56 protein-coding genes (2 of these 56 cut by a window edge) are annotated in these 55003 nt (G+C 64.6%); 33 read left to right on the top strand and 23 right to left on the bottom strand.

Annotation, left to right across the window (positions count from 1 at the left end; all coding sequences use genetic code 11):
• From RIN79_RS02270 to RIN79_RS02260, 3 genes are all read left to right on the top strand, one after another.
• A protein-coding gene (locus RIN79_RS02270) for an ABC transporter substrate-binding protein (protein ID WP_309082989.1) crosses the window boundary here: on the top strand, positions 1–414 show its 3' portion. Its footprint begins 888 nt before the window's first position; only the last 414 of its 1302 coding nucleotides appear in the window; the start codon falls outside the window, past its left edge; the stop codon is at positions 412–414.
• A 199-nt stretch (positions 415–613) separates the two neighbouring features.
• On the top strand, positions 614–1552 hold the full coding sequence (locus RIN79_RS02265) for a carbohydrate ABC transporter permease (RefSeq protein WP_375165858.1): 939 nt from the start codon (positions 614–616) through the stop codon (positions 1550–1552).
• Positions 1545–2393, top strand: a complete 849-nt coding sequence (locus tag RIN79_RS02260) for a carbohydrate ABC transporter permease (RefSeq protein WP_309082988.1) — start codon at positions 1545–1547, stop codon at positions 2391–2393. The genes RIN79_RS02265 and RIN79_RS02260 overlap by 8 nt, the downstream gene beginning before the upstream one ends.
• A gap of 36 nt (positions 2394–2429) precedes the next feature.
• Here the strand turns inward: RIN79_RS02260 and RIN79_RS02255 are convergent, their stop codons facing one another.
• The 6 genes from RIN79_RS02255 to RIN79_RS02230 form a co-directional block, all read right to left on the bottom strand.
• Positions 2430–3569: a glycoside hydrolase family 88 protein gene (locus RIN79_RS02255; RefSeq protein ID WP_309082987.1), complete on the bottom strand. Its 1140-nt coding sequence runs from the start codon at positions 3567–3569 to the stop codon at positions 2430–2432.
• 162 nt (positions 3570–3731) lie between these two features.
• Complete coding sequence (locus tag RIN79_RS02250; protein WP_309082986.1) at positions 3732–4994, bottom strand: ABC transporter substrate-binding protein; 1263 nt, start codon at positions 4992–4994, stop codon at positions 3732–3734.
• A gap of 1 nt (position 4995) precedes the next feature.
• On the bottom strand, positions 4996–6147 hold the full coding sequence (locus RIN79_RS02245; RefSeq protein ID WP_309082985.1) for a sn-glycerol-3-phosphate ABC transporter ATP-binding protein UgpC: 1152 nt from the start codon (positions 6145–6147) through the stop codon (positions 4996–4998).
• A gap of 5 nt (positions 6148–6152) precedes the next feature.
• A complete protein-coding gene (locus tag RIN79_RS02240; protein WP_309082984.1) occupies positions 6153–7058 on the bottom strand; it encodes a carbohydrate ABC transporter permease in 906 nt (301 codons plus the stop codon).
• Positions 7058–7942, bottom strand: a complete 885-nt coding sequence (locus RIN79_RS02235; RefSeq protein ID WP_309082983.1) for a sugar ABC transporter permease — start codon at positions 7940–7942, stop codon at positions 7058–7060. The genes RIN79_RS02240 and RIN79_RS02235 overlap by 1 nt, the downstream gene beginning before the upstream one ends.
• Positions 7942–8082, bottom strand: coding sequence for a hypothetical protein (locus tag RIN79_RS02230; RefSeq protein ID WP_309082982.1), 141 nt, complete (start codon positions 8080–8082; stop codon positions 7942–7944). Before RIN79_RS02230 ends, RIN79_RS02235 begins: the two co-directional genes overlap by 1 nt.
• Positions 8083–8184: 102 nt before the next feature.
• Between RIN79_RS02230 and RIN79_RS02225 the strand changes: the two genes are divergently transcribed.
• Complete coding sequence (locus tag RIN79_RS02225; protein WP_309082981.1) at positions 8185–9102, top strand: AraC family transcriptional regulator; 918 nt, start codon at positions 8185–8187, stop codon at positions 9100–9102.
• 43 nt (positions 9103–9145) lie between these two features.
• On the opposite strand, the gene pobA is transcribed toward RIN79_RS02225, so the two are convergent.
• Complete coding sequence (gene pobA, locus RIN79_RS02220; protein ID WP_309082980.1) at positions 9146–10315, bottom strand: 4-hydroxybenzoate 3-monooxygenase; 1170 nt, start codon at positions 10313–10315, stop codon at positions 9146–9148.
• Between the two features lie 93 nt (positions 10316–10408).
• Here pobA and RIN79_RS02215 point away from each other — a divergent pair, with 93 nt between their 5' ends.
• The 8 genes from RIN79_RS02215 (at position 10409) to RIN79_RS02180 (ending at position 16494) form a co-directional block, all read left to right on the top strand.
• Positions 10409–11275 carry a helix-turn-helix domain-containing protein gene (locus RIN79_RS02215; RefSeq protein ID WP_309082979.1) on the top strand — a complete coding sequence of 289 codons (867 nt, stop codon included), beginning with the start codon at positions 10409–10411 and terminating at the stop codon, positions 11273–11275.
• A gap of 120 nt (positions 11276–11395) precedes the next feature.
• Positions 11396–11956 (top strand): homoprotocatechuate degradation operon regulator HpaR, encoded by a 561-nt coding sequence (gene hpaR, locus RIN79_RS02210; protein ID WP_309082978.1) that lies wholly within the window; start codon positions 11396–11398, stop codon positions 11954–11956.
• Positions 11957–12136: 180 nt separating this feature from the next.
• Positions 12137–13105, top strand: a complete 969-nt coding sequence (locus RIN79_RS02205; protein WP_309082977.1) for a fumarylacetoacetate hydrolase family protein — start codon at positions 12137–12139, stop codon at positions 13103–13105.
• A gap of 12 nt (positions 13106–13117) precedes the next feature.
• Positions 13118–13606: a nuclear transport factor 2 family protein gene (locus RIN79_RS02200; RefSeq protein ID WP_309082976.1), complete on the top strand. Its 489-nt coding sequence runs from the start codon at positions 13118–13120 to the stop codon at positions 13604–13606.
• A complete protein-coding gene (locus tag RIN79_RS02195; RefSeq protein ID WP_309082975.1) occupies positions 13596–14432 on the top strand; it encodes an alpha/beta hydrolase in 837 nt (278 codons plus the stop codon). Before RIN79_RS02200 ends, RIN79_RS02195 begins: the two co-directional genes overlap by 11 nt.
• Positions 14429–14806 carry a protocatechuate 3,4-dioxygenase gene (locus RIN79_RS02190; RefSeq protein ID WP_309082974.1) on the top strand — a complete coding sequence of 126 codons (378 nt, stop codon included), beginning with the start codon at positions 14429–14431 and terminating at the stop codon, positions 14804–14806. The genes RIN79_RS02195 and RIN79_RS02190 overlap by 4 nt, the downstream gene beginning before the upstream one ends.
• On the top strand, positions 14806–15645 hold the full coding sequence (locus RIN79_RS02185; RefSeq protein WP_309082973.1) for a class III extradiol dioxygenase family protein: 840 nt from the start codon (positions 14806–14808) through the stop codon (positions 15643–15645). Before RIN79_RS02190 ends, RIN79_RS02185 begins: the two co-directional genes overlap by 1 nt.
• 117 nt (positions 15646–15762) lie before the next feature.
• Positions 15763–16494 (top strand): GntR family transcriptional regulator, encoded by a 732-nt coding sequence (locus tag RIN79_RS02180; protein ID WP_309082972.1) that lies wholly within the window; start codon positions 15763–15765, stop codon positions 16492–16494.
• Positions 16495–16522: 28 nt separating this feature from the next.
• Here RIN79_RS02180 and RIN79_RS02175 read toward each other — a convergent pair whose 3' ends face one another.
• Positions 16523–17434 (bottom strand): LysR family transcriptional regulator, encoded by a 912-nt coding sequence (locus RIN79_RS02175; RefSeq protein WP_309082971.1) that lies wholly within the window; start codon positions 17432–17434, stop codon positions 16523–16525.
• A 101-nt stretch (positions 17435–17535) separates the two neighbouring features.
• On the opposite strand from RIN79_RS02175, the gene mdlC reads away from it, so the two are divergent.
• Entirely contained in the window at positions 17536–19149 is a 1614-nt protein-coding gene (gene mdlC / locus RIN79_RS02170; protein ID WP_309082970.1) for a benzoylformate decarboxylase, read from the top strand.
• Position 19150: 1 nt separating this feature from the next.
• Positions 19151–20614: an aldehyde dehydrogenase gene (locus tag RIN79_RS02165; RefSeq protein WP_309082969.1), complete on the top strand. Its 1464-nt coding sequence runs from the start codon at positions 19151–19153 to the stop codon at positions 20612–20614.
• 1181 nt (positions 20615–21795) lie between these two features.
• Here the strand turns inward: RIN79_RS02165 and RIN79_RS02160 are convergent.
• From RIN79_RS02160 to RIN79_RS02140, 5 genes are all read right to left on the bottom strand, one after another.
• Positions 21796–22254 (bottom strand): DUF3237 domain-containing protein, encoded by a 459-nt coding sequence (locus RIN79_RS02160; RefSeq protein WP_309082968.1) that lies wholly within the window; start codon positions 22252–22254, stop codon positions 21796–21798.
• A gap of 3 nt (positions 22255–22257) precedes the next feature.
• Positions 22258–23553 (bottom strand): TRAP transporter large permease, encoded by a 1296-nt coding sequence (locus RIN79_RS02155; RefSeq protein ID WP_309082967.1) that lies wholly within the window; start codon positions 23551–23553, stop codon positions 22258–22260.
• Positions 23550–24050 carry a TRAP transporter small permease gene (locus RIN79_RS02150; protein WP_309082966.1) on the bottom strand — a complete coding sequence of 167 codons (501 nt, stop codon included), beginning with the start codon at positions 24048–24050 and terminating at the stop codon, positions 23550–23552. Before RIN79_RS02150 ends, RIN79_RS02155 begins: the two co-directional genes overlap by 4 nt.
• A gap of 72 nt (positions 24051–24122) precedes the next feature.
• On the bottom strand, positions 24123–25142 hold the full coding sequence (locus RIN79_RS02145) for a TRAP transporter substrate-binding protein (RefSeq protein ID WP_309082965.1): 1020 nt from the start codon (positions 25140–25142) through the stop codon (positions 24123–24125).
• 48 nt (positions 25143–25190) lie between these two features.
• Entirely contained in the window at positions 25191–26210 is a 1020-nt protein-coding gene (locus RIN79_RS02140) for a TRAP transporter substrate-binding protein (RefSeq protein ID WP_309082964.1), read from the bottom strand.
• A gap of 317 nt (positions 26211–26527) precedes the next feature.
• On the opposite strand from RIN79_RS02140, the gene RIN79_RS02135 reads away from it, so the two are divergent.
• Together RIN79_RS02135 and RIN79_RS02130 are read left to right on the top strand one after the other, a co-directional pair.
• Complete coding sequence (locus RIN79_RS02135; RefSeq protein WP_375165857.1) at positions 26528–28189, top strand: thiamine pyrophosphate-requiring protein; 1662 nt, start codon at positions 26528–26530, stop codon at positions 28187–28189.
• Positions 28182–29561, top strand: coding sequence for an FAD-linked oxidase C-terminal domain-containing protein (locus RIN79_RS02130; protein WP_309082963.1), 1380 nt, complete (start codon positions 28182–28184; stop codon positions 29559–29561). The genes RIN79_RS02135 and RIN79_RS02130 overlap by 8 nt, the downstream gene beginning before the upstream one ends.
• Here RIN79_RS02130 and RIN79_RS02125 read toward each other — a convergent pair.
• The 4 genes from RIN79_RS02125 to RIN79_RS02110 form a co-directional block, all read right to left on the bottom strand.
• Positions 29558–30286 (bottom strand): SDR family oxidoreductase, encoded by a 729-nt coding sequence (locus tag RIN79_RS02125; RefSeq protein ID WP_309082962.1) that lies wholly within the window; start codon positions 30284–30286, stop codon positions 29558–29560. The two genes, RIN79_RS02130 and RIN79_RS02125, sit on opposite strands and share 4 nt — an antisense overlap.
• Positions 30287–30533: 247 nt before the next feature.
• Positions 30534–31271: a GntR family transcriptional regulator gene (locus RIN79_RS02120; RefSeq protein WP_309082961.1), complete on the bottom strand. Its 738-nt coding sequence runs from the start codon at positions 31269–31271 to the stop codon at positions 30534–30536.
• A gap of 85 nt (positions 31272–31356) precedes the next feature.
• Positions 31357–32355 (bottom strand): Gfo/Idh/MocA family oxidoreductase, encoded by a 999-nt coding sequence (locus RIN79_RS02115; RefSeq protein WP_309082960.1) that lies wholly within the window; start codon positions 32353–32355, stop codon positions 31357–31359.
• The gene (locus tag RIN79_RS02110) at positions 32352–33137 is read right to left on the bottom strand and encodes a creatininase family protein (protein ID WP_309082959.1); all 786 of its coding nucleotides are present in this window, start codon (positions 33135–33137) and stop codon (positions 32352–32354) included. Before RIN79_RS02110 ends, RIN79_RS02115 begins: the two co-directional genes overlap by 4 nt.
• 287 nt (positions 33138–33424) lie before the next feature.
• On the opposite strand from RIN79_RS02110, the gene RIN79_RS02105 reads away from it, so the two are divergent.
• The 7 genes from RIN79_RS02105 to RIN79_RS02075 all read left to right on the top strand — a co-directional run bounded on the left by RIN79_RS02105 (position 33425) and on the right by RIN79_RS02075 (position 40233).
• Positions 33425–34705, top strand: a complete 1281-nt coding sequence (locus RIN79_RS02105; RefSeq protein ID WP_309082958.1) for a sugar ABC transporter substrate-binding protein — start codon at positions 33425–33427, stop codon at positions 34703–34705.
• A gap of 77 nt (positions 34706–34782) precedes the next feature.
• Positions 34783–35664 (top strand): sugar ABC transporter permease, encoded by an 882-nt coding sequence (locus RIN79_RS02100; RefSeq protein WP_309082957.1) that lies wholly within the window; start codon positions 34783–34785, stop codon positions 35662–35664.
• Entirely contained in the window at positions 35664–36551 is an 888-nt protein-coding gene (locus tag RIN79_RS02095) for a carbohydrate ABC transporter permease (RefSeq protein ID WP_309082956.1), read from the top strand. The genes RIN79_RS02100 and RIN79_RS02095 overlap by 1 nt, the downstream gene beginning before the upstream one ends.
• A 4-nt stretch (positions 36552–36555) precedes the next feature.
• Positions 36556–36975: a RidA family protein gene (locus tag RIN79_RS02090; RefSeq protein ID WP_309082955.1), complete on the top strand. Its 420-nt coding sequence runs from the start codon at positions 36556–36558 to the stop codon at positions 36973–36975.
• A 2-nt stretch (positions 36976–36977) separates the two neighbouring features.
• A complete protein-coding gene (locus RIN79_RS02085) occupies positions 36978–38078 on the top strand; it encodes an ABC transporter ATP-binding protein (RefSeq protein WP_309082954.1) in 1101 nt (366 codons plus the stop codon).
• 316 nt (positions 38079–38394) lie between these two features.
• On the top strand, positions 38395–39855 hold the full coding sequence (locus RIN79_RS02080; RefSeq protein WP_309082953.1) for an aldehyde dehydrogenase family protein: 1461 nt from the start codon (positions 38395–38397) through the stop codon (positions 39853–39855).
• A 186-nt stretch (positions 39856–40041) separates the two neighbouring features.
• The gene (locus tag RIN79_RS02075; protein ID WP_309082952.1) at positions 40042–40233 is read left to right on the top strand and encodes a hypothetical protein; all 192 of its coding nucleotides are present in this window, start codon (positions 40042–40044) and stop codon (positions 40231–40233) included.
• A gap of 115 nt (positions 40234–40348) precedes the next feature.
• Here the strand turns inward: RIN79_RS02075 and RIN79_RS02070 are convergent, their stop codons facing one another.
• The 5 genes from RIN79_RS02070 to RIN79_RS02050 all read right to left on the bottom strand — a co-directional run bounded on the left by RIN79_RS02070 (position 40349) and on the right by RIN79_RS02050 (position 44215).
• Entirely contained in the window at positions 40349–41125 is a 777-nt protein-coding gene (locus RIN79_RS02070) for an MBL fold metallo-hydrolase (RefSeq protein ID WP_309082951.1), read from the bottom strand.
• A 138-nt stretch (positions 41126–41263) separates the two neighbouring features.
• Entirely contained in the window at positions 41264–42067 is an 804-nt protein-coding gene (locus RIN79_RS02065; protein ID WP_309082950.1) for a DUF3618 domain-containing protein, read from the bottom strand.
• Positions 42064–42459, bottom strand: a complete 396-nt coding sequence (locus RIN79_RS02060; RefSeq protein ID WP_309082949.1) for a phage holin family protein — start codon at positions 42457–42459, stop codon at positions 42064–42066. The genes RIN79_RS02065 and RIN79_RS02060 overlap by 4 nt, the downstream gene beginning before the upstream one ends.
• On the bottom strand, positions 42449–43024 hold the full coding sequence (locus RIN79_RS02055) for a hypothetical protein (RefSeq protein ID WP_309082948.1): 576 nt from the start codon (positions 43022–43024) through the stop codon (positions 42449–42451). Before RIN79_RS02055 ends, RIN79_RS02060 begins: the two co-directional genes overlap by 11 nt.
• Before the next feature lie 213 nt (positions 43025–43237).
• Positions 43238–44215, bottom strand: a complete 978-nt coding sequence (locus tag RIN79_RS02050; RefSeq protein ID WP_309082947.1) for a YihY/virulence factor BrkB family protein — start codon at positions 44213–44215, stop codon at positions 43238–43240.
• Positions 44216–44475: 260 nt separating this feature from the next.
• Between RIN79_RS02050 and RIN79_RS02045 the strand changes: the two genes are divergently transcribed.
• The 6 genes from RIN79_RS02045 to RIN79_RS02020 all read left to right on the top strand — a co-directional run bounded on the left by RIN79_RS02045 (position 44476) and on the right by RIN79_RS02020 (position 50614).
• Positions 44476–44961, top strand: a complete 486-nt coding sequence (locus tag RIN79_RS02045; protein ID WP_309082946.1) for a hypothetical protein — start codon at positions 44476–44478, stop codon at positions 44959–44961.
• A 129-nt stretch (positions 44962–45090) separates the two neighbouring features.
• Complete coding sequence (locus RIN79_RS02040) at positions 45091–46095, top strand: LacI family DNA-binding transcriptional regulator (protein ID WP_309082945.1); 1005 nt, start codon at positions 45091–45093, stop codon at positions 46093–46095.
• Between the two features lie 74 nt (positions 46096–46169).
• Positions 46170–47531, top strand: coding sequence for a sugar ABC transporter substrate-binding protein (locus RIN79_RS02035; RefSeq protein ID WP_309082944.1), 1362 nt, complete (start codon positions 46170–46172; stop codon positions 47529–47531).
• 83 nt (positions 47532–47614) lie between these two features.
• Positions 47615–48550 carry a sugar ABC transporter permease gene (locus RIN79_RS02030; protein WP_309082943.1) on the top strand — a complete coding sequence of 312 codons (936 nt, stop codon included), beginning with the start codon at positions 47615–47617 and terminating at the stop codon, positions 48548–48550.
• A complete protein-coding gene (locus tag RIN79_RS02025; RefSeq protein WP_309082942.1) occupies positions 48543–49376 on the top strand; it encodes a carbohydrate ABC transporter permease in 834 nt (277 codons plus the stop codon). The genes RIN79_RS02030 and RIN79_RS02025 overlap by 8 nt, the downstream gene beginning before the upstream one ends.
• A 23-nt stretch (positions 49377–49399) precedes the next feature.
• Positions 49400–50614, top strand: a complete 1215-nt coding sequence (locus RIN79_RS02020) for a DUF2961 domain-containing protein (protein WP_309082941.1) — start codon at positions 49400–49402, stop codon at positions 50612–50614.
• A 4-nt stretch (positions 50615–50618) separates the two neighbouring features.
• Here the strand turns inward: RIN79_RS02020 and RIN79_RS02015 are convergent, their stop codons facing one another.
• Complete coding sequence (locus RIN79_RS02015; RefSeq protein WP_309082940.1) at positions 50619–51632, bottom strand: LacI family DNA-binding transcriptional regulator; 1014 nt, start codon at positions 51630–51632, stop codon at positions 50619–50621.
• Positions 51633–51826: 194 nt separating this feature from the next.
• Between RIN79_RS02015 and RIN79_RS02010 the strand changes: the two genes are divergently transcribed.
• The 4 genes from RIN79_RS02010 to RIN79_RS01995 form a co-directional block, all read left to right on the top strand.
• Positions 51827–52915 (top strand): sn-glycerol-3-phosphate ABC transporter ATP-binding protein UgpC, encoded by a 1089-nt coding sequence (locus RIN79_RS02010; RefSeq protein WP_309082939.1) that lies wholly within the window; start codon positions 51827–51829, stop codon positions 52913–52915.
• Complete coding sequence (locus tag RIN79_RS02005; RefSeq protein WP_309082938.1) at positions 52912–53829, top strand: sugar ABC transporter permease; 918 nt, start codon at positions 52912–52914, stop codon at positions 53827–53829. Before RIN79_RS02010 ends, RIN79_RS02005 begins: the two co-directional genes overlap by 4 nt.
• Positions 53830–53832: 3 nt before the next feature.
• Complete coding sequence (locus RIN79_RS02000) at positions 53833–54681, top strand: carbohydrate ABC transporter permease (protein ID WP_309082937.1); 849 nt, start codon at positions 53833–53835, stop codon at positions 54679–54681.
• 99 nt (positions 54682–54780) lie between these two features.
• Positions 54781–55003: the beginning of an extracellular solute-binding protein gene (locus RIN79_RS01995; protein ID WP_309082936.1), read on the top strand. It continues 1100 nt past the right edge of the window; the window shows 223 of its 1323 coding nt (coding positions 1–223); its start codon is at positions 54781–54783; its stop codon lies beyond the right edge, outside the window.

Here is a 55003-nt window from a genome sequence, read left to right as displayed (position 1 = left end):
GCCGCGGAGAATATCGGCCGCTTCCCGTTTCCCGAGGTCGAGGGGGGCCTGGGCAAGATCACCGACACGCTGGGACCGCTGAATGGCTGGGCCGTGACCCGGAACGCGCCGCCCGAGGCGCTCGACTTCCTCGCCTTCTTCACCTCGGCCGACTCGCAGCGCAAGCTGGCAGAGGCCAAGGCTATAATTCCCGTCGCCAAAGGCGCCGAGGACGGTGTGACCGATCCGCTGCTCAAGATGTCCGCGGACGAGCTTGCCGTCTCCACCTGGCACCAAAACTTCTTCGACCAGGATCTCGGACCGTCCATCGGCCGCGTCGTCAATGACGCCTCGGTGGAGATCGCGGCCGGCAATATGTCGGGCGAAGAAGGCGCGCAGATGATCCAGGACGCATTCGAGCTGGAGCAGTTCTAGAGGTCCCCGTGCCGAGGGCTCTGACCGCGTCCCCCGGCATGCGCGGCGCCGGTGAGATCCGCCTCGGCTACCGACGGCCGCGGCGCGATCGCCGCCGCGCCCGGACCTCTTGAAGCGTGCCGCCGCGAGCCCCCTGATCCCGACGCGCCCGCGGCGGCACGGCTCCAAGCGCGGGCGGAGATGACGAAGGCGAAGCGCCATGACCGATACCAGCGCCAATGCGGCAAGGCCGTTCCAACTGTCGCTGCCCCTGCGCGGCCTTGGCAAGCCGTCGACCATGGGAGGCCGCTGGCCGGTTCTGATCCTGTTTCTGCCGCCGGCGCTCCTGCTCTTCACCCTCTTCGTCATCCTGCCGATGGGGGAGGCGGCCTGGTACAGCTTCTATCACTGGAACGGCTACGGCGCGCCGGAACAGTTCGTCGGGCTTCGCAACTTCCAGGTGCTGTTCAACCACGGTGCCTTCGTTACAGCGCTCAAGAACAACGGTTTGATCATCCTGGTCTCGCTGGTCGTGCAGGTGCCGCTTGCCTTGTGGCTCGCCATGATGCTGGCGCATCGGATCCCCGGCGCCGTCACCTTCCGGCTGATCTTCTTCCTGCCCTATGTGCTTGCCGACGTGGCCGCGGGCCTGATCTGGCGCTTCGTCTACGATGGCGACTACGGGCTCTTTGCGGCGATCGCCGGGTTTCTCGGCGTGGAGTCGCCCTATGTGCTCGCCGACCGAAACCTCGCCATCTATGCCATCCTGGCCGTCGTCGTATGGAAGTATTTCGGCTTCCACATGATGCTCTTCATCGCCGGGCTGCAGGCCATGGACAAGAATGTGCTGGAAGCCGCCGAAATCGACGGCGCCACCGGATGGCAGAAGTTTCGCTATGTCACGCTGCCCCTTCTGGGCTCGACCGTCCGGCTATCCGTCTTCTTCGCCGTGATCGGCTCGCTGCAGCTCTTCGACATGATCATGCCGCTCACGGGCGGCGGCCCGTCCAACTCGACGCAGACCATGGTGACCTTCCTCTACACCTATGGGGTGATGCGCATGCAGGTGGGCTTCGGCAGCGCCATCGGCGTGGTGCTGTTCGTCATCTGTGTGACGCTCGCCTTCACCTATAAGCGGAGCGCGATGCGCAATGACTGACACAGGCTCGGCAGTCCCCGTCACGGTCGCCACGCGCGTCTATCTCTACGCCTCGCTTCTCATTGTGGCGGCGCTCGTGCTGATACCGCTGGTCACCACCGTGCTGGGCGGCTTCAAGACGCTCGGCGACCTGCGGACGAACCCGTTCGGCCTGCCCGGCGAATGGCAGGTGCAGAACTACACCGACATACTCTTCAGTCAGCGCTATTGGCGCCAGATGGGCAATTCTCTGCTGATCGCGTTGCTGACGGTGAGCCTCACCATCATCGTGGCGTCGATGGCGGCCTTCGCCCTTGCCCATGTGAAATTCTTCGGCGCCAACGCGCTGGTCAACTACTTCCTCATCGGGCTGATGTTCCCGGCCGCGACGGCCATCCTGCCGCTCTTCATCCGCATCCGCGATCTGGGGCTCCTCGACACTTACTGGGGCGTCGTCCTGCCCCAGGTGGCCTTCGGCCTGGCGGTCAGCATCCTTCTCTTCCGCAACTATTTCCGAAACCTGCCCTCGGAGCTGTTCGACGCCGCTTTTGTCGACGGCTGCGGTTATATCCGCTTCTTCTGGCATGTCACCCTGCCGCTCTCGCGGCCGATGATCGCCACGGTCGGCATCATCTCCTTCGTCGGCAGCTGGAACAGCTATATCGTCCCGCTCATCATGCTCAATACGGAGGAGAAATATCCCTGGCCGCTCGGCATCATGGTCTATCGCGGCGAGTATTCCACCGACTGGCACCTGATCCTGGCTTTCATCACCCTCACCATCGCGCCAACGGTGATCGCCTTCCTGCTTGCGCAAAAGCACATCATTGCAGGTTTGACGGCCGGTGCGGTCAAAGCCTGAGGAAAATTGACCTGTTCCTTTCCGGTCCGGCGTCTCCTAGGCAGGCGTACCAAAGGCGGCGTTGGCATCCGGCTGCCGCAACGCTTCCTGTTTCTTCGCCGCGCGTAGCGCTTCGGCCTTGGCCATCATCAGCGGTCCGACGCCTTTGGCGTCGTCATCCACCACGGGCTCCGTCAGGTAATAGCCGGCGCTGCCGTCGCGATAGGTGCCGGAAAAGCCGCCCAGTCCGGCCACCTGGCAAATGCCGGTCAGATGGGCCTTGCCGTCCTTGCCTTTCACAAGGCGGCCCTGCGCGAGCGCTTGCAGGCTCTCCCGGCCGGCCGCGAGAAACTCGCCGGAACCATCCAGCCGGCCCGCCTTGATGAGTGCGTAGGCCAACATCGCCGTCGCCGAGCTCTCCGCATAATTGCCGGGCAGCTCGGGCCGGTCGATCACCTGCAGCCACATGGCATTTTGCGTGCGAAGTTGCACCAGGCGCCGCAGCAATGCGGTCGTCTCCTCGGCTATTCCAGCCTGGGCCGCGCCCTTCTTCCCAACAAGCTCGGCAATGTCGACCAGGGCCATGGACAGCCAGCCGAGCGCCCGGCCCCAATGTGATGGCGAGCGCCCGGTGAACGGGTCGGCCCATTTCTGACTGCGGCTTTCATCATAACCATGGGCATAAAGGCCGGCTTCGGCCACATGGGTCAGGCACAGGGCCGTGTGGATCTGTGCAAGGGCGTCCTCCACCAGCGCATCCTCGCCGGTGAGCTGGCCGTATTCGATCTGGAACGGAAGCCCCATATAAAGCCCGTCCAGCCAGACCTGCCACGGATAGATCTTCTTGTGCCAATAGACGCGTGATTTCGTGCGCGGATGCGCGGCAAGCTGGCGGGCCAGAAGTTGCGCGCCAAGCAGATATTTTTCCTCGCCTGTCAGCCGATAAAGATAGATCAGCGCGCGGCCGGAGAGGATGTTGTCGATGTTGAATTCCTGGATGGAGTAGCCGGCGAGTTCGCCGCGGGGGGAGACCTGCGCGTCCACCAGCCGCTTCAGATGTGCCGCCCAGCGCTCCTCGCCGGTCGCCAGGTGCAGAAGGGCGAGGCCGCGATAGATGCAGCCATCCTCGTAGCACCAGGCGCCGCCTTTATAGGGGCTGTAGGCGGACACGTAGCTCTCGAAATAGTCCATCAGCATGTGCAAAACCCGGGGGCGGAGGGTAATCTTTGAAGCACTACTCAAACCAGGCTGGAGCCGCATCAGTCCGAGCCCAGACACAATCGGCCCGGCCGGTTTCTCTGATCCGGTCCACAAATCCTTGGAGGGGCGGCAGCCGGAGGTCCAGCTGCCGCTTTGGTCTTAGAATTCTTCAAGCACCCCGTTGATGCCGTCGATAATCTCCGTGGCGGCATCGGCCGCCGAGGTCTGACCATAGGCGAAGGATTCCAGCGTACCCTCGAAGATCTCGCGGATTTCCGGATGCTCGTTGAACGGCGACACAGCCGGGCCTTCGGCCTCCATGACGAATTTGTGCGCCTCGATCAGGCTCTCCGGGATTGCCCCGTTCTCGGCAAGCATTTGCGCGGCGACGCGGCTCGTCGGTATGCCCCTTGTATCACGCAGCGCCATGATTCCCTCCGGCTCGTTCAGCAGGCAGTTGACGATCTGCGCCGCCGCTTCCGGGTCCTTGCTGCGCGTGGAGATGGAGAAGACCATGGAGGGCTTGCGGTAGACGCCCTCTGTCACTGCGCCGTCGACCTTCAGGAGCTTTACCGGAAGGAGCTCCTGTCCCTCCTGCAGCGGATCGGCAAACTGCGTGTATGTGGAGTCCCACTCGTAGGAGCCGGCAATTCTTCCTTCTGACCACATGGGAAGCTGGTCAAGCTGGACCTCGCCTTCCGAAGCCCACTCCTTCCACGGCCGAACCACGCCTTGGTCGACCAGGCGCTGATAGAACTCGATCCCCTTCTGCAGCTCCTCCGGTGTCCAGCTCACCTGTTTGGTGGCCGGATCGATCAGGTCCTTGCCCGTCATCTGCGTCGTTACCAGGGAGATGATGAGGAGCGCGTTCAGATCGGCCGCATGGAAGGGATAGTAGTCAGCGCCCAGCTTTTCCTTGAATACGGGTGCCGCGGCGATGAGCTCTTCCCAAGAGGCCGGCAGCGAAAGCCCTGCCTTCTCGAATGTCGTCTTGTTGAAGAAGAAGACGCGGCCCGTAGTCGAGATGGGCAAGCCATTGAGCTTGCCGTTCATCACGCCGGCCTGGAGCTGCTCCTCCGGCCACTGGCTCAGATCGATGATGTGCTTGTACTCGTTGAGATCCGCAAAACCGGACCCGTCGAGCGAAAACAGCGGCAGCCACGGCCAGTTTATCTGCATGATGTCGGCCTCGGTGCCGCCGGCAAGCTGCGTCGTCACTTTCTCCTGGTGCCCTGTCCAGCCCGTAAATTCCGGCTGGATCGTATGGCCGTGCTTCTCGCCGCAGACCTTCAGCGCCTCCTGTGTAGCTACGTGGCGGCTGTCGCCGCCCCACCAGGACATCCGCAGGCTTGCCGCCTCCGCCGCGCCCGCTGCAAGCCCGAGCGTCATGATGACGCCCAGTGCCGTCGCCGTATTCCTCATCTTATCCTCCCAGTTTGCTTGCGTTTCCGGTTGTCGCCGAGAGACTCACATTGGTGCCTGTCTCCCGATCGAACACATGGACCGCTTCCTCGCGCGGCTTCAGCCTGATGCGCTCGTCGGCAATATCGGCGGGGTCGTAGCGGTCGGACGGTACGACGACGACCAGACGCGCCCCGCCCACCTCCACATGGAGGTAGACCTCGTGGCCCATGAACTCTAGATGCGACACGCGGCCCTCGAGCGCGTTATCCTCGCCCCGCCCCGCGATTGAAAAATGCTGCGGTCGGATTCCCACCGTCACGGCTTCGCCGTCGCGCGCTGTGAGGCGGCTGGCCAGATCCTCGCCGAAGGCGAGCGTCTGGCCGGCGATGTTGATCCGCAGGCTGCCGTTTCTGGCAAGGCTCCCGTCGACAAGGTTCATTTCCGGGCTGCCGATGAAGCCGGCCACGAAGGTGTTCTCCGGGCGGTTGTAAAGCGTGACGGGATCGGCGACCTGCATGATGCGGCCGTCCTTCATCACGCAGATGCGGTCGCCCATGGTCATCGCCTCTGTCTGGTCATGGGTGACGTAGACCACGGTCGAGGAAAGCCCGTCCTGCTTGAGACGCTTGTGCAGGTCAGTGATGCGCACGCGCATCGAAGCGCGCAGCTTTGCGTCGAGATTGGATAGCGGCTCGTCGAACAGGAAGATGTCGGGCTTCTTGATCAGCGCCCGGCCGACAGCGACGCGCTGGGCCTGGCCGCCGGAAAGCTGCTTCGGAAGCCGCTCGAGCAATTCGCCGATCTCCAGGATGCCGGCCACCGCGCGGGTCGCATCCTCGATCTCGGGCTTGGGCCGGCGCTTGAGCTTCAGGCTGAAGGCGAGATTGTTGCGCACCTTCATATGCGGGTAGAGCGCGTAATTCTGGAACACCATCGAAACGCCGCGCTGGCCCGGCGCCAGGTTGTTGACCACGCGCTCGCCAATGCGGATCTCGCCGCCGGTAATGGTCTCCAGGCCGGCGATCATCCTGAGCGTCGTGGACTTGGCGCAGCCCGACGGGCCGACGAGCACCATGAACTCGCCGTCGTTCACGTCGAGGCTGATGCCGTGCACGGCCTTGAAGGCGTTTCCGTAGACCTTTTCGAGGTTCCTGATCTGCAGCCGGGCCATGATTCCTATCCCTTCAGTCCGCCGGTGGAGATGCCCTCGATGAAGTATTTCTGGGCGAGGAAGAACACGGTGAGCGAGGGAACGAGCGCCAGCACCGACATGGCCAGGATGCTGTTCCACTGGAATGCCTCGGTCGTGTCGATCGACAGTTTCAGCGCCAGGGACACCGGATATTTGTCGACCGAGGACAGGTAGATGAGAGGGCCGAGGAAATCGTTCATGGTCCACATGAACTGGAACAGGCAGACCGAGATCAGCGCCGGCGCCAGCATGGGCACCACGATGAAAAGCAGCGTCTGCCACGTGTTGGCGCCGTCGACGCGGGCAGCTTCCTCCATGTCGCGCGGGATGGCGCGCAGGAACTGCACCAGCATGAAGACAAAGAAGGCGTCCCCCGCCAGGGCAGAGGGCACCCAGAGCGGCAGGAACGTGTCGAGCCAGCCCATGTCGCGGAAGAGCAGATATTGCGGGATGCGCGTCACCACATTGGGCAGGAGCAGTGTGGCGATGAGGCTCGCGAAGAGGATGCGCTTGCCCGGAAAATCGAAGCGCGCGAAGCCGTAGGCGACCGCCGTGCAGGAGATCGCGGTGCCGATCGTCTTGGGCAGGATGATCAGGAATGTGTTCCAGAAGAACGTGGCGAAGGTGTATGGCGTGGAGGTCTGCCAGCCCCTGATATAGCCGTCGAGGGTCGGATTGAGCGGGATGAAACCGGGGTTGGAGAAGATCTCGGCATTGGTCTTGAAGGAGGCGCCGATCAGCCAAATCAGCGGGTAGAGCATGATGAACCCCACCGCCGCGAGCACCGCGTAGCGGACCGCGGAGGAGACTGCGTGGATGCGGCGCCCTTCAGCAAGCGTCCGGTCGATGTCGACGTCGCGCGGGGAGGCGATTGCAGCTTGCTCGGCCATCAGCTTCTCTTGTCCCCGGCGTAGTAGACCCAGTGCCGCGACGACCAGAAGGCGATCAGCGTCAGCACCATGATGATGGCGAACAGCACCCAGGCGAGCGCGGACGCGTATCCCATGTCGAATTTGTGAAAGGCTTCCTCATAGATATAGAGGGGGAGCAGATAGGTCGCTTTCAGCGGCCCGCCGGCGGTGATCACATAAGGCCCGTTGAACTCCTGGAAGGCCTGGACCATCTGCATCACCAGGTTGAAGAAGATCACCGGCGTGATCAGCGGCAGGGTGATGTAGAAGAAGGTGTGCCACTTGCCGGCGCCGTCTATGGACGCGGCCTCATAGAGCGTCTTGTCGATGCTCTGCAGTGCGGCGAGGAAGATCACCATGGCCGAGCCGAACTGCCACAGCCGCAGAAGCGTGATCGTGAAGAGCGCGTTGTTCGGGTCGCCGAACCAGTTGACCGGCTCGCCGCCGAGACCCGTGATCACCATGTTCACCAGGCCCTGGTCGGCGAAGATATAGCGCCAGAGCACCGCCACGGCGATCGATCCGCCGAGGATCGACGGCACGTAGTAGGCGGTGCGGAAGAAGTTTATGAATTTCAGCCGGTAGTTCAGGATGTATGCGATGAAGAGCGCGAAGGCGAGCTTCAGCGGCACCGTCATGAAGACGTAGAGAAGCGTCACCGACAGCGACTTCCTGAAGGTGCGGTCGCGTGTGGCAAGCTCGACATAGTTGTCGAGGCCGGACCAGCGCGGCGCGTTGATCAGGTTGTAGTCGGTGAAGCTCAGATAGAAGGAGGCGACGAAGGGGATCGCCGTGAAGATCAAGAGCCCGGCGACATAGGGCGAGATATAGACCAGGCCCAGATATCTGCTGTCGCCGCCCATCAGCCAGCCACTCCCGCGGCGGGGGTGAGCGCGCCTGTGCCGGCCTTCAGGATTTCGGTACCTGCGAAATGATGCATGTGGCTTTGCCGGATGGCACTGGCCGCTTTCGGCCATGAGGCCGAATCCCGGTCGGCGGCCATCAATTCCTCCCAGAACCGCGCGATTTCGCGCTTTGCCGCAATGGATGAAGCTACTATCCTGCCGGAGGACCCGGTTTAGAATTGACGAATCCGGAAAAAAGGATGGACAAAACAGAAGGTGGCGTGCTGGCGGGCATTCCCGAAAATGCCCTAAAGCTCACGCTGACGCGCTCGACCATCAAAATGCAGCATTCGCCCACTTGGCGCGTCGACAAGTTGAACACGGTGCACGACCTCGTCGTGTGCCTCAGCGGCAGCGGCAGCTACATCATGGACGATGCGGCCTATACGCTTACGCCGGGGGACGCCATGCTGATCCCGGCCGGCAGCCGCTTCGTGGGCTGGCACGCGTCGGGCGAGGCCTATACGGGCGTCGCCCAGCATTTCACGCTCGACCTCTTCGGCAAGCACGACCTCCTGTCGCAGATGGAGTACAACAGGACCGTGCGCTTCTCGCGCTGGCAGATACTCGAGCCGGTGGTGCGCTACTACCACGCCATCGCGCCCGCCTCCTCGACGACGCTCCTGCAGCACCATCTCTTCATGTTCATCCTGATCGAGTTCCTGGAGGATGCCTTCATCGCCTGGAAGACGCAGACCGCCGCGGCGATGGGCGGAGCAGAGGGCATCTCGCTCGCCATCATGCTGGCCGCCGCGCAGATCACGGCCGATCCGCTCGACGACGACATCGCCGACCGCGTGGTTGCCGCCGCGCCTTACAATCCCGATTATTTCAAGCGCGAATTCCGCCGGCAGATCGGCTGGACCCCGAAGAAGTTCCAGGAGTTCAAGCGCATGGAACGAGCGATGAACCTGCTTGCCAGCGGCAAGGCCGTGATAGAGACGGCCGCGCTGGTCGGCTATTCGGACGTCTACTATTTCTCGCGCATGTTCAAGCGCCACATCGGCACCAGCCCGTCGGGCTACAAGCTCGCCATGAAGGAAAGCCAGGAAGGGAAGTTCCCGCGCGGCGAGGAGGACGGGCAGATCATCTATCCGCTGGTCGAGCGGGTGGAGTAGCCGCGGCCGGGAAGACGGGGCGGGGAAAAATCCCGGCGGCAACCTATCCCGGCAGCCCGGTATAGTTCTCCGCCAGGCTCTCCTGCGCCGCGCGGGAGGAGGCGAGATAGTCGAACTCGGCCCGCTGGATGCGCCGGCCGAAGGGGCCGGTCTCCGGGAATGTGTGCAGGAGCGAGGTCATCCACCAGGAAAAGCGCTCCGTCTTCCAGGTCCGTGCGAGCACGCGGCTGGAATAGGCGTCGATCCCGGCATCGGATTTTTCGGCGTAATGCTCGATCAGCGCCTCGGCCAGGATGCGCACGTCGTGGAAGGCCATGTTGAGTCCCTTGGCGCCGGTCGGCGGCACGATATGGGCGGCGTCCCCGGCCAGGAAAAGCCGCCCGAAACGCAACGGTTCGGCCACGAGGCTCCTCAGCGGCGCGATCGACTTCTCGATGCTCGGCCCGGTCTGCAGCCTTTCCGCCACGTCGGGATTGAGCCGCGCGCGCAACTCGTCCCAGAAGCGCCCGTCGGGCCAGGCCTCCACCTTCTCGCCCGCATCCACCTGCACATAATAGCGGCTGCGGGTGTGCGAGCGCATCGAACAGAGCGCGAAGCCGCGTTGGTGGTGGGCATAGATCAGTTCGTCGGCAACCGGCGGCTTGTCCACCAGTACGCCCAGCCAGCCGAAGGGATAGACGCGCTCGAAGGTCTGCACCGCATCTTCCGGAACGCTCGACCGCGAAACGCCGTGCGAGCCGTCGCAGCCGGCGATGAAGTCGCAGGCGATCTCCCGCGAGACCCCGTCCTTGACGTAGCGCACCTTCGGGCTCGCGCCGCCGAAATCGTGCAGGCTCACATCGCCCGCCTTATAGATCGTCACTGCGCCCGAGGCGGCGCGTGCGTCCATCAAATCCTTGGTGACCTCCGTCTGGCCGTAGATCATCACCTTGCGGCCGATCAGGTCCTGGAAGTCGATGCGCAGCATGTCACCGTCGAAGGAGAGTTCCACGCCATCATGCGGGATGCCTTCCTTGCGCATCCGCTCGCCCACGCCGATCTCGTCCAGAAGCTCCACCGAGCTTTGCTCGAGCACGCCGGCGCGGATGCGGCCGAGCACATAGTCGGCGCTGCGGCGTTCGAGGATGACCGCATCGATCCCGGCACGCTCCAGGAGCCGCCCCAGCGTCAGTCCGGCCGGCCCGGCCCCGATGATCACCACCTGCGTCCGCATCTGCGCTCCGCTTCCTCTATACAGGCGAAAGGGTGAGGCGCGCGCACGAAAAAGCCAATGGACAGAGCGGGCAAAGACTTGGATGATCGGAACATGAATTTCATCCCGATCTACGCACTCTATGGCGAAGAGCGCTACCCCGAAGAGGCCGATTGGCTCCATTGGGAGACGATCACTTCGCGCAGCCGGCTCTACGGCTTTCGCATCGCGCCGCACAGGCACGAGCAGTTCTTCCAGATCCTGTTGCTGAGAAAGGGCCGCGCACAGGCGCTGATCGACGGCGAGAGCTTTCAGCTGGCGCCGCTTTCCGTGGTGGCAGTGCCCCCGCTCTGCGTGCATGGCTATGAGTTCAGCGAGGATGTGGAGGGGATCGTGCTCACCCTTTTCGAAAGGGAGGTGCGCGGGTTGCTGGCCGACGCGCCGGAGGTAGGAGATGCGCTGCTGAGGCCCTCGGTCACCACCGCCCGCGAGGAGGAGGATGGCGCGGCGGAGTTGCACAATGCGATCCGCGGCCTCATCCGCGAAGCGGACCGGCCGGCGCCGGGCAGGTCCGCGGCGCTCAGGGCGCGCATCCTGCTGGTCCTCCTTTCCGTCTTCCGCCTTGGCGCCGGCGAGGCGCCCCGGCAGACGGACGGGATGGGCCGCGCGGGCCAGCTCGCCCGCGCCTTCCAGGCGCTCGTGGAGCGTGACTATCGGGACACGCGCTCTGTCCCGCATTATGCACGCGAGCTCGGCGTCACGCCCACGCATCTCAACCGCGTGTGCCGCCAAGTCCTCGGCCGCTCGGCGCTCTCGCTCATCGAGCGGAGGATCATCCTTGAGGCAAAGCGCTACCTCCAGTTCTCGACATTGAGCGTCAAGGAGATCGGCATCCTCCTCGGCTATCCCGACCCGGCCTATTTCTCCCGCTTCTTCCTAAAGGCCGCCGGCGTTCCGCCCAGCCGCTTCCGCAGATGGTAAATAAGTGAAGTTTTTTTGCCCCTGGCGCTGTTTCGGCTGGCCCAGAGCCGGTTTTTCGTTGCTCTCGTCCGTGCACGCGCCTATCCTTTTGCAAACTCCCGGCAGAAAAAGAGAGAGCGGATGAGCGAGATAGTTGGCGGGCGGGTGAAAGTGCGCCTGCGCAGCTTTTCCAGGTCGCTTCCCATGTCCCTGCTGCGCGCCCGCGAAGCCGTGATGAACCGCTTCCGCTCCTCCTTGCGGCTCTTCAACATCACGGAGCAGCAATGGCGCGTGCTGCGCGCCCTCAGCTCTGTGGAGGCAATGGAGGTGACGGCGCTCGCGGAAGCCACCTGCCTTCTTGCGCCGTCGCTCTCGCGCATCGTCAATGACATGGAGGAGCGCGGCCTCGTCAAAAGAAGCACGGTTCCGCAGGACCTGCGCCGCACGCTCGTCTCGATCACGCCCAAAGGCTACATGCTGATCGACGCGGTGGCCCCCTATTCAGAGAGCATCTATGGCGAGATCACGCGCGTCTTCGGCGAGGAGAAGATGGAGCTCCTGCAGTCGCTTCTGAAGGAACTCGCGCAGGAGCTCGATAAGCTGCCTCCCATCGTCTATCCCGAGAATGAGCTCAGCCCCGAGATCAGCCAGCTCAGCAGCGGGCAGCAGCGAGGCCGTCCCAAAAGCGCGGTCCGCGGCTGACACGCGGGAAGCTGGCCGCGGCGCGCCACCCCGAAAGATCACATTTATGAGCCCCTGCTGCCTGCAAGGCGAGGCTTCATCTCGCCGCCCCTACCTATTTTATTAATATGTTTAGCATCGTGCTTGACAGCCAGGAAGACCCAACACTATCACAGGCCGGTTGCGCACGAAGGGTACAGGATGAAGCTCGCCAGCTTTCGCTATGCGGAGAAGGAAAGGATCGGCTTCGAGGCAGACAGCGCGCTGGTCGACCTTAACGCTGCGCTGGAGGCGCTGGGCAGGCCCGAGCGCTTCCACGACATGATGGCGTTCATCGCGGATGGCGAGCCGGCGCTTGAAGCGGCGCGCGCGGCGCAGCGCTTCATTGCCGGCAATGCCGCCTCGGTCGAGCGTATCCCGCTGGCGGAGGTGTCCTGGCATCCGCCCGTCCGCCGGCCCTACAAGATCTGCGGCATCGCCATGAACAATTCGGCGAGCGATGCACGCAAGATCAGCGCGCCGGACCACCCGCTCTTCTTCCTGAAGCCGGCCTCCTGCCTTATCGGGCATCGCGAAGCGATCGAGGTGCGCGACTATTACGGCAGCGTGCATCCGGAGCCCGAACTGGCGGTGGTGATCTCCAGGATTTGCAGGGACGTGCCGGTCTCCGAGGCCCTCGACTGCGTCTTCGGCTACACGATCTTCAACGACGTCACCGGCAACGGGATGCGCAGCGAGGACATGGTGCATTACTACGCGCTCTACCCCTCGAAGGACGATCCGAACCAGCTCGAGCGTCGCGAACAGCACCTTTCCTATACGGCGCGCTACAAGGGCTCCGACACGTTCGGCCCGATGGGGCCGTATCTGGTCACCAGGGACGAGGTCGCCGACCCGCATGCGCTCGAGGTGCGCTGCTGGCACAAGGACGAGCTCATCGCCGAGGATTCCACCGCCTACTACACCTATTCGATCCCCGAGGTGATCGCCTATATCACGCGCTTCCACACTCTGTGGCCGGGGGACGTCATCGCGCTCGGCACAGCCTTCCGTCCGGGCGCCGGCGGCAGGCGCAGCCTGCACACGGCCAATGTCACCGCGCTCGGCGGGCCAGTCGCGATCGAGATCACCGGCCTCGGCCGGCTCGAAAACCCCGTCCGCAAGGTTTAGGGGCGCCCGCCCGTGAGCGACGCATCGAGAGAAGCCGGCGACCTTCGCCTCAGCGACCAGCTGGCGATCCGGGCGCTCAACGACCGGTTCGGCTATCTGCTCGACCACGGCAGGGTCGAGGAGTTCGTCGCGCTCTTCACCCCGGACGTCGTCTATTCCAACGGCGCGCGCATTCTCAATGGGCGCGAGGAAATGCTCGCCTTCTTCCGCCGGAGGGCGGAGAGCGGCCGGGTCTCCAGGCATTTCTATAGCGGCCTGCAGATCACCTTCCTCGGGGAAGACAAGGCTAGCGCGGTCAGCCTCTGGACCACCTTCGCGGGGGAGGGGCCTTTGCCGATCGCACCGGCCACGCCCTTCAACGTCGCCGATGTCGAGGATACCTACAGCCGCTCGCCGGATGGCCAGTGGCTGATCGCCGCGCGCCGCATCACGCCGGTCTTCCTCAGCAAGACCGTTCCGCAACTGCCCACCAAGGATGAGTGGGTGCGCGATGGGAAGTGAGGCCGGCTCCATCGAAATATCCGAAGGACACTTGGCCTATGAGAGCTGCGGCGAGGGCAGCCCGCCCATCGTCCTCCTGCACGGCTTCTCCTTCGATATGCGGGCATGGGAGCCGCAAGTGTCGCTGCTTGCGCGCCGGCACCGGGTGGTGCGCTATGATCTGCGCGGCTTCGGAAAATCCTCGCTGCCGCGCTCCCAATATGATCATGCCGAGGACCTCGCGCGCGTGCTCGATGTTCTCCGGCTCGACAGGCCGCTCCTGGTCGGTCTTTCCTTGGGCGCCAATGTCTCGCTTGCCTTTGCCGCGAAATTTCCCGGTAGGATCGCCGGCCTCGTCCTCGCCTCGCCCGGCCTGCCCGGCTACGAGTGGAAGGAGGAGCGGCCGCCGGACGCGGCGCGGAACTACGCCCGCATCTATGGCGTCGAGGCCGGAAAGCGGTTCTGGCTTTCCCATCCGCTGTTCGCCTCGCTCGCGGATCGCCCCGACGCGCTGGAGGCCGTTCGCGCCATGGTGACCGACTACAGCGGCTGGCACTGGCAGAATCCCGACCTGCAGGCGCCGTCCCTCCCGCTCAGGGATCTGCTAGAAGAGATCCGCGTGCCGGCGCTTGTACTGAAGGGCGAACGCGACGTCGGCGGCTATGGCGAGATCGCGGAGCTTCTCGCGGAGCGGTTGCCCTGCGCCCGGGTGAAGCGTTTTCTGCGCGCCGGACATATGGTCAATTTGGAAGAAAGCGAGGCTTTTTCCGCCGCGGTCCTGGAATTCGCCGCGAGCCTCAATTGGCAGAAGCCGGAGAAAGCCACAAGCAAGGGTGCGGTGTCATGAGCAATTCGATCCCTTTCAATCTCGATCCTCCCGGGACCTACCTTTATACCGGGCAAATGGCGACCAAGGGCTTCAAGCTCACCCGCTTCGGCCTCAGCCTGCGCGATCCGGCCAACCGCGAGCGATTCCTGAAGGACGAGGCGGCCTATATGCGGGAGGCCGGCCTCAACGAGGAGGAGATCCGTCTGGTGCTCGCCCGCGACTGGACGGGACTGATCGAGGCAGGCGGCCATCTCCAGGCCATGCTCAAGGTGGCGGCCACGGTCGGCCAGAATCTCTGGCATATCGGCGCCCACAATGCCGGCATGGAGGTCGAGGAGTTGATGCGCATCTGCCCGCGCACCGTCAGCGCCCTGCCGGAAGGAGAAAAGTGATGGCGAGGATCGTCGGCGGCTTCGGCATCTCCCACACGCCCTCGATGGGCCTCGAATACGACAAGGGCCTTGCGCAGGGTTTCTCGCCACGCTGGCAGAAATGGTATGACGGCACGCGCGGGGTCAAGGCCTGGCTCGAAAGGGCCGCGCCCGACAGGATGATCATCGTCTATAACGACCATCTCAACCATTTCGACTTCAGCGCCTACCCGACCATGGCGATCGGCGTCGCGCCGGAGTTCCGGCAGGCCGACGAGGGCTGGGGCCTCAGGCCTTTTCCGAGCCTTGTGGGCGATGTCGACCTCGGCTGGCACCTGACGGAAAAGCTCGTCCGCGGCGGCTACGATCTCACCGTCTGCCAGGACCTTGCCGTCGACCACGGCATCTATTCCTGGCTGCCTTATCTGATGGACCTGCCCTGGACCATCCCGGTCGTGCCTGTCGCCATCAACATGGTGCGCCACCCGATCCCCACCTCGGAACGGCTGCACCAGTTCGGCAAGGACATCCGCAGGGCGATCGACAGTTTCCCGGGTGAGGACCGGATCGTCGTGGTCGGCACGGGCGGCATGTCGCACCAGATCAGCGGCGCCCGCTTCGGCATCGCCAACGAGACCCTGGACCATTACTTCCTGGAGAAGCTGAAGGACGAGACCGAGGAACTCGTCGCGATTCCGCAGGAGGAGCTGATGCGGCTCGGCGGCACCGAGGCGGCGGAGCTCGCCATCTGGTTCTCCATGCGCGGCGCCCTCTCCGACAAGGTGAAGGAAGTGCACCGCTACTACACCTTCCCAGCCATCACCGGCTGCGGCGTCGTCGTCTACGAAGAGCCGGCCTGAAGCCCCGCCCCGCCGGCGCATCCAGGGCTTCTTCCTCCATGCTGCGCCGCCGCCCGCCTGCTCTGAATTTGCTCGCCTTTCCGCCGCGTGTATACTCGACGCGAAGAGGAGAGGCTGATGGAGCAGAGCACCGGAAGGACCCATGCAATCCGGGCGTTGATCGAGTTGCGCAAGAAGATCCTCAATGGCGAATTGCCCGGCGGCATGCGGCTCTTCGAGGTTCCGCTCGCCGAGCAGCTGAAGATCTCGCGCACGCCCGTGCGCGAGGCGCTGCTGCGGCTCGCCGAGGAAGGGCTCCTGGAGCGGGTGAGGAATGGCGGCTTCGTCGTCAGGACCTTCCGCTACAGCGACCTCATCGACGCGATCGAGCTGCGCGGCGTGATGGAGGGCACGGCCGCCAGGCTCGCCGCCGAGCGCGGCGTGCCGCCGGCGATGCTCGCCCGCATGCAGTCCATCGTCGCCAGCCTCGACGATTGCTTCGGCCCGGCGCCCGCCGATGTGGATTTCGAGGGCTATCGCGAGCTCAACGCGCTCTTCCACAAGGAATTGGCCGCCCTCTGCGGCAGCGAGATCGTGCAGCGCGAGGTGGAGCGTTCCACGCGCTTTCCCTTCGCCTCGCCCTCGGCCTTCCTGCAGGACAGGACGGACCTCCTCGTCTTCCGCCGCTCGCTCAACACCGCCCAGGAGCAGCACAGGGCCATCGTCTCCGCCATCGCCGACCGGGAGGGCTTCCGCGCCGAGGCGCTCGCCCGAGAGCATGCGCGCGCCGCCCGCCGCAACCTGGAATATGTCATGAACGAGGACCGCAGCCTCATCGGCCAGGTGCCGGGCCTGGCGCTGGTCGTCTGACGCGCCGGCGATCCCGACGCGCGGCTCCTCAGGCAGGCTCCTCCAAGTGCTCCGCCGTGCGGCGGATGCACTGGATGAGGATGGCGGCCGACGGCGACATCAGCCCCTTCTTGCGCCGGTAGACGCGGAAGGTCCGCGTCCAGTCCAGTTCCGCGACGGGCACGCGCGCAAGCTCCCCGCGCTCCACCTCCTCCCGCACCAGCGGCAGCGGCATCCAGCACAGAAGGTCGCCCGCCAGCGCCGCCGCCTTGATCACCTGCACCGAGCGGGAGACGATCGATGGCGGCTTCGGCTCCATGGCACGGCCGTGGAAACGGCGCAGCCATTCGCGCACGATCGGCGTCCCCGCCGGGGGCAGGGCCCAGTCCTCCCGCGCCACGTCCTCGAGCGAAATCCGCGCGCGCTTCAGGAGCGGGTTGCCCGTGCCGGCATAGGCGGACACGATGTCGTGGAAGGCGTCCGGCATCGCCAGGGCGATCTCGTCGTCGGCATAGGGCTCGGGCGAGATCGCAAGGTCGAGGTCGCCGCTCTTCAGCCGGTCCAAGAGCCTGTCCTCCAGCTCCTCCACGATCCGGAACTGCACATCCGGGTGGTGCTGCCGCATCTGCCTTATGGCGCCGACGAGCAGCCCGCCGAGCACGCTGGCCACACCGCCGACCCGCACCACGCCGCGGCTTGCGCCGCGCATCTGCCGGATCAGGTCGTCGGCATTGCCCGCCTCGGAAACCAGCAGCTTGGCATAGGGCAGAAGCGCCTCTCCATAGAGGGTGGGCACGACGCCGCGCGTGTTGCGCTCGAAAAGCGGCACGCCGTAGCCGGCCTCCAGAAGCTTGATCGTGCGCGTCACCGCCGGCTGCGTCATGTTCAGCGCCGCGGCTGCGCGGCCAAGGCTGCCGCGCCGGACGCACTCGATCAGGACGGCAGCGGATCTCAGGTCCAAGGTCATGCCGAACAGTAATGGCTTTGTGAAAATTCATCAATTCCCGCAAAGGGGTGGTTCTGGCAAAATCCCTTCGGCAAAAATCTTGCCCGGGAGGAAAAATGAACAGGATCGTGCCCGATCCCCTGTTCGCCAGGACGGCGCGCAAGACCGTGCGCGAGGTGGTGTTCGACTTCATGCGTGCGCATGGCATGGACCGGATCTTCGGCAATCCGGGCTCGACCGAGCTACCGATGTTCGCCGACCTTCCGCCTGATCTCTCCTATGTGCTGGGGCTGCAGGAATCGGTCGTGGTCGGCATGGCTGACGGCTATGCCCAGGTCACGCGCAAGGCCGCCTTCATCAACCTGCACTCGGCCGCGGGCCTCGGCCATGCGCTCGGCAATGTATACACCGCCTTCCGCAACCGCTCGCCGCTCATCATAACGACGGGCCAGCAGACGCGCGAGCTCCTGCCCTACGACCCCTTCCTCTTCGCCGAAAGCCCGACGGAATTCCCGAAGCCTTATGTGAAATGGGCCTACGAGCCGGCGCGGGCGGAGGATGTGCCCGCTGCGCTGGCGCGCGCCTATCACATGGCCATGCAGGCGCCGCGCGGGCCGGTCGTGCTCTCGGTGCCGCTCGGCGATTGGGACCAGATCGCCGCCCCGCTCGAGCCGCGCCAGGTCTCCACCGTGCTCGGCTGCGATCCCGCAGCGCTCGACGAGCTTGGCAAGGCCCTCGGCCGGGCGAAGGCGCCGGTGATCGTCGTCGGCCCGGGCGCCGATATTGACGAGGCATGGGACGGCACGGTAGCGCTCGCCGAAGCGCTGCAGGCCAGGGTGTGGGCGAGCCCGCTTTCCCCGCGCTGCAGCTTCCCGGAGCGGCATCCGCTCTTTGCTGGCTTCCTGCCCGCCTATCAGCCGGGCATCTCCGATTGCCTTTCGGGCGCCGACTTCGTCCTGGTGCTCGGCGCGCCCGTCTTCACCTATCATTTCGTCGGCGGCGGCACCGCTCATATCCCATCGGGCGCCGAGCTCTGCCTCATTTCCGACGACCCGAAGCAGATCGCGGCCGCCGCCGTCGGCCGGGCCATCTGCGGCAATATCCGGCTCGCGACGGAAGGGCTTCTGGCGCGCATCGGCAGGCGCGAGGAGCGGCGCGACGGGCCGGCGCGGACGATCCCGCGCCTGCCGGAAGCGGACGGCATTTCCGCCGAATTCTTCTACCAGACCCTGTCGGACCTGCGCTCGAAGGACAGCATCGTCGTCGAGGAGGCGCCGAGCGCCCGCGACGCGCTGCACGACTTCTTCCCCATCGAGCGGCCCGGCGGCTTCTTCGCCACCGCGAGCGGCGGGCTTGGCTACGGCCTGCCGGCTGCGGTCGGCGCGGCGCTCACCAGTCCCCCGCAGCCCGTCATCGGCATCATCGGCGACGGCTCCAGCCTCTATTCGATTCAGGCGCTGTGGTCGGCGGCGGAATATGACGTCGACCTTCTGGTCATCATCCTCAACAATGGCGGCTACAGCGCCCTCAAGGGCTTTGCCAAGAAGAGCCAGGCCGTCAGCATGGCCGGCGTCGAAATCGGGCACATGGATTTCGTCGCGATTGCCGAGGCACAGGGCTGCCGGGCGGTAAGATGCGCGAATGGCCGCGAGCTGCGGTCCTGCCTGCGGAACCTTCTCGACATGAAGGGACCGCGGCTTCTTGAAGTTGTTCTGACGGAGGAGAACTGACATGAACGTCATGGCGAAAAAGATAGAAGCGCCGAAGGCGCCCGAGAAATTCTTCATCGGCGGCGAATGGGTGCAGCCGCTGTCCAACAAGATGCTGGAGGTGGTTTCGCCGGTCACCGAGGAGGTGGTGCTCAGCTATCCCGAGGCGAGCCAGGCGGATATGGACCGGGCGGTCGCCGCCGCGCGCGAGGCCTTCGACAACGGGCCGTGGCCGCGCATGAGCCCGGCCGAGCGCGCCGGCTATCTGCGCAAGGTAGCCGAGCTCCTCGCCGAGCGGCTCGACGACATCGCCCATGCCTGGACGCTGCAGGTGGGCGCGCCGATCATGCTGACGAAGAAGCTCGTCGGCCAGAACCCGACGCTCTTCAACTATTATGCCGATCTTGCCGAGAGCTATCCCTTCGTGGACGACCGCCAGCGCGACGACGGCGGCAAGGTGAAGGTGGTGCGCGAGCCGGTCGGCGTCTGCGCGGCGATCACGCCGTGGAACGCGCCGCTCGTGCTGCTCTCCTACAAGGTGGCGGCAGGGCTTGCGGCGGGCTGCACGATCGTGGCGAAGCCCTCGCCCGAGACGCCGCTCGAAGCCTATATGCTGGCCGAATGCATCGAGAAGGCAGGGCTTCCCAAGGGCGTGTTCAACCTCGTGCCCGCCGGCCGCGAGAGCGGCGACTACCTGGTGCGCCACAAGGATATTGACAAGGTGGCCTTCACCGGCAGCACGGCGGCCGGCAAGCATATCGCTGCGGTCTGCGCCGAGCGCCTCGCGCGGGTCAGCCTGGAGCTCGGCGGCAAGTCGGCGGCGATCCTGCTGGACGACGCCGACTTCGCCAAGGCGCTGCCGAGCCTCATGGTCTATTCCATGCCCATCACTGGCCAGGTCTGCTTTTCGCTGACGCGCGTCCTCGTGCCGGAGGCGCGCAAGCAGGAGTTTTTGGACATGTTCCTCGGCGCCGTCTCCAACATCAAGGTCGGCGACCCCTTCGATCCGGGCACCCATATGGGCCCGCTGACGATGGAAAGGCAGCTCACGCGGGTGCAGGGCTATATCGAATCCGGCCGCAGCGAAGGCGCCACGATCGCCTGCGGCGGCGGCCGGCCGCAGGGTCTCGACAAGGGCTACTATATCGAGCCGACTGTCTTCACCGATGTGAAGCCGGAGATGAAGATCTTCCAGGAGGAGATCTTTGGACCGGTCGTCTCGGTCGTCACCTATACGGATGAGGAGGACGCGATCCGCAAGGCCAATGATTCCACCTATGGCCTCAGCGGGGCGATCTACACCTCCAATCCGGAGCGCGGCTATGAAGTGGCCCGCCGCATCCGCACCGGCAGCGTCACGGTCAACGGCATGATCGTCGATCCGAAACACCCGTTCGGCGGCTTCAAGCAGTCGGGCATGGGCCGCGAAGGCGGGCCTGAGGGCCTCGACAACTATGTGGAGGTCAAGACCATCCACTTCGCCTGACGGAGTGTGGGGCCGCGGAGGGGAGCGCAGAGCGCCGCCCACCCGCTGTCACCCGGCCATGGGCGCAAACGCTCACCCTTCCCCTTGTGGGAAGGGGCGACCGGCAAAGCCGGGCGGAGTGGAGTGTTTGGAGGCGCAGAAATGAAGCCTGCTTCGCTCATCGGGGTAAGCCCGAAGACGACGATTGGCGGGGACTCTTTCGCCCTCGTCATCCTCGGGCTTGACCCGAGGATCCATGCCTGAACGCCGTCGCGCCGCCGGCGGTCGTGGAAGGGGGTGCCGGGTTTGGAAACGCAGCAGAGAGGTCAGGTCTTCGAGCCACCCCTCTCTTGCGATTTCTAGCACTTAGCCTTCGCTTCGCTTCAGCTAAGGTGCTGAAATCGCTTTCTCCCCCGCAAGGGGGGAGATAGGCGCTTGCGCCGACGCGTCTGCAAATCGCTCACCTCGGTGATCGGCGGAAAGGCCCGATGCCGGCGATATCTCCCCCCTTGCGGGGGAGAAAGCGTTTTCCTGCACTTGCGAGCGGGCTTGTCCCCGAGCAAGTGCTTGGAAACGCAAGAGAGGGGCTCTTTCGACCATCCCTCCTCGCAAGGCGGATGAGGATGTGGATCGATTCTCCCGCCCGCAAAAAAATTCGCCAGCAAAAACAAGGGACCACTCACTTTTTTCGCCCTTTCCGGCTGTTTTTTATCCACCCCTTTCCGCCCTCCCTTATCATCTGCCCATCGCTCTTGCGGGAACCGGGTCCGGACCGGGGATCAGGGAGAGCGGCGGCAACCTCCCCCTCCAGGGAACGGTACCTGGAGGCATGATGAGGGCCCGCGACAGGCCGGCGGTGCCGGGGTGCTGGGTGACAGACAGCACTTCGGAAAAACGGGTGTCGGGTGAGAGACGACACTGCGGAAACCGCGGAGAAGCCGCTAGGGCTTTTCCTTCGGCCCGGCTAAGACCACCCCCTTCATTGGGTGCAGCCGGGACGGAGACGAAGCCCGAGTGACCGGCCAATGTCGGGACAGCGGCCGGCGGGGCGCGTGGAACGCGCCACATAAACTAACAGAGAGGCTCGGATCACGCGCCCCGCTTCCCACCTTCCTCAATGGCCAGACGGCGAAAGCCGGGCGTGGCGGCGATGAAACGCGCCTTCAGGATCTCCTCGCATGAACCCACGTGAGCGCAGGGATTCAAAGCACCTCGAAGATATCGATCCTGACGGAATCCTTCAGCCGTTCGCCGGTGCCGAGAAAAATCGTGCGGTTCAGCCAGGCATAGCGCGGGTCGCCGGTATGGAAGCGCGGATGGGTGCGCATATAGTAGAGCGCGGGATCGACCTGCTCGCCGGCCGCCAGGCGCGCCATCACCTCGTCGGGTCCGTGGCGGAAGCCGAAATTCCGCACGTCGATCACCGCGCCGTCATCGGTCTCGATCGCGTAGCGGGTGTCGAGCTCGGCATAACCGTCGGCAAAAATGGTCTGCCAGTCCGCGCCGAGATTGAGGATGCGGCCGGAGAGGCGCTCGCCTTCCACCACGCCGCCGATGATGGGGATGATGCGCCAGCGGGCGCCGGTGCCGCTTCCCTTCTCGATCGGCGGCGCGAGCTCGGCAGTGATGCGGCAGAGCGGCCGGAGGGAGGGAGGCTGCATGGCTTACCTCATGGTCATCGGCAGCCACAGCGCGATGGCCGGGAAGATCACCAGGATCACCAGCCGCAGGATATCGGCCGCGATGAAGGGCCCAACCCCCCGGAAGATGGTGGTGAGCTTCACGTCCTTGGCTATGGAATTTATGACGAACATGTTGATGCCGACCGGCGGCGTGATCATGCCGAGCTGGCACGACGTCACCAGGATGACGCCGAACCAGATCGGGTCGAAGCCCAGATGCACGATGACGGGGAAGACGATCGGCACCATCAGGACGATCATCGCCATCTCGTCCATCAGGGCGCCGGCGATGAAGAAGAAGGCGAGGATCAGCCCCAGCGTGCCATAGGCGCCGAGATCAAGGCCCACCAGAAGCGCGGTCAGCTTCTGCGGCGACTGGGTGATGGCCAGAAAATAGCCGAACAGCATCGCGCCGATCAGTACCGTGTAGAGCACGACGGAGGTGCGCAGCGCCTCCACCAGGCTGTCGAGGATGCTCCGCGTGTTGAGCCGCCCGCGCATGATGCCAATGAGCATCGTGGCGAAGGCGCCGACGGCGGCCGCTTCCGTGGGCGTTGCGATGCCGAGATAAATGACGCCGATGACGGCGATGAAGAGCAGCACCACGGCCCAGACGTCGCGCAGCGAGGCAAAAGCTTCGCGCAGGTCGAAGCGCTTGCCCGGCGGCAGCCGCTTGCCATGGGCCACCAGCACTGTTCCCATATACATCGCCGTCGCCAGGACGCCCGGGAAAATGCCCGCCATGAAAAGCTGGCCGACATCCGTCTCGGTCAAATAGCCGTAGACGACCATCACAACCGAGGGCGGAATGAGGATGCCGAGCGTGCCGCCGGCGGCAATGACGCCGGTGGAGGTCGCGTCGTGATAGCCGGCGCCGCGCATCTCCGGCAAGGCCACGCGCGTCATGGTGGCGGCGGTGGCGACGGAGCTGCCGCAGATCGCGGCAAAGCCGGCGCAGGCGGAGATCGTCGCAAGGGCAAGGCCGCCGCGGAAAGAGCCGAGCCAGGCATTGCCGGTGCGGAAGAGCTCGCGCGACATGCCGGAATTGGTGGCGAAGGCGCCCATCAGGATGAAGAAGGGCACCAGCGTCAGGTTGAAGTCGGTGACGACGCGAAAGGGCGAGGTGGTGAGAAGGTTGAGCGCCGGCATCATGCCGCGCATTGCGGCAAAGCCGAACACGCCGACCAGCCCCATGGCAATACCGATGGGCACGCGCAGCGCCATCAGCACGAACATGGCGATGAAGCCGATGATGGCGGTGAGGTCGCCCATGCTCATTCGATCTGGCCCTCCACGCCATGCGACTGCGTTCCCGCCCGCACCCGGGAGAGGGCGAAAATGAGCGTGATCACGCTCGCGGCGCAGCCGAGCCAGATCAGGCCCAGCATCGGCCAGACCGGCAGCCGCAGATCGAAGGTGCTTTCATTGCTGGCATAGGCGCTCGTGACGCGCGTATAGGTCATCACGGCGAGAAGGACCGTGAAGAACAGCATCGTGACCCATGCGAAGAGGTCCAGCGCCAGTTTCCAGCGGCGCGACAGGACCTCCCACAGAAGGTCGACGGCGATATGGCCGCCGCGATACGCGACGGAGGCAAAGCCCCACATGACGCAGGCGCCGATCAGGAGGCGCGACAGGTCGAATGCGTCCGGCACGGCCCAGGAGAAGAGATACCGGCTGGCCGTCGAAGCGACGATCAGGATCGTGCAGAGTCCCAGAAGGACGCCGGCGACGATATCGACTGCCGTGCAGAACCGTTCGATAAGGCGACCCATCCTTGCCTTCCCCCCGTCAATGGTGAGGCAGGCGCGGCGGCGCCTGCCCCGATGAACACGCCATGCGCCGCACTATTCGATGTAGGAATCGTGCTTCTTCAGGGTCTCAACCAGCCCGTTCCAGGCAGCCTCGGCGTCGATCCCCTTCGCCGCCGCCGCCTGCCGCCACTCCTCATTGAGCGGGGCCGTGGCCTCCTTCCACTGGGTTACTTCCTCGGGCGTGGGCTCGTAGAGCGTGTGGTTGCCCAGATCGATGATCTTCTGGCGCCCGGCCGCCTCCGCATCGGCCCATTTTTCGGCCATCTTCTGCGCCTGCTCGGGCGTGCAGTGGTCGTCGATGACCTTGCGGTCCTCGGGCGCAAGCCCATCGATCTTCGCCTTGTTCATCACGAAGGCGAAGGTGGTCACGTAAAAGGGCATGTCGAGGTGATGAGTGACCACGTCCTGGATGCCAAAGGTGAAGAGCGAGTTCCAGGGCGAGGCAGTCATGTCGGCAGCGCCCTTGTTGATCAGGTCGCGCATCTCGCCGGCGGGAACCTGCACCGAGGTGGCGCCGAGCGCGTTCACCATGCGCGCCATGGTGCCATGCGCCGGGCGTATGGTCTTGCCGCGCAGGTCCGAGGGTACCTGGATCGGCCCCTTGGTGCCGTGCAGTGTGCCGGGATCGTGCAGATGCACCATGCAGAAATAGACGTCCGACATCTCCTTGTCGACATGCTGGCGGTACCACTCGTCGAGCGCGCGCGAGCCGGCCTTGGCGTTGGAGATGGTGAAGGGGATCTCGCCGGCGGCGATGATCGGGAAGCGGCCGGGCTGATAGCCCGGATTGATGAAGGCTATGTCGGTGACGCCGTCGCGCGCCATGTCGTAATGGTCGGGCGCGGCGCCGAGCTGCGAGGCGGGATAGATGGTGATCTCGATCCGCCCGTTGGAGGCCTGCTTGATGGACTCCGCCCAGGGCTCCATGCCGCCGGGCTGCAGCGGGTGCGTGGGCGGCACCCAATGGGAAAGCGTCAGTTCGACCTCGGCGGCCTGCGCCACGGCCGTCATGGCCGCGACCGCCGCCGAAGCAAGCAGGGTCCTCAACTTCATTCTATCCTCCCAGATAATTTGCGACTGCCGGAACTTTTCCTCCGGCAGTCATTCTCCCGCAAATGAGTCGTACTTCTTCAGCGCCTCGACAAGCCCGTTCAGGATCGGCTCCGGATCCATGCCGGCCTTGGTGATGGTCGCTTTCCATTCCTCCGTCAGCGGCGCGGCCGCGTCTTTCCACTGCTGCGCCTCTTCGGCATTCGGCTTGTGCAGCGTGTGCTTGGGATCGGCGGCGATCTTGTCACGCCCGGCCGCCTCGACATCGGCCCAGCCGCTCGACATCTTCTCCGCCCATTCCGGCGTGCAGTGATCCTCGATCACCTTGCGGTCCTCGGGCGACAGACCATCCATCTTGGCCTTGTTGATCACGAAGGCGTTGATGGAAGCGTAGATCGGCATGTCGAGGTGATGCGTGACGAGCGTGTCGGCGCCGAAGATGAAAAGCGATTCCCACGGCGCCTGCGTCATGTCGGCCGTGCCCTTGGAGAGCACCTCGCGCATCTCGGCGGCCGAGACCTGAACCGAGGCGCCGCCGAGCAGGTTGACGAAGCGCGCCTCGGTGGCGTTCGCCGGGCGCACATTCTTGCCGCGCACGTCCTCGGGCACGAGAATGCGCGACTTGCCGTGGAAGGTGCCGGGATCATGCGTCAGGGCCATGCAAAAATAGGTGTCCGACATCTCCCTTTCTGCATAGGGCTTGTACCACTCGGTGAGGGCACGCACGCCGCCCTTGGCGTTGGCGAAATGGAAGGGCAGCTCCGCCGCGGCCATGATCGGGAAGCGGCCGGGCTGGTAGCCGGGATTGATGAAGCCGATATCGACGACGCCGTCGCGCGCCATGTCGTAGTGATCGGCCGCCGCGCCGAGCTGCTGCGCTGGGAAGATCTGGATCTCGATCCGGCCGTTCGAGGCCTCGCTGATGGACTTTGCCCAGGGCTCCATTCCCGTCACCTGAAGCGGGTGCGTTCCCGGCACCCAGTGCGAGAGGGTGAGTTCGACTTCCGCCGCCATCCCAGCCTGCGCGGTTCCGAGGGCAAGCGCCAGGGCTGCCAGAGTTCGTGTATACATTCTTCCTCCCAGATCGACGCGTGGACACGTGCTCCTGCTGCACATCCTGTTCCACGTTTCTGCCGTGAAGTTCATCACAGGATTTCTCTCAACACAAGGCTTTCTGCCGCAGATTCCGGAGCAGGCCGCTTCCTGCAACGGGGGCCGTCGGCCGCGGAGCGGGCAGGCCGGGCAGCCCGCGTGCTCTGCTGGCCGTGAATACACGTATGGACATGGCGGCTGGAATGAGAACATATTAAGGATCGGCGGAGTGCGGCGCTCGGGCCGGCGTCCGGATCAACGCCGGGCATCCCTGCGCAAGAACAAAGGAATGGGCCATGAAGGTCGGCGAAGCGATCGTCGAAATCCTCAAACGCGAAGGCGTTGAGATGATCATCGGGTACCCGGTGAACCATATCCTGGAATATGCCGCGATGGCTGATGTGCGGCCGATCATCGTGCGCCAGGAGCGGACGGGGATCCATATGGCCGATGCCATCTCGCGGCTGAGCTCGGGCGGAAAGATCGGCGTCTTCGCCATGCAGCTCGGCCCGGGCACGGAGAACTCCTACGGCGCGATCGCGCAGGCCTATTCCGAATCCGTGCCGATCCTGGTCTTGCCCGGCGGCTACCCGCGGCGGCTGGCGCATGTGGAGCCGAACTACAACGCCGTCATCTCCATGCGCGACATCACCAAGTCCGCCGAGCCCATCAATGTGCCGGCGGACATTCCGAACATTTTTCGCCGTGCCTTCTCGCGGCTGCGCAACGGCACAAAAGCGCCGGTCCTCGTGGAGATACCGAACGACATCTGGAACGAAGAGGTGCCGGAGCCGCTGTCCTACAGGCCCGTCGTCTCGACGCGCAGCGGCCCCGACCCGCAAGCCGTCGCCGAGGCGGCGGAGCTGCTCGCCCGCGCGAAGCGCCCGGTCATCTATGCGGGGCAGGGGGTGCACTATGCGCGGGCCTGGCCGCAGCTGCGGGCGCTTGCCGAGCGGCTCGCGATCCCTGTCTGCACAAGCCTTGAAGGTAAGAGCGCCTTTCCGGAGAACCATCCGCTGGCATTGGGATCGGGTGGCGCGGCGATACCGAAAACGGTGCGCCATTTCCTCGACGAGGCCGACCTCATCTTCGGCATCGGCTGCTCCTTCACCGAAACCTCCTTCGGCGTGCAGATGCCGCGCGGCAAGACCGTCATCCACGGCACGCTTTCGGCCGACCATATCAACAAGGACTATGAGGCCGCCGTCGCGCTGGTCGGCGATGCCGGGCTCATCCTGGATGGGGTGCTCGCCGAGCTCGACCGGCGCGGCGTCTCCGCGCGCCCGCATGAGGAGATCGCGAAAGAGATCGCCAAAGTGCGCGAAAGCTGGCTCGCCGAATGGATGCCCAGGCTCACCTCCGACGAGGCGCCGATGACGCCATATCGGGTGCTGTGGGATCTGCAGAAGACCGTCGACGTCGCCAACACCATCATCACCCACGACGCGGGCAGCCCGCGCGACCAGCTTTCGCCCTTCTGGGTCACCACCGAACCGCTCACCTATATCGGCTGGGGCAAGTCCACCCAGCTAGGCTACGGGCTTGGCCTTGCCATGGGCGCCAAGCTCGCCTGTCCGGACAAGCTGTGCATCAATGTGTGGGGAGACGCGGCGATCGGCTTCACGGGCATGGATTTCGAGACGGCGGTCCGGGAGCGCATCCCGATCCTTTCCATCCTGCTCAACAATTTCTCCATGGCCATGGAGCTGCCGATCATGGGCGTCTCCACGGAAAAGTACCGTGCCACCGACATTTCCGGAAACTATGCCGAGTTCGCCAAGGCGCTCGGCGGCTATGGCGAGCGCATCACCGAGCCGAGCGAGATCATCCCGGCCATCCGGCGCGGTATAGAGCAGACGCAGAAGGGGGTTCCCGCCTTGCTCGAATTCATCACGAGCAAGGAGCTCGCCGCTTCCAAATATCCTGCCGGGGCGGCGAGGGGCGGCCATTATGTCTGAAGCGGCGCTGCGCGTCATCGACATGCTGAAGCCGGTCCTCGGCGACCGGCTGGTCACATCCGGCGCCGTGCGCGAGCACCACAGCCGCGATACCTCGCGCCTGCCGCCGGCCATGCCTGACGCCGTCGCCTTCCCGCAGACGGAGGAGGAGGTGCAGACGATCGTGCGTGCCTGCGCCGCCCACGGCGTGCCGGTGGTTCCCGTCGGCGCCGGCTCCTCGATGGAGGGCCACACCATCCCGATCAAAGGCGGGATCTCGGTCAGCACGCGCGAGATGAACCGCATCCTGGAGGTGCGGCCGGAGGATTTCATTGCTGTGATCCAGCCGGGCGTGACGCGCAAGCAGCTTAACGCCGAGCTGCGCGACACCGGCCTGATGTTCCCCGTTGATCCCGGCGCGGACGCTTCGCTGGGCGGCATGGCCTCGACGCGCGGCAGCGGGACGACGGCGGTGCGCTACGGCACGATGCGGGAGAACGTGATGGCGCTGCGCGTCGTCACGCCGGAGGGAACCGCGATCCGCACCGGATCGCGCGCGAAAAAGTCATCGACCGGCTATGATCTCACGCATCTTTTCGTCGGCGCGGAAGGGACGCTCGGCATCATCACCGAACTGACTGTGCGCCTGCACCCGATCCCGGAGGAGGTCTCCTCCGCGATCTGCTCCTTCACCAGTGTGCGCAGCGCCGTCGAGGCCGTGATCGCGACGGTGCAGTACGGCATTCCTGTGGCGCGCGTCGAGTTCCTCGACGAGGTCGCCATATCGGGAGTGAACAACTACTCGAAGCTCGCGCTCGAGGTCGCGCCGACGCTCCTGTTCGAGTTCCACGGCACGCCGGCGTGGGTTGCCGAGCAGTCGCGCATTGCCGAGGAGATCTGCACCGACCAAGGCGGGAACGGCTTCCGCTGGTCCACCGACGCCGACGAGCGGGCACGGCTATGGCAGGCGCGGCATGACCTGTTCTGGGCAACAAAGGCGATCCGGCCCGGCTGTGACCTTTATACGAGCGACATCTGCGTGCCGATCTCGCGGCTTGCCGAAAGCATCGTTGCGGCGCGCGAGGACATCGACGCGTCGACGCTGACCGGGCAGATCGTCGGCCATGTGGGCGACGGCAACTACCACACGGCCTATCTCATCGACCCCGACAGCCCGGCCGACCTGGCAGAAGCGGAAAGGCTCTCCGACCGGCTCGTGGAGCGGGCGCTCGCCGTCGGCGGCACGGCCAGCGGAGAGCACGGCATCGGCATAGCCAAGCTGAAATTCATGCGGCGCGAGCACGGGGCTGCCGTCGACGTGATGAAGCGGATCAAGGCCGCGCTCGATCCTGCCGGTATCATGAATCCCGGCAAGATGGGGCAGGAGGGCTAGCCGCGCCCGAGGAAAGGAACGCGGACGGGGAGGATCGTCGTGTCGAGCACCGCGATGTCGGAGGGCAGGCTCGCCATCAGCACGACGAGGCGCCCGAGATCGGCTGGCTCGATCCGGTCGGTCTCCAGCCTGTCCGTGACGCCGGGGACGAGCGAACTCACCGTGGCGCCGGGATGCACGGCGCAGGCGGTGATGTTGTGCTCCCGGCCGTCGAGCGCCATGGAGCGCGTGAGCCCCTCGAGGGCGAATTTGCTGGCCGTATAGGCGACCGAGTGTGGGCGGGGGGATTTCGCCGACAAGGAGCCGATATTGATGATGCGCCCGCCGCCGTTCCGCTTCATGACGCGAATGGCCTCACGGCTGCACAGGAAGGCCGAGGTCAGGTTCGTGTCGAGCACTTCCCGCCAGCGCTCCAGCTCCAGCGCATCGGTCGGCGTGGCGTCAGCGATCCCGGCATTGTTGACGAGGATATCGACCGGGCCGGCGCGCCGTTCCGTCTCGCGGAAAAGGTTCAGCACGTCGGCCTCGATCGTCACATCGGTGGGCACGGCGAAGGCCGTTCCGCCCTCGCGGCCGATTTCCTCGACGATGGCGACCAGCTTGTCGGCGCTGCGCGCTGCCAGGACGGTGACGGCGCCGTCGCGCGCCAGTTCCCTCGCGATGCCGAGTCCGATGCCGCTGCTGGCGCCCGTGACGATGGCCACCTTGCCCCTGATCGATTCCATTCCTGTCTCCTCAGTGATGGCGGCGCCCCCGAGCGCCTTGACCATTCTGCCTCTTGCTGGCGTCCTATCGGCAGCCGCACCTCGATCGCCGCACGCCGCGGGACGACGGTGTTGCCGGCTGGACGTCGCGTAACATGTTAATTAGCCGCGCGGAAGAGGCGGAGGTCCTTCCAGGTGAGCCGCGACCGTGCGTGGTCAGGCGTCGCGCTCACCGGTCGAGGAAGGCACGGCAGCGGCGTTCGGCTTCCTACTGCCATATGTTGATGGTGGCCAGGGTGCGCATCAGGTGGTCGGACAGCAGGCTTTCGGCGAGCTTGCCGTCGCGCGCGGCGATAGCCTCGACAATGGCCGAGAGGTCCTTGTGGGTCTGGGTGCGCACGGGCTGCGGGGCGGGCTTGTCGGTCTCGCGCCCGTCGAAGGCGACGGCGCGGCGGTCGGCCAAGATGCTCTCCATGATCTGCATCAGGAAGCGGTTCTTGGTGGCGGAAAACATCTGCTCGTGCAGTCCATAGATGCTTTCCTTGAAGTCGCGCCAGGTCGGCGCGTCCAGGATGTTCTTCAAAATCTGCCGCATGGCGGCGATGTCGTTCTCCTCCGCGCGGCTCACCACCAGCTGCATCATGGCGGGCTCGAAGAGCAGCCGCCCCTCGACGATCTCGATGAAGGAGGGCACGCTGTCGTGGTCGTCAGCGTCGGTCTGGTCCATGCGCTCGAAGACGTGGTCGGCGTCCTCGGTGAGGAAGGTGCCGGCGCCGACGCGCCGCGTAACCAGACCCTCGCGCTCCATGATGGCAAGCGCGGTGCGCACCGCCGTGCGGCTGGTGTTCAGCTGGCTTGCAAGCTCGCGCTCGTTGGGCAGCTTCGAACCCGGCACCATGATGCCCTCGCGGATGGACCGGAGCAGCGCCCGGTAGACCAGCGAGGGGGTGGCCCTCTCGTTGGAAGTCACCACATTGAGTTCGAGGGGACGGGCGGCGGTGTTCATGATTCGATTGGCGTGGGCACGAGGATGCGGCTGAGAAACCCTGTCTTGTGCGGGAAGTCAACCATTCCGGAGCAATCCTGGCTGTTCAGCGCTCGACCTCCACCGGCTGGCCCGTGCGGGCGGACAAGGCAAGCGCATCAAGCACGGGAATGGCGTCAAAAGCTTCCCGCCAGGGCTGGAGATAGGGCGTGCCGGCGCGGGTGGCCGTGACGAAATGGTCGAGCTCGTCGGCAAGGTCGCCGGTGATGCGGCCATTGATCTCCGGCCACAGATGCGTGTCGCCGCCGGTCGTGCCGCTGTCGAGCACCGTATAAAAACCCTGATCCGTGCAGTCGAGATAGGCCGCGGCCCTGGTGCCGACGATTTCCAGCGCCGCGCGGTAGCCGTTCATCAGCCCGTCCGGCCAGGCCCAGCTGTAGTCGATGCTGCCGATGGCGCCATTCTCGAAATTCACCACCGCATAGAGCGCGTCCTCGTTGCCGGTTCCGAGCACCTCGCGCTTCTGCGCGTAGACGCGGGAAATCCTCGACCTGGCGATCCACTGCATCGCGTCCACGTCATGCACGCCCATATAGAAGAGGATAGAGCTTGCCGGCCCCAGCCGCCGGGCGGTGGAGCGGATGCCGTTGCGCTTGGCGCGCAGATGGATGGGCTGGCCGAGCCGCTCGGGCGCGGCCGCTTCGTAGACCTGCACATAGCGCGGATCGAAACGCAGGATGTGGCCGACCATCAGCCTTGCGCCGCATTCTTCGATAGCCGCCGCGATGCGGCGCGCCGTAGGCGCATCATGGGCCATCGGCTTCTCGAGCAGGATGGCTTTGCCGGCGCGGGCGGCGGCGATCGCGGCTTCCTCGTGAAGCCGGTCGGGCAGGCATATGCTGACCGCCTCGATGTCGGGGCGGGCGAGGAGCGCCGTCATGTCCGTGCAGGACTCGGCCCCGGTGGCCTTCGCAACCGCGCTGGCCGCATCGGCGTTCCTGTCGCAGACGGCGACGAGCTCGGCCGCCGCATGCTGCGCATAGATGCGGGCATGGCGCGTCCCGAAATAGCCAAGACCGATGACCCCAACCCTCAGCTGCTTCATATCTTGCTGCCCCCCGCGACCGGCCATCTGGCAAAATCCTCAAGGAACCGCACCAGCACATCCGTGCAGGCGGCGAAGAACCGTTCGCCCTGCTCCGGGCTGGCGAGGCTTGGGTCGCCGAAGGTGCCGGTGGGAGACAGGTCGGCGAAATCGAGATATGTGCTGACGCGGCTGCCCTCGACGAGGTCGGTCGAAAGATAGGGCGTGCCCGTTTCGGGGTAGATGGAAGCTGCCCGGTCGAGCCGGACGAGACCGGGCCGCAGATGCTGCATCATCGCCGTCTCGAATTCGCAAGCATGGCCGGTGCCGCCTTTCTCCGACTTGCGCAGTTGCGCGATCTCGGCGGCCGCAAGGTGGAAATAGGTGAGGCCGGCAATGCGGGCTTTTCCGTAGTAATCCTCGCCGAGCGAGGTCGCCATTACGCCCACGAGATTGGCGTTGCCGCCATGGCCGTTGACGATGACGATGCGGCGGAAGCCGTGGCGAACCAGGCTGCCGACTATATCCGCGACAAGGGCGCGCAGCGTATCCGGCCTCAGCGTGATGCTTCCGGGGAAGCGCATGTGGTGCGGGGAATAGCCGTACCAGGGAGACGGGAGCACCAGGATATTCGGCGCAAGCTGCTCAGCCGCGGCAAGGCACAAGCCCTCGGCCAGCATCGTGTCGGTACCGAGCGGCATGTGATTTCCGTGCTGCTCCACGGAGCCGATCGGCAGGAGGAGCACGGTCTTGTCCCGGTCGAGGGCACCGATTTCGGGCGAGGTTAGGTCTTCAAAGCGCATGCCAGGCTCTCCGTACCCATAGGACGTTTTCTTTCATCCGCCGCCGAGCTGTTTCACCCGTATGAGTGAACGCGAGCGATCTGATTGACTTTTGCCCCTGAACATCGCCGCACCCTTGCACGTATAGGAAGTGGTGCCAATCCGGACAGCCGTTCCAACCTCCTAGTACTCCATAACGGTTGCAATTGATTTAGAATGGTCACTATAGTGCAGTCTCCGGACGCGGTGTCAACGACCTCTGCCGCAGCCGGACGTGCCGCCGAGGGTGAGCCAAAGGAGGGAGATCCATGTCACTGAAGAAATTCGCCGCAGCCACCGCGCTCCTTGGCGCGGCTTGGGCCGCGCAGCCGGCATTCGCGCAGGATATCACGCTGGAATTCGTCGTCTGGAACTATGCGCTCGACACGATCCAGGACAATGTGAAGAAGTTCGAGGAGGCCAATCCCGGCATCAAGGTCAACGTGACCGACTATACCTGGCCGGACTATCAGGACAGCCTGGTGCTGCGTTTCCGCGGCGGCACGCAGACCGACGTGCTCTATGGCGGTCAGGATTGGTTGCCCGCCTGGGCCTCGGCCGGCTGGCTGGCGCCGCTGGAGGAGATCGCGCCGGAAGGCATGATCGACACGCTGACCAAAGAGATGGCTGGCTTTGCGCTCTCCGACGTGACCTATGGGGAGAAGGTCTACGGCCTACCCTATTACGCCGACACGATCTCCTTCCTCTACAACAAGAATCTTCTCGATGAGCACGGCATCGCGGTGCCGCAGAGCTGGGAAGACGTGATGGCGGCGTCGGAGAAGCTGAAGGCGGCGGGCATCGACCGGCCCATCGTCTATGAGTACAATCAGGAATTGCCGAATTTCTTCGACGCCTTCGTGGCGCAGGTCTATGGGCGCGGCGGCGAGCTCTTCGACAAGGACCTGAACGCCGTCTTCGACCAGCCCGACAATGCGGCCTACAAGCATCTGGAATGGCTGCGCGAGGCCTTCGAGAAGGAACTGGTGCAGCCGGAAAACCACGAATCCAACATCATCACGACGATGAACACGGGCAAGCATGCCTTCACCATCGTCTACAACTACGTGCTCGCCGCAATGAACAATGCAGGGGAGCAGCCGCTTGCCGGGCAGTTCGCGCTGGCGCCGATGCCGGGCGAGGCGCATTCGACCCTCGGCTTCGCCAAGTTCTATGCCGTCACCGCCACCACCGCGCAGGATCCGCAGAGGGCCGAGGCCGCCTGGAAGTTCATCAACTTCATGGCCGGGCAACCCTATGACGTGGCCAAGCGCTGGGCGGTGGAGAATGGGCTCGGCTTCGGCCAGTTGCCGCTTCTCCAGGATCCGGAAGTGAAGGAGGCCTGGGGCAAGTGGGTCGACATGGATGTGCTCGCCAAGCAGATCGAGAATGCGAGGCCCGGCACCTGGACCGAGTGGACCGCCGTCTGGTCGGCCTATTTCCGGCCGCTCCTCGCCAGCGCCATTGTCGGCGAGATCCCCGTCGAACAGGCAATGCGCGACGGCGCGGAGCGCTGGAACATGCTGCGCGAGCAATTCGCCAGCCGCTAGGCCGGCATGGGTGGGGCGGCGCGCGCGATCCGCCTCACCTCCCTCTTCGTCTCCACCTCTCAGGACGTCACGCCTCCATGTGGACGATCAGACGCTATCCGCTGCTGTGGCTGCTGCCCGCGCTCCTTCCGGTCGCGGCGTTCATCGTCTATCCGGTCGCCTATGCCTTCTGGACCAGCCTGCATGGCGTGATGCTGCTGTTTCCCGGCGAGCCCTTTGTCGGCCTCGACAACTACAAGCGCGTGCTTTCCTCCGGCTATTTCAGGACCGCCTTCTTGAATTCGGTCGTGTTCATGGCTTTGGCCGCGCCTCTGGTGGTGATCCTCGGCGTTTCCGTCGCGCTGTTCCTGCAGCGGCGGTTCGCCGGCTCCATGATCGTGCGATCGGTGGTGCTCCTGCCATGGGTGCTCCCTGGCGCCATAAGCGCGGTGCTCTGGATCTGGGTTTTCCACCCGAGCTTTGGAATCATCAACGGCTTGCTCGAATGGGCGGGCGCCATAAACGCTCCCATCCAATGGCTCAACACGCCGACGCTCGCCTTCGCCTGCGTCCTCGTTGCCCATATCTGGACGCAGATCCCCTTCGCTGTGGTGCTAACCATGGCGGCGCTCGCGGCCATCAATGCCGAGACGCTCGAGGCGGCAACGATCGACTGCCGCAGCGGCTGGAAGCGCTTCTGGCATGTGATCTTTCCAGAGATCAAGGCGATGGTGGTCGTGCTCATCGTCTATAACGCGCTCGTAGCCTTCACGACCTACGATCTCGTCTATGCCATGACGGGCGGCGGGCCGGGCACGGCGACCACGCTGCTCGCGTTCCAGATCTGGCGTGAGAGCTTTGCCATGTATGATTTCGGCGCGGGGTCGGCGCTCGCCTTCGTCATGGTCGCGGTAGCGGGGCTCCTCATCGTGCTGATCACCCGGGCGCTGCCCTCCGACCTCTTCGAGGAGCGCCCGTGATGGCCCGGCGGGGAAGCCGACTTTCCACCGCCCTGATCGCCGGGCTCATCCTGCTGTTCACCGGCGGGCCGGTGCTGCTGGCCTTCTACGGCAGCGTCGTTCCGGACCGGATCCTGCTCGACCCGAACATCTCCATCCTCGATCACGGCCTTTCCTTCGAAACCTACCGCTATGTCTTCACGGGCGAGCTGCCTGCCTCCTATCTCCTGGAGGGCGCCAACCGCTCCATGATCTCCGATGCCGCCCGCCAGGTGCCGCAGAGCCTGTGGAACTCCACGCGCATCGCGCTCGCCGCCATGGCGCTCAACATATTGCTCGGCGCGCCGGCGGCCTACGTCTTCGCCCGCTATGCCTTCCCGGGCAAGAAGGCGAGCTTCATGTTCATCATCCTGTCGCCGCTCGTTCCAACCACGGCGCTGGTCGTGCCCATCTACATGCTCATGCAGTCGCTGGGGCTGATCGGCTCCATCTACGGCATCATCCTCGTCCATACCGCTCAGGCGCTGCCTTTCACGGTGCTGATCCTGTCGGTCTTCTTCCGGAAGATCCCGGCAGAGCTCTTCGAGGCGGCCGTGCTCGACCGCTGCACCGGCTTGCAGGGCTTCCTCCGCATAGCCCTGCCGCTGGCGCTGCCCTCCATCGGGGCGACGGGGCTCTTCGCCTTCATGCTTTCCTATTCCGAATACATCTTCTCGCTGGTGCTTTCGGGCGAGGCGCGCTCGCGCCCCGTATCCGTGGTGATGGCGGCGCTTGCGCGCAACACCGACGTGTCCTGGAGCCTGCTCAACACCAGCATCTTCATCGCCATCATTCCCTCGCTCGTTCTTGTCGTGCTGGTCTGGCGCTTCGTCGTGGAAGGCCTGCTCGCCGGCTCGGTGAAAGGCTGAACCAATGGACGCTAAACGTGAAGAAGGCCCCCAGCCGTTGAAGCGCCTGCCGGCCGGCGCGGTGCAGCACAGCACCGCCGGGCCTTATTCGCCGGTCCTGGAGATCGATGCCCGCCGGCTGGTCGTCATATCTGGCCAGGTAGCGGTGGACATGGAAGGGCGGGTGATCGGCGCCACAATCGAGGAGCAGGCGCGCGCCACGCTCGACAATTGCGCGAGGCAGCTCGCCACTGCCGGCTGCGGCCTGGCGGACGTCTTCAAGGCGAACATCTATCTTGCCGATCTTGCCGACTGGGAGCGCTTCAACGCCGTCTACGAGGCGATGTTGCCGGAGCCCCGCCCCGTGAGAACGGCGGTGCAGGCCATTCTCCTTCCGGGCTTCCTCGTCGAGATCGAAATGTGGGCCGTGAAGGGCGGGCAGTAAGAATGGCATCGGTCGAGCTCAGCGGGGTCTGCAAGAATTTCGGGGCGGTCGAGGCGGTGTGCGACGTCTCGCTTTCCATCAAGGACCGCGAATTCGTCGTCTTCGTCGGCCCGTCCGGCTGCGGGAAATCGACCCTTCTGCGGATGATCGCGGGGCTGGAGGAGATCACGTCAGGCGAACTCAGGATTGGCGGCAAGCGCATGAACGATGTGCCCGCCGCCGACCGGGGTATCGCCATGGTATTCCAGTCCTACGCGCTCTACCCGCACATGACCGTGGCCGAGAACATGGGTTTCGGCCTCAAAATGTCGGGTGTGCCGAAGGAGGAGGTGAGGGCGAAGGTCGCCCAGGCCGCCGCGGTGCTGCAGATCGAGGAGTTGCTCGACCGCAAGCCACGCGCACTCTCGGGCGGGCAGCGCCAGCGCGTCGCCATCGGCCGGGCCATCACTCGCAATCCCGGCGTCTTCCTGTTCGATGAGCCGCTCTCAAACCTCGATGCAGGCCTGCGCGCGCAGATGCGCATCGAGATCGCGCGGCTCCATGCCGAGCTCGATGCGACGATGATCTATGTCACCCACGACCAGGTGGAGGCGATGACGCTCGCCGACCGCATCGTGGTCATGAACAAGGGTCGCGTGGAACAGCAGGGCTCGCCTCTCGATCTCTACGAGCGCCCCGACAACATGTTCGTGGCGAGCTTTCTGGGCCAGCCTAGGATCAATTTCATCCAGGTCAGGGCTGAGAGCAGGGAAGGCATGGCGGTCCTCCGCCTCGGAGCCGGCGACCAGGTGCCGCTCCCGCCGGCGCTGTCGGCGGCGGTGGAGCCCGGCGCGGCGCTGACGCTGGGCATCCGTCCCGACGCGGTCGGCCTTTCAGGCGAGGCGGCGGACGGGAGCGTCGCCGGCAGTATCGAACTCGTTGAACATCTGGGCAGCGAGACGCTCATCCATGTCCGCCTGCCCGAAATGGTCGGCCTGACGACGGTCACCATGCCGGGCAAGGGACGGGTCGAGCGCGGCGCCGCTTGCTGGCTCACCTTCGATCCGGAACAGATCCTTCTCTTCGATGCGGGCGGAACGCGGCTCAAGCCGGGTGCGGCCTGAGCCCATCGGGTCTCCGCCGGTTGATGAGGCCCAACGCCGGATCGCCTGGGTCCGGCGACTGCCGCGAGAAGAATCCGCCGCCGTGCCGACAAAAGCAGTTGCGGCCGCTCACGCGGTGAATAACAATCGCAAGCAGTAAGGTGCCCTAATTATCATCGCGATGAGAAGGGCAGAGGTGTGAATCCGCCTCACGCAGGCCGGAGGGAGGTCGAGTTTATCGCATAGGCGTGGCGCCCGCGCGATTTCGGCCGGCGAGGCGTCGTATCCACAAGCAAAGGAGATCGGCGGCAGCGCCGCAACAGGAGGAGAAGCTGAAATGGCACGCGTATTCGAAGGAATGTATATCGGCGGCGGCTGGGCCCCGGCAGGCGGTACGTTCAAGGACCTGAACCCGGCCGACGGTTCTGTCTGGGCCGAGGTGCCGGATTCCGGCAAGGCCGAAGCAACGGCGGCGGTGGAGGCCGCGCATGCCGCGTTCCCCGAATGGTCGGCGCTGCCCTTTTCCAAGCGCGCCCATGTGATCCACAAAGCGGCGGAGATCTGGGAAAAGCGCCGTATGGAAATTGTCGAGGCGCTGCAGGCCGAGGGCGGCGGCTGGTTCGGCAAGGGCATGTTCGAGACCGGCTATGTCACGGAAATCTTCCATGCGGCCGCCGCCTCCGTCTGGCAGCCGACGGGCGAGGTGCTGCCCTCCGAATACGGCAAGGTATCCATGGCCGTCCGGCGGCCGATGGGCGTCATCTCCGTCATCAGCCCGTGGAATTTTCCCTGCATCCTGACAGGGCGCGGCTTCCTCTTCGCGCTCGCGGCGGGCAACACGATCGTCCTGAAGCCGTCGGAGGAGACGCCCTATACGGGCGGCTTGCTCTTCGCGGAAATCTTTGAGGAGGCGGGGCTTCCCAAGGGCGTTCTCAATGTCATCACCTGCTCGCGCGATCACGTCCAGGAGGTCGGCGACGTGCTGATCGAGCATCCTCTTGTGAAGGGCATCTCCTTCACCGGGTCCACCGCCGTGGGCCGGCAGGTGGCCGCGAAGGCGGCGGCGCATCTGAAGAAGTTCTGCATGGAGCTGGGCGGCAAGGACTCGCTCATCGTCTGCGAGGACGCCGACATGGAGCGGGCGACGCAGGCCGCCAATTTCGGCTCCTTCATGCACCAGGGGCAGATCTGCATGTCCGTCGAGAAGGTGCTCGTCCATGAGAAGATCTACGACGACTTCCTGAACAGGTTCGTGGAGCGCGCGAGCCGCCTCAAGGTGGGCGATCCCACCAAGAGCAAGGAACACATCATCGGCCCGCTCATCAACGACAAGCAGGCCGGCAAGGTGAAGGACCAGCTCGAGGATGCGATCGCCAAGGGCGCCAAGGTGGTGCTGGGCGGCAAGGTCGACGGCCGGTATATCGAGCCGACGATCCTCACCGGCGTCACGCCGGAGATGAAGCTCTACCAGGAGGAGACCTTCGGCCCAGTGGTCCCCGTCATTCCCTTCCGGACCGACGAGGAGGCGATCGCCATCGCCAACGATACCGAGTACGGGCTCTCGGCCGGCGTCATGACGCGCGACGAGGCGAGGGGGCTTGCCATCGCCAACCGCCTGGACACGGGCAACTGCCACATCAACTGCTCGTCGGTGAACGACGAGCCGCATGTGCCCTTCGGCGGCTTCAAGGCGTCGGGCGTCGGCAAGCATGGCGGCCGCTGGTCGCTCGAGACCTTCACCGAGACGCGCTGGGTCACGCTTGACCGCGGCGGGCGTCCCTATCCGCCGATGTTCTGATTGGCGGCTGATCAGGCATTGCGGACGGGCTGGCCGCGATGCCGCAAGCGGGCACGGGCGGTAAACTTCACATACGTGAAATTGTGGACGGAATTTCAGAATATGCTAATTTAATATGTGAAGGACCGGGCTGGGGAGGGTGCTGGTTAGCTCGCGCCGGGGTTCCGCGAGCTGCTCGATGCGGCCGTGGCGACGACGGGCAGGGGGGAGCGCAAGCAGGCCTTCGCCAAGCTCCAGCGCTTTGTGGTCGAGCAGGCCCTCCACCTGCCGCAGTATACGTCTTCAGCGATGTCCATCGAGACGCCGAGGGTGAAGGATTTCGTCTTCGGCGTGTTGCATTCGCCGAAATTCCACCGCGTGTGGCTGGAGGAGGCATGATGTGCGGCTAGACGGGGGGATCGCCCCCGGACGGTTAGCGCGGGCTGAAGTCGATTTCTAACGGGCATGGTTCGGCGCCGGTCGAACCATCCTCGGAGCAGTCGCCCGGCTTCGATCACTCATACCAGGGGCCCAGCACCACTTTAGTATCCCCGCCCGCCTCAGCCACCTTCGCGGCAAATGCTTCAGGGTCACTGCCGCGGTAGTGATAGGGATAGACGAAGGCGGGCTTGAACTCGGCGACCGCGGAGCTCGCCTGATCCGCATCCATCGTATAGGGCAGGTTCATCGGCACGAATGCGATGTAGATGTCGGAGAGGGCGCGCATCTCCGGTATATCCTCTGTATCGCCCGCAATATAGATGCGGCGGCCGTCGATCGAGAGGATATAGCCGTTGTCCCGCCCCTTGGGGTGATATTGCAGGCGGTCCGGCGTGGTGTTGTAGGCGGGGATCGCCTCGATCTGCAGGTCGCCAACCGCCGTGGTCTCTCCATTGGCTATCGCCGAGGCCTTTTCCTTGAGTTCGGGCGGCAGCTTCTCCAACACGGCCGGGTTGGTGACCAGCCGGGTCTGGTCGGCGACGATGGCGGTGAGCGTTTCGGGATCAAAGTGGTCGCCGTGCTCGTGCGTGATGAGAATGAGATCCGGTGCCGGATGGCCCTCATAGGCCGCGGCCCCGCCGACCGGGTCCACATAGATGACCATGTCCGGCACGGTCATCACGAAGGAGGCGTGGGAGATGGGATGGATGGTGATCTTGCCGCTATCCGTGTCGTAGCTGTCGCCCGCCTCCCCTTGGGCACGCGCGGAGAACGGCATCATCACCGAGGTGCCAAGCCCAGCCATAGCGGCAAGGCCCAGCTGCAGCGACCGGCGTCGGGTCATCTTCATCAGAACCTCCGTGTCTTAATCGCGATGGACGTACTGAAAATGCCGCAAATCAAAGCCCCGGTCCAGTTCGGGACGGACGGCGGGCAATAGGGAAGAGCGCATGAATATATGCGCCCGTTCCCATGCCGACATCGAACTTTACCTGCCAGCTTCGTCCTGCTTCTCCTCGTCTCCCTCCGTTTGGAACGCGGCGGACGCTGCCTCCTTTGCCCGTTCGATGCCGCTGCTCACCTTTTCCGTCACGCTCTCGCGAACAGCCGCTCCATAGGGAGCGAGCGTATCCTCCTCGATCCTGGTTCTCGGCAACATGGCGCCGATGGCAGCCCCCACGGCGACGCCCAGCGCGCCGATGATCAGAGGTTCCTGCTCGAGCGTGTCGCGGAACATGCGCTGGGCCTGGCTGCCGCCGGAGGCCAGGCGCGAGGCGGCCCCGTGGCCGGCCGCGCCCATCCTGTGGCCCGCCGAGCGTGCCCCTTCGGCGGCCGAGCGGAAGGTGGAGGACACGGAGGATCCAGCGTCAGAGAGAGCAGATGCTCCCCGTCCGAAGACGGAATCGCCTCCCTCGTCGCCGCCGGTGAGTTCGCCTGGCGTCATTCCCAGGCCAGACCCTTGCAGATCCGGGTCGGCCGACCAGGGCTCCGAACCCGAAGACGCTGTGCTGCCGCGCATTTGTTCGGCCAGGGTGCCGGCCTTCGGGCCGCCACCCATGAAAAGCCAGGCGAGGCCCACGCCGACAAGGGCAAGTGGCAGGGGGTTGTCACGGACCTGCGTCTTCAGATTCTCGAGTGCGACCGAGCCGTCGGAATTCTTGAAATAGTTTCCCAACTCATCGATGAGCTGGCCGGGCGAGAGTTTATGCTGAAGCGTTTCTGCCGTCTCGGTCATCCTGGCGCGGACGGCTTCGGCCTCGCGCGCCAGCTCTGCTGAGGATTTCTGTGTCATCGCATCTGCTCCTTCACTGCCCGCGCGTCGCGGCCGAGCTGATCCTGGGTCCGTTCCGGCGTGAGATTGGCCGTGGACATGTTGGAACTTCCGGTTCGCACCAGGATCGCCCCGAGAATGGCCACCACGACGCCTACCAGGAGCGATGCCCAGCCCACTCCGAGACCGAGTTCCGCAAGCGCCAGCACCAGCGCCTGCAGGAGGATGAGCAGCGCTGCGAGAAGGCAGATGCTCCCGGCGACAACCTCGATCGCGCCGTTCCTGACCTGGCCAACCTTCTCGGACATTTCGGTGCGCAGAAGCTCAAACTCCGTCCGGACGAGCCGGCTCGCCTGGTCGGTCAGATCGGAGATGAGGGTGGTAATTCCGCGAGGATCTTCGTTAGAGCTCATCGGTTCCTCCCGGGGTCTGGCTGAAATTCGGCTGCGGCGAGAAGGGTGCGGCCGGGCGGCTTGCCGGCTCGGGATAGGTCGGCGGGCTTTCTGCAGGTTCGGGATAGGTCGGCTGGTTGCCTGCCGGTTCTGGGTGACTGCTCGAGCTTGTCGCCGGCATGGCGCTTTGCGCAAACCGGCCGAGCGCGATGCCCACCAGGACGGAGCCCATCATGAAAGCGCCGGGATGTTCGCGGCCAAAACGCCGCACATCGCCAACGATGTCCTCCAACCGCTTCTGGCTGATCGCGGTCGAGAGCTGCTCCAGACCGCCGGCAGCTTGGCTCAGCAGCTGTGCCGCCGGCCCTTCATCCTTGGCGGCGAGCTCGTCGCCGGCCTTGCGGACGGCTTCGGCAAAGGCGCCGACGGTTTCGGAAGTCTTGCGCCGAGCGGAGTCGATCTGATCGCCGGCTTGGCGCCGCGCCGCGGAGCTAAAGCTTTCGGCCGCCTCACGCGCACTATCCTGGATGCTGGGATCGCTGGCGCTCTGCTGGGAGGGCCCAGAGGGGTAGGGTGTCGTAGCCATCTTTCACTCCTATGCAAGGCCGAGGAAGGAAAGGATCGCGAGAACGACGACAACGAGCCCGATGAGGTAAATTATGGAGTTCATGGGAAGTCTCCCGGTTGAAACCGCCCCAACCTTCGGAAGCGGGCAGTGTTCCGAACCTCGGCAAAGAGTCTGAAGCCGGCCCGGCGCCGGAAGCCCCCGACGCTCGGCTTCGTGTGACGAGCAACGCACTCAAGAATCAGCAGGTTTTCCGAGCGTGTCCGCAACCATCGCCCCCCGCTCGCCCATCGGCTGAGCAGGACCGGTGGTGGAGTCGATGGCGGTCTGGTGCTCGATCTCGGCATTCAGCTCGGCCCCGACGATCAGGATCGACACTGAAATCCAGGTCCACATCATCAGTCCTATGACGGCGCCCAACGAGCCATAGGTGGCGTTGTAGTCGGCAAAATTCTGCAGATAGAAGGAGAATGCTGAGGAAGCGGCGATCCAGACCAGTGCGGCGATCGTGGAGCCCCAGGTAAGCCAGCGCCACTTTGCGTGGGCCCGGCTCGGGCCAAAGCGATAGAGCAAGGAGATTCCCGTGATGATCGCAAGCAGAAGGACGGGCCAGCGGAAGAGCGATATCAGCGTCTCTGACCAAGCACCGAGATGGAGCAATGCGAGAACCGCGGGCACCACCCCAACCGCCAGTATCAGCATGATCCCGATCAGGATCGCGCAGAGGGTGAAGCAGATCGACAGCAGATTGAGCCGGAAAAAACCGCGCTTCTCGTTCTCGTCATAGGCGATGTTCATCGCCTCGAAGAGCGCCTTGACACCGCCATTGGCGCTCCAGATGGCGATTGCCAGGCCAAGAAGGAAACCCCAGCGGAGGGAGCGGTCGTCTTCGGTCGCAAGCGCCTGGAGCTGCTGACGGATGATTTCGATGGCCGGCGTTGGGAGCAGGCCGCCGAGATAGGCGACGTGGTCGGCCACAGTGACGGGATCGGCCACGAAGCCGTAGATCGAAACGAAGGCTGCAAGAGCTGGGAAGAGGGCGAGGAGAAGGTAGAATGTGACCCCGGCCGCGACCAGCAATACCCGATCCTCACCGATTTGATACCAGACACGCCACAGCACGTCCTTCCATCCGCGGCCGGGGATCTGGGAGGGCCAGCGCGCATCGCGCCCGCGGCCGTCATCTGACGGGAGCTCGGCCGAGCGGCTCATTGGACGGCACACTTTCGGCCGGAGAGGCTTTCCGTGAGAGGTTCTCTCCGGCAGCGGATCTGCCGGCCCCACCTGCCGCGCCGCATCCGACGAGGTGATGGCGAAGGGGCGAGGGCCATGCCTTTTCCGAGAAGCTTTTCCATAGCTATCCGCTAACCGCTCGATTAAAAGCTTGTTCCGAAGGGGAGGGCGGGCGCATCGACGCTGCGGCGGACGCGCCCGCTCTCCATTATCGGTTACCTTCTCATCGGGGAATTTGGATGCGACTTGCGCTTATAATTCTTGGAGGTGTTCTGCTGGGCGGCTGCGGAGCTGCGTCCGAGCCGAGCGTCCAGGAGGTCCTCTCTGTCTCGGAAGGTCTGGTGGAGGGACGGCCGAAGCCGTTCTATGTGGGCAGATGGGCAGCCAATGAGGCGCTGTGCCCGAGCGCGAGATGGGAAATCACGCAGACGGGTCTATCAACGCCCGCCCACGCCTTTTGCGGCTTCCAGCAGATCGTGAATTCTGAAGGCGTATACCAGATCGGCGCGATATGCTCGGCCGAGGGCGAAGCCGCGCAGTACCAGCTGCGCATATCGCAGGCACAATCGGCCGGCGCTGTGCTTGTGGAAGGCGGGCCCTTCGAACCTGCCGCGCTGGTGCCCTGCAGCGCCGCAGCCATCGAAGGCGCCGCAGGCGCAGCCATCACCGGCGCTGCGGGCCCGGCCGGGGACCAGACTTCGCCCGAGCTTGGTACTGGTCTTTAGCACGACCGCGGTCGGCACACCCCGCTAGGCTGCGCCACTTCCGCCGCAAACCTCAGCGAGCCGCCCTAGGCCAGGCGTGAGAGTGCAAATCGATTTGCAAATGCATTTGTGCGGCGCTAAGCTGCATTTATGAGCACGATCGCACAGGTGGCCGAGCGAGCAGGCGTTTCACGGACTACGGTGTCGCATGTGATCAACCATGCGGACCGCGTCTCGAAGTCGCTGCGCGAGCGCGTGCAAAAAGCGATCGATGAACTCGGCTATGCGCCGAACCCACAGGCCCAGAGCCTGCGCACGGGGCGCACCAACATCATTGCGATGCTTATCCCCGACATCCGCAACCCGTTCTATCCGGAACTGGTGAAGACCGCCCAGTCGGAGCTCGAGGCGGTCGGGCTCGACATGCTCATCTTCAACACGGACGTCCCCGGCGGACGGTCCGAGGAACATGGCCGAGAATATCTGCGCCAGATCGGCCGCAAGCGCGTCGACGGCCTGATTGTCGGCGACTTCGCTCTGCACGGCATGCACGATCACCTGATCGGCATCGATACGCCGACGGTCTTTATCGGCGACCTGCCGAACCAGGCAGTGGACAGCGTCAAGATCGACGATTTTGGCGGTGGATACCAGATGGGCGCGTATCTCGCGAAGAAGGGCCATCGGCGGGTGGCCAACGTGACCGGCCCATCCTTTTTCCAGGAGGCGATGGCGCGCGCGGATGGGTTCGAGCGGGGCCTTGCCGATCACGGCGCGCCGGTCGCGAGGGACCTGCGCTTCGAAGGCAGCTATCTTGCGCCTTCCGGCCGCGAGGCGGCGATCTGGTTGCTGGAGAAGCATGGCGGAAACCTGCCCTCGGCCATCTTCTTCGCCAACTATCTCATGGCGTCCGGGGCCCTTGCCGAATTCTACGACCGCGGTCTCCGCGTGCCGCAGGATATCGCGGTTGCCGTCTTCGGCGATCAGCAGCAGCTCGAATATGTGCGACCGAAACTCACCCGGGTCGGCAACAGTCCGGCTGCGCTTGCCAAGCGCGCGACGGAGATGCTGCTCGAACGGCTCGGCGGCAGGTATGACGGCCCGCCGCGCAGCGAGGTGGTGCCGTGCTTCCTGCGGGAGTTCGACACGGCCTGAGGCGGGGCGAAAGCAAAATGCGGCGGGAGGAGACCCGCCGCCAGGGATCAACAAGCGTGGTCAGGGAGGATCTGATGACCGACAGTTTCAGCAAGAACGCAAATCAAGGTGCCGGCCTCAGCCGGCGCAAGCTCCTGGCCGGCGGCGCTGCGCTGACCGCCGGCGGCCTTACCGGTTTCCCCTTCATCAACCGGATGGCGCTGCGCGCCCAGGATGCACCCCTGCAGTTCTGGCAGTTCTATGCGCCGGGCGGGCAGGTGGCGCCGCAGGTCGAATGGTTCGAGAAAGCGATTGCCGATTGGAACGACGGGCACGAGCAGAAGATCGAGCTCGTCTATGTGCCGAACTCCGAATACATCAACGGCACCAAGCTCGCGACCTCCTTCGCGTCGGGGACGGGCCCGGACATCTTCATCATCTCGCCCGGGGATTTCCTGCGCTACTACAATGGCGGTGTGCTGCACGACCTCACACCCTTCATCGACGAGGCGGCGCGCGCCGACTTCCCGGAGAGCGTGATCGCCAACCGCATGGTCGACGGCAAGATCTACGGCATCCCGATGGAGGTCGAGCCGATGGCCATGTACTATTCCATCAAGGCATTCGAGGAGGCGGGCCTCAACGAGAACGACGTGCCGAAGACCTGGGAGGAACTGCTCGAAGTCGCCCAAAAGCTGACGACGCCGGAGCGCTACGGGGTGCTCTTCGAGACCACGCCCGGTTACTACCAGAACTTCACCTGGTACCCCTTCCTGTGGCAGGGCGGGGGCGAGTTCCAGACCGTCGACGGCAAGAGCGCCTTCGATTCCCCCGCCACCGTGCAGGCGCTGAAATTCTGGCAGGACGCGATCAACAGCGGCGCGGCCCCGCGGCAGGTGCTGGGCAACGGCGCGAATGACGCCACGGCCAACCTCGGGTCCGGCTACTGCGCCATGCAGAATGTCGGCATATGGGCGATCTCGCAGCTCACCAACAATGCGCCGGATGTGCCCTTCGGCGTGTTCCGGCTGCCCACGCCGCCCAACGGCAAATATGTCACCGTGGGCGGCGGCTGGGCGTTCGTCGCGAATGCAAAGGGCAAGAACCCCGATGCTGCGGCGGAATTCTGTGCCTGGGCATTGGCTTCCATGGAGCAAGACTCGATCGACCGGGTCGTGACCTGGTGCACCAAGGCGAAATCCGACATGCCGCCGCGCAACAGTGCGCTTCAGGCGGGCGGCGACGCTTTCAACCAGGGCATCATGGGCGTGTTCTCCAAGGAGATCCATCCGGGCACGCGGGCCGAGCCGCGCGTACCACCAGAGGTCTACAAGATCATCTCCGACGCGATCCAGCAGACGCAACTGGGCGGCGCCGACCCGCAGGCGACCGCGACGGCGGCCTCGCAGCAGCTCGATGCCTTCCTCGCCTCCTATAGCGGAGCGCCCATCCTATAATTCCTCCCGGGCGGCCGTCTCCTTCGGGCTCGGCCGCCCACCCAAATCAGGCCCGCTTGCGGACCTGGGCCGAAAGGGCGGTCATGACTGATCAGGTTGCGGAGATGGGCTACGCGGCGGAACGCCGGGGCCTGTCCACCAAACATCGCGAGTGGCTGGCGGGATATCTCTTTGTCCTGCCCGATGCGCTCGGCCTTTTCGTCTTCCTGGGCGTGCCCATGGTGCTCTCGCTCGTCATCGGCTTCTTCGAGGTGGACGGGTTCGGCTCCTACCGCTTCGTGGGGCTCGCGAACTATGCGCGCATGATGAAGGACCCGCTCTTCTGGTCTTCCGCCAAGGTGACGGCGCTCTATGCGATCATGCTGGTGCCGTTGCTTTATGTCTTCGGGCTTGGTCTCGCGCTCCTCGTGCAGAAGACGAACCGCTTCAACGCGGTCATGCGGTCGATGTTCTTCGCGCCGCATATCGTCAGCCTCGTGGTGGTCGCACTGGTCTGGCAGCTGATGGCGGTGGACAAGATCGGCGTTCTCAGCCGCGCTCTGTCGGCGCTGGGACTGACCGGCGTATCGCTGCTCGGCAATCCAAGCTTCGCGCTCGTCGCGGTCGTGGCGGTCAGCCTCTGGTTCCTGATGGGCTACTATATGCTCATCTTCCTGGGCGGGCTGCAGGATATTCCGGCGCAATATTACGAGGCCGCCGAGATCGACGGCGCGGGGCCGCTACAGCGGTTCTGGCACATCACGCTGCCGCTCCTGAAGCCCACGAGCTTCTTCGTGCTGATGGTCTCGATGGTTGCGGCCGTCGCGGGCGCCCAGGCCTTCGACATCATCTATGTCATGACAAAGGGCGGGCCCGCCAATGCCACCTCGGTGCTGATCCTCTACATCTACCAGCAGGCTTTCGGATTCGGCGCCTTCGGCTATGCCGCCGCGATGGCGTCCATCCTTGTGATCACGCTGATGCTCTTGACGGCTGTCCTGTTTCTCCTCACCCGCGGCGGGCGGTTCGAGCATGAGTAGCCGTCCCGCGTCCTCTCAGGCCATCATCCTCCGTTTCATCTGGATGACCGTTGCCGCAATCCTTGCGGCGATGACGCTCTTTCCGCTCCTCTGGATGGTGTCGATCGCCTTCAAGACGCCGGCCGAGTCCTTCTCGCCGAGTCTCATCCCGACGAGGCCGACGATCGAGAACTTCATCTATGTTCTCACGGGCGTGCCCTTTGTGCGCTACATGGCCAACAGCCTCTTCGTCTCGGCTGCCGTGACCGTCGTGGCTCTGTTCTTCCACTCGATGGCAGGCTATGCGCTGGCACGGCTGCGCTTTCCCGGCCGGGAGGCGATCTTCCTCGCCATCTTCTCTACGCTGCTCGTTTCGCTGCCGGTCATCATCGTGCCGCTGTTCCTGGTGGTCAAAGCGCTGGGCATGCTGGATTCCTATGCCGGCCTGATCGTGCCGGCGATCTTCAACGCCTTCGGCATCTTCCTCCTGCGCCAATACTACCTCTCGCTGCCGCGCGAGCTGGAGGAAGCGGCCGTGATCGACGGCGCAGGCTACTGGCGCATCTATTGGAGCGTGATCCTGCCGCTCAGCCGGCCGATCCTCTCGGCGCTCACCATCCTCTTCTTCCTCGCCAACTGGAACTCCTTCCTCTGGCCGCTCACCATCACCTCCAGCCCTGATCTCTGGGTCGTGCAGGTCGGCATAGCCAACTTCAAGAGCCAGTACTCGGCTTCATGGAACTATATGATGGCGGCGTCCACCATCGTCGCGCTGCCGATGCTCATCCTGTTCCTGATCTTCCAGCGGCAGATCATGGATTCCATCAAGACCAGCGGCCTCAAATGACCCACCCATTCAAGGAGAAACCGATGACCAATGCCGGCCTGTCGCCGCTCCGGGGACTTGCGAAACTGCGGGAGGTGAAGACCCGCCGCTTTTCCAGCTATGACCGCACCGGCGGCAATGACGACCGGCTGCATATCGAGCCTGGCCAGACGGTGACTATTGCCGAGTACCACGGCGCGGGAATCGTGACGCATATCTGGGCGACGCTCGCCTGCAAGAGCGAGGATTTCCTGCGCAAGATCGTGCTCAGGGCCTATTGGGACGGAGAGGACAACCCGAGCGTCGAGACCCCGATCGGCGACTTCTTCGGCATGGGCCATGCGCGGACGCGCAATTTCTCCAGCCTGCCGGTGCAGGCGAGTCCTGAGGACGGTAAAGCGTTCAATTGCTATTTTCCAATGCCCTTCGGCTCGCACATGAAGATCACGGTCACCAACGACGCCGAGGACGACCTGCTCTTCTACTACTATGTCGACCTGGAATTGCACGAACAGCTCGAGGACGGGCTGGGCCGCTTCCATGCGCAATACCGCCAGGAGTGCCCGGAGGGCACGCCGGAGACCGGGCTCACCAACGAGCAGTATCTGTTCGGCGGCGAGAATGTCGATGGCCGGACGAACTACACGATCCTCGAGGCGGAGGGGCATGGCCACTATGTCGGCGTGCTCTACAGCGTCTATTCCCGGAGGCGCTCCGCCGAATGGGATTGGTATGGCGAAGGCGACGACATGATCTTCATCGATGGCGAGCCGGGCCTTTCCGTGCCCGATACGGTCCGCAAGCCCGATCCTCGCATCGGGCAGCGTGCGGCGCTCGTCGAGGATCGTCCGGAAAGCCGTCCCGGCGCCAATGACGCTTGGCCACCCACCCTGCACGGCACCGGTACGGAAGATTACTTCAACACCGCCTGGTGTCCGACGCAGGACTATAGCGGCCCCTATCACGGCATCATCGCCGCGGGCGGGCCGAACTGGACGGAGCCGGTCACCCTTTACCGCTGGCACATCGAGGACCCGGTGGTCTTCCGCAAGAACATCCGGGTGACGATCGAGCACGGTCATGCCAACCGCCGCTCCGATGACATCTCCTCCGTCGCCTTCTGGTACCAGGCCGAGCCGCACAAGCCCTTCGGGAAGCTGCCGGAGGCGAAGGACCGGCTGCCGACCTTCCGCCGGCCCTTCCAGAACTGGGACGCTGCGGCCGCCAAGGCGCGGAGCGAAAAACCTTCTTCGCGCTAAGCCACTAGGCTGGCACGCCCACCCATGTGCCGACGGATGCGCGCTCGACCAGCGCGCATTCCATCTTGTATTTGCGCCATTTGCGGCGCGCGGTCAGCGCCTCCTTGTTGTCAAGGAGCTGGCCGACGGCCCAGCGCGCCATCGCATCGTGCGGCAGGTCCACGGTGGTGAGCGGCGGATCCAGATAGCTCGACAGCTCCTCGTCGTCGAAGCCGACCACGGAGACATCCAGCGGGATGCGCAGGCCCCGCTCGCGGATCGCCTCATAAGCCCCCCATGCCATGCGGTCGTTAAAGCAGAAGATCGCAGTGGGAGGATTTTTCATCGCGAGCAATTCGCGCGTCGTGCTGCGGCCGCTCGGCAGCGTCCAGCCGCCCGGGCGAAGCAGCTCGGGATCGAAGGGAACGTCCCAGGTGGCAAGCGCCTGCCGGTAGCCGTGAATGCGGTCGCCGCTCGCCTCGATCCACGATTCGCCACCGATATGGGCAATCCGCCGATGGCCGGCGCGCAAGAGCGCTTCCGTCGCCGCATGTCCGCCGGCCACATCGCCCGGCACGACTGAAGGATAGAAGCCGTCCTTGTCATAGCAGTTGAGCAGGACGGTCGGAATGCCCCGCAGCCGCTCCGGCGGCTCGGCGGGCCGCGTCAGAAGAGTCGTATAAAGGATTCCCACCAGGCGCCGCCCCATCAGAACGTCGAGGGCTGCGTCCTCGAGGCTCTGATCGCCGCGCGTGGAGAAGGTCGCGACGACGCAGTCGGCCTGCGCGGCTTCATCGCGCGCACCTTCGAGGAACGGCGCGGCGAAGGGCGTCGAGGTGAGCTCGTCGATCAGCAGCCCGATTACCGGTACATTATGGTCGAGGGGCGCGTGGAGGGGCTGCTTGCGATAGCCGAGTTCCTCCGCCGCGGCCACCACGCGCCTTCTCGTCTCGGCCGCAATTCTCGTATTGGGCACGTGATTAAGCACGAGCGAGACCGTCGCCTGCGACACGCCGGCGTGCCTGGCTACATCGATCATAGTCGGCCGCTTTCCGGTGGAGCTCAAACCCGCGTCCCGCTCTTTGCAGCGCCGGCTTAGCGGATCACCGCCCCGGCCGCAAATCGCCGGGCGCAAATGCCGTGCGCAAACTCCGCTTGACGGCTGATAATATTATAAGCAATATTTTTAGCAACAGAGCCTAGGGCGCATCGCCTCATCAGGGAGGAGGAGCGATGGCAAGCGTGGTGCTGAGAGATGTCACCAAGCGCTATGGAGATTTCCAGGCGCTCCATGGTGCTTCGCTGCACATCGAGGAGGGTGAGTTCGTCGTCTTCGTCGGGCCGTCGGGCTGCGGCAAGTCCACCCTCCTGCGCATGATCGCCGGCCTAGAATCGATCACCAGCGGCGAGATTCTGATCGGCGGCGAGCGCGTCAACGAGACGCCTGCGCGCCATCGCGGTATCTCCATGGTATTCCAGAACTACGCGCTTTATCCGCACATGACGGTCGCCGAGAATATGGGGTTCGGTCTCAAGAACATCGGCACGCCCAAGGCGGAGATCGACGCCCGTGTCGCCGAGGCAGCGCGGATCCTGCAGATCGAGGCGCTGCTCGACAGGAAGCCGCGCGAGATGTCCGGCGGCCAGCGGCAGCGCGTTGCTATCGGCCGCGCGATCGTGCGGAAGCCGAAAGCCTTCCTCTTCGACGAGCCGCTGTCCAATCTCGACGCGGCGTTGCGCGTGCAGATGAGGACCGAACTGGCGCGGCTGCACCAGACGATCGGCGCAACCATGATCTATGTCACCCACGACCAGGTGGAGGCCATGACCATGGCCGACCGGATCGTCGTGATGCGCGAGGGCCATATCGAACAGGTCGGCGCTCCGCTCGATCTTTACCGCAACCCCAAAAACCTCTTTGTCGCCGGCTTCCTCGGAAGTCCGAAGATGAACTTCCTCGAAGGCCGTATCGGCGAGGTGGGGGAGGGCCGGGTGCTGGTGGATGTGGGCCACGGCGCGCCATTGTCCGTGCCCGTGAGCAGCCGGATCGATCCCGGACCGGTGACCGTGGGCATACGGCCTGAACATCTGAAGCTGGCGGCGAACGGCTCGGGCGTGCTTACCGGCCGCGTGGATGTGGTTGAACAGCTCGGCAATTCGACGCTGATCTATGTCGATCTGGGCGGGCGAGCGCAGGTGGTGGCGGAAGAAAGCGGCGATTGCCCCGCGCATGTCGGAGAGACCGTGCGGCTCGCGGTCGCCCCCGCCGCGGCGCATCTTTTCGACGGCCGCGGCGACGTGATCCCAAGGAGCGTTCCGTGACGATTACCGCCACCGCCTCATCCTCGCTTGCAGAGCGGCGCGAGACCGTCACGGGCCGACGCGAGGCCTGGGCGGCCTATCTCTTCCTCGCGCCGTTCCTGCTCGTCTATCTCGTCTTCCTCGTCTACCCGCTGTTCAAAGGCTTCTGGATCAGCCTGCACGATTGGGAGCTTGTCGGCAGCTACCGCGAATATATCGGCTTTCTGAATTACGAGGACCTTTGGTACGACCCGATCTTCTGGCTGACCGTGCGCAACACGCTCACCTTCGTGGCGCTTACCGTCCCGGCCATGACAGTCCTGTCTTTGGCGCTCGCGCTCGGCGTCAGCCGGCGCACGCGCACGCATGGCATCCTGCGCGGCATCTTCTTTGCCTCCAGCGTCTTCTCCGTCAGCGTGGTCACGCTGATCTGGCAGATGGTGCTGAATGGTGAGCGCGGGCTGATTGCGCATCTCCTGCGCTCGCTCGGCATCGCACCGATCGATTTTCTGGGACACCCTTTCTGGGCCATGCCTTCCATGGTGGTAGCGACGCTGTGGTGGAGTGTCGGCCTGCCAATGGCCCTGTTCATCGCTGGGCTGCAGCAGATTCCCGGGGAGCTATACGAGGCGGCGGAGCTCGACAATGCCTCGCGGTGGACGGTGCTGCGGAAGATCACGCTGCCGGCGATCCACCGCACGGTCATCCTCGTCATCGTCCTGCAGATCGTGCTGCAGTTCCAGGTCTTTGGACAGGCGCTCCTCATGACCCAGGGCGGCCCGGCGGACCGCACGCGCACGCTGGTGCAGAACATCTACCACACGGCTTTCCGCGACTGGCAGGTGGGCTATGCCTCCGCAATGGCCATGCTGCTCTTTGTGCTGATGTTCTTCGTTTCCATGCTGCAGCTCTATATCGGGCGGCGGGAGGATTGAGCGATGAGCCGCGACGCGACGGTTCAAGTGCAAAATCCCTGGCTCGACCGGCTCGTCCTGGTCCTCCTCATTCTCATGGCCGCCATGTGGCTGATCCCGGTGATCTGGATCGTGGTCATGTCGCTGAAGCCGAACGCAGTCCTGATGCGCTCAACGGCGGGTTTCCTGCCCATCCCCTTCACGCTGCAGAACTTTACCGACTTGCTGCAGGTCTCGGCGGTGCCAAACTGGCTGATCAACAGCCTGATTGTTGCCGTGGCGATGACCCTGCTGACGCTGATCGTCTCCTCGCTCGCGGGCTATGCATTTGCGCGCCTCGACTTCCCAGGCAAGCGGATCATCTTCATCCTGGTGCTGGCGGGCCTCATGGTGCCCGAGCAGGCGGTGTTCATTCCGCTTCACACCATGTTCGCCGATTGGGGCATGCACAACACACATGTGGCGCTCACAATGCCGCGCGTGGCCGTGCCGATCGGCGTGTTCCTGATGACGCAGTTCTTCAGGGCCGTGCCGCGCGAGCTGGAGGAGGCGGCCGAACTCGACAATGCAAGCCGCTTCACCGTCTTCTGGAAGATCATGCTGCCGCTGTCCTTGCCGGCGCTGACCACGCTAGGGCTCTTCACCTTCCTGCATGCCTGGAACGATTTCCTGTGGCCGCTTGTCTCGGCCACCGAGACCGACATGTACACGGTGACCGTCGGCCTCGCCTCAATCCAGGGGAATTTTGCCCAAACCCAGGGGCTCGGCTCGGTAATGGCCTCGGCCGTTTTTGCCAGCCTGCCGGTCGTTCTGATCTACCTAATTTTTCAAAGATACATCGTGCGGGGCGTTGCCATGGGCTCGACCCGGTGACCTCTATCGCGGCCGAAGAATGCCGCACCCTCGGCTCCGCGAGGCTCGCGAAGCAATCAAGGCCCGGCCCTGCCGGCGCAACAGGAAGGAGACACCCAAATGCGAAACAGTTTTCTTGCCGCCCTACTCACCGGGACGGTGCTGGCCCTCGGCCACGCCGCTCCGGCGCACAGCGTGGAGCTGAACCTGATCCGCTTTTTCGGCGATTGCGCCAACGAGTACGGCAATGTCACCGAACTCGATAAAGCGGTCGGCGAATGCGGCATTATCCAGGTGCTCACCAACAAGTTCAACGCGGAGAACGATCTCGGCGCCACGGTGA

The organism is Chelativorans sp. (assembly GCF_031180965.1).
Taxonomy (GTDB): Bacteria; Pseudomonadota; Alphaproteobacteria; order Rhizobiales; family Rhizobiaceae; genus Chelativorans.
The sequence above is the reverse complement of the archived record's forward strand: the minus strand, read 5'-3'. Positions and strand labels throughout refer to the sequence as shown.

What these genes read in the sequence shown, in the direction of transcription:
- RIN79_RS02050 (WP_309082947.1), bottom strand. Translation starts at nt 44,215, where the DNA reads ATGAGCCGCTCGGCCGAGCTCCCGTCAGATGACGGCCGCGGGCGCGAT.
- RIN79_RS02160 (WP_309082968.1), bottom strand. Translation starts at nt 22,254, where the DNA reads ATGCAGCCTCCCTCCCTCCGGCCGCTCTGCCGCATCACTGCCGAGCTC.
- RIN79_RS02000 (WP_309082937.1), top strand. Translation starts at nt 53,833, where the DNA reads ATGAGCCGCGACGCGACGGTTCAAGTGCAAAATCCCTGGCTCGACCGG.
- RIN79_RS02150 (WP_309082966.1), bottom strand. Translation starts at nt 24,050, where the DNA reads ATGGGTCGCCTTATCGAACGGTTCTGCACGGCAGTCGATATCGTCGCC.
- RIN79_RS02180 (WP_309082972.1), top strand. Translation starts at nt 15,763, where the DNA reads ATGGAGCAGAGCACCGGAAGGACCCATGCAATCCGGGCGTTGATCGAG.
- RIN79_RS02025 (WP_309082942.1), top strand. Translation starts at nt 48,543, where the DNA reads ATGAGTAGCCGTCCCGCGTCCTCTCAGGCCATCATCCTCCGTTTCATC.
- RIN79_RS02185 (WP_309082973.1), top strand. Translation starts at nt 14,806, where the DNA reads ATGGCGAGGATCGTCGGCGGCTTCGGCATCTCCCACACGCCCTCGATG.
- RIN79_RS02020 (WP_309082941.1), top strand. Translation starts at nt 49,400, where the DNA reads ATGACCAATGCCGGCCTGTCGCCGCTCCGGGGACTTGCGAAACTGCGG.
- RIN79_RS02205 (WP_309082977.1), top strand. Translation starts at nt 12,137, where the DNA reads ATGAAGCTCGCCAGCTTTCGCTATGCGGAGAAGGAAAGGATCGGCTTC.
- RIN79_RS02225 (WP_309082981.1), top strand. Translation starts at nt 8,185, where the DNA reads ATGGACAAAACAGAAGGTGGCGTGCTGGCGGGCATTCCCGAAAATGCC.
- RIN79_RS02215 (WP_309082979.1), top strand. Translation starts at nt 10,409, where the DNA reads ATGAATTTCATCCCGATCTACGCACTCTATGGCGAAGAGCGCTACCCC.
- RIN79_RS02110 (WP_309082959.1), bottom strand. Translation starts at nt 33,137, where the DNA reads ATGCGCTTTGAAGACCTAACCTCGCCCGAAATCGGTGCCCTCGACCGG.
- RIN79_RS02265 (WP_375165858.1), top strand. Translation starts at nt 614, where the DNA reads ATGACCGATACCAGCGCCAATGCGGCAAGGCCGTTCCAACTGTCGCTG.
- mdlC (WP_309082970.1), top strand. Translation starts at nt 17,536, where the DNA reads ATGAACAGGATCGTGCCCGATCCCCTGTTCGCCAGGACGGCGCGCAAG.
- RIN79_RS02105 (WP_309082958.1), top strand. Translation starts at nt 33,425, where the DNA reads ATGTCACTGAAGAAATTCGCCGCAGCCACCGCGCTCCTTGGCGCGGCT.
- RIN79_RS02015 (WP_309082940.1), bottom strand. Translation starts at nt 51,632, where the DNA reads ATGATCGATGTAGCCAGGCACGCCGGCGTGTCGCAGGCGACGGTCTCG.
- RIN79_RS02235 (WP_309082983.1), bottom strand. Translation starts at nt 7,942, where the DNA reads ATGGGCGGCGACAGCAGATATCTGGGCCTGGTCTATATCTCGCCCTAT.
- RIN79_RS02255 (WP_309082987.1), bottom strand. Translation starts at nt 3,569, where the DNA reads ATGCTGATGGACTATTTCGAGAGCTACGTGTCCGCCTACAGCCCCTAT.
- RIN79_RS02115 (WP_309082960.1), bottom strand. Translation starts at nt 32,355, where the DNA reads ATGAAGCAGCTGAGGGTTGGGGTCATCGGTCTTGGCTATTTCGGGACG.
- RIN79_RS02045 (WP_309082946.1), top strand. Translation starts at nt 44,476, where the DNA reads ATGCGACTTGCGCTTATAATTCTTGGAGGTGTTCTGCTGGGCGGCTGC.
- RIN79_RS02245 (WP_309082985.1), bottom strand. Translation starts at nt 6,147, where the DNA reads ATGGCCCGGCTGCAGATCAGGAACCTCGAAAAGGTCTACGGAAACGCC.
- RIN79_RS02260 (WP_309082988.1), top strand. Translation starts at nt 1,545, where the DNA reads ATGACTGACACAGGCTCGGCAGTCCCCGTCACGGTCGCCACGCGCGTC.
- RIN79_RS02090 (WP_309082955.1), top strand. Translation starts at nt 36,556, where the DNA reads ATGGACGCTAAACGTGAAGAAGGCCCCCAGCCGTTGAAGCGCCTGCCG.
- RIN79_RS02230 (WP_309082982.1), bottom strand. Translation starts at nt 8,082, where the DNA reads ATGGCCGCCGACCGGGATTCGGCCTCATGGCCGAAAGCGGCCAGTGCC.
- RIN79_RS02165 (WP_309082969.1), top strand. Translation starts at nt 19,151, where the DNA reads ATGAACGTCATGGCGAAAAAGATAGAAGCGCCGAAGGCGCCCGAGAAA.
- RIN79_RS02195 (WP_309082975.1), top strand. Translation starts at nt 13,596, where the DNA reads ATGGGAAGTGAGGCCGGCTCCATCGAAATATCCGAAGGACACTTGGCC.
- hpaR (WP_309082978.1), top strand. Translation starts at nt 11,396, where the DNA reads ATGAGCGAGATAGTTGGCGGGCGGGTGAAAGTGCGCCTGCGCAGCTTT.
- RIN79_RS02120 (WP_309082961.1), bottom strand. Translation starts at nt 31,271, where the DNA reads ATGAACACCGCCGCCCGTCCCCTCGAACTCAATGTGGTGACTTCCAAC.
- RIN79_RS02030 (WP_309082943.1), top strand. Translation starts at nt 47,615, where the DNA reads ATGACTGATCAGGTTGCGGAGATGGGCTACGCGGCGGAACGCCGGGGC.
- RIN79_RS02135 (WP_375165857.1), top strand. Translation starts at nt 26,528, where the DNA reads ATGAAGGTCGGCGAAGCGATCGTCGAAATCCTCAAACGCGAAGGCGTT.
- RIN79_RS02125 (WP_309082962.1), bottom strand. Translation starts at nt 30,286, where the DNA reads ATGGAATCGATCAGGGGCAAGGTGGCCATCGTCACGGGCGCCAGCAGC.
- RIN79_RS02140 (WP_309082964.1), bottom strand. Translation starts at nt 26,210, where the DNA reads ATGTATACACGAACTCTGGCAGCCCTGGCGCTTGCCCTCGGAACCGCG.
- RIN79_RS02080 (WP_309082953.1), top strand. Translation starts at nt 38,395, where the DNA reads ATGGCACGCGTATTCGAAGGAATGTATATCGGCGGCGGCTGGGCCCCG.
- RIN79_RS02190 (WP_309082974.1), top strand. Translation starts at nt 14,429, where the DNA reads ATGAGCAATTCGATCCCTTTCAATCTCGATCCTCCCGGGACCTACCTT.
- RIN79_RS02145 (WP_309082965.1), bottom strand. Translation starts at nt 25,142, where the DNA reads ATGAAGTTGAGGACCCTGCTTGCTTCGGCGGCGGTCGCGGCCATGACG.
- RIN79_RS02010 (WP_309082939.1), top strand. Translation starts at nt 51,827, where the DNA reads ATGGCAAGCGTGGTGCTGAGAGATGTCACCAAGCGCTATGGAGATTTC.
- RIN79_RS02085 (WP_309082954.1), top strand. Translation starts at nt 36,978, where the DNA reads ATGGCATCGGTCGAGCTCAGCGGGGTCTGCAAGAATTTCGGGGCGGTC.
- RIN79_RS02095 (WP_309082956.1), top strand. Translation starts at nt 35,664, where the DNA reads ATGGCCCGGCGGGGAAGCCGACTTTCCACCGCCCTGATCGCCGGGCTC.
- RIN79_RS02130 (WP_309082963.1), top strand. Translation starts at nt 28,182, where the DNA reads ATGTCTGAAGCGGCGCTGCGCGTCATCGACATGCTGAAGCCGGTCCTC.
- pobA (WP_309082980.1), bottom strand. Translation starts at nt 10,315, where the DNA reads ATGCGGACGCAGGTGGTGATCATCGGGGCCGGGCCGGCCGGACTGACG.
- RIN79_RS02060 (WP_309082949.1), bottom strand. Translation starts at nt 42,459, where the DNA reads ATGAGCTCTAACGAAGATCCTCGCGGAATTACCACCCTCATCTCCGAT.
- RIN79_RS02100 (WP_309082957.1), top strand. Translation starts at nt 34,783, where the DNA reads ATGTGGACGATCAGACGCTATCCGCTGCTGTGGCTGCTGCCCGCGCTC.
- RIN79_RS02035 (WP_309082944.1), top strand. Translation starts at nt 46,170, where the DNA reads ATGACCGACAGTTTCAGCAAGAACGCAAATCAAGGTGCCGGCCTCAGC.
- RIN79_RS02070 (WP_309082951.1), bottom strand. Translation starts at nt 41,125, where the DNA reads ATGAAGATGACCCGACGCCGGTCGCTGCAGCTGGGCCTTGCCGCTATG.
- RIN79_RS02065 (WP_309082950.1), bottom strand. Translation starts at nt 42,067, where the DNA reads ATGACACAGAAATCCTCAGCAGAGCTGGCGCGCGAGGCCGAAGCCGTC.
- RIN79_RS02155 (WP_309082967.1), bottom strand. Translation starts at nt 23,553, where the DNA reads ATGAGCATGGGCGACCTCACCGCCATCATCGGCTTCATCGCCATGTTC.
- RIN79_RS02240 (WP_309082984.1), bottom strand. Translation starts at nt 7,058, where the DNA reads ATGGCCGAGCAAGCTGCAATCGCCTCCCCGCGCGACGTCGACATCGAC.
- RIN79_RS02055 (WP_309082948.1), bottom strand. Translation starts at nt 43,024, where the DNA reads ATGGCTACGACACCCTACCCCTCTGGGCCCTCCCAGCAGAGCGCCAGC.
- RIN79_RS02250 (WP_309082986.1), bottom strand. Translation starts at nt 4,994, where the DNA reads ATGAGGAATACGGCGACGGCACTGGGCGTCATCATGACGCTCGGGCTT.
- RIN79_RS02040 (WP_309082945.1), top strand. Translation starts at nt 45,091, where the DNA reads ATGAGCACGATCGCACAGGTGGCCGAGCGAGCAGGCGTTTCACGGACT.